Origin of the sequence: Pseudodesulfovibrio sp. JC047 (assembly GCF_010468615.1) — a bacterium.
Taxonomy (GTDB): Bacteria; Desulfobacterota; Desulfovibrionia; order Desulfovibrionales; family Desulfovibrionaceae; genus Pseudodesulfovibrio.
In genome coordinates, this window is sequence record NZ_WUEH01000018.1 from 1 (window position 1) to 57671 (window position 57671).

At 50.4% G+C, this 57671-nt stretch carries 55 protein-coding genes and 1 pseudogene (1 of these 56 running past the window's edge); 17 read left to right on the forward strand and 39 right to left on the reverse strand.

Translation table 11 applies throughout. From position 1 onward, the window contains the following. Window positions 1-167: 167 nt before the first annotated feature. Entirely contained in the window at window positions 168-1400 is a 1233-nt protein-coding gene (locus tag GO013_RS12000) for an NAD(P)-dependent oxidoreductase (RefSeq protein ID WP_163811429.1), read from the reverse strand. A gap of 245 nt (window positions 1401-1645) precedes the next feature. Between GO013_RS12000 and GO013_RS17550 the strand changes: the two genes are divergently transcribed. Together GO013_RS17550 and GO013_RS12010 are read left to right on the forward strand one after the other, a co-directional pair. Next, complete coding sequence (locus GO013_RS17550; protein WP_163811431.1) at window positions 1646-1771, forward strand: redoxin domain-containing protein; 126 nt, start codon at window positions 1646-1648, stop codon at window positions 1769-1771. A 12-nt stretch (window positions 1772-1783) separates the two neighbouring features. Beyond that, window positions 1784-2098 (forward strand): annotated as a pseudogene (locus GO013_RS12010) (redoxin domain-containing protein); the annotation flags it as partial. An 85-nt stretch (window positions 2099-2183) separates the two neighbouring features. Here the strand turns inward: GO013_RS12010 and GO013_RS12015 are convergent. Beyond that, window positions 2184-2666 (reverse strand): cytochrome P460 family protein, encoded by a 483-nt coding sequence (locus GO013_RS12015; RefSeq protein WP_163811435.1) that lies wholly within the window; start codon window positions 2664-2666, stop codon window positions 2184-2186. Between the two features lie 31 nt (window positions 2667-2697). Next, entirely contained in the window at window positions 2698-3468 is a 771-nt protein-coding gene (locus GO013_RS12020; RefSeq protein ID WP_163811438.1) for a hypothetical protein, read from the reverse strand. A 104-nt stretch (window positions 3469-3572) separates the two neighbouring features. On the opposite strand from GO013_RS12020, the gene GO013_RS12025 reads away from it, so the two are divergent. Together GO013_RS12025 and GO013_RS12030 are read left to right on the forward strand one after the other, a co-directional pair. Continuing rightward, the gene (locus GO013_RS12025) at window positions 3573-3893 is read left to right on the forward strand and encodes an MGMT family protein (RefSeq protein ID WP_163811440.1); all 321 of its coding nucleotides are present in this window, start codon (window positions 3573-3575) and stop codon (window positions 3891-3893) included. A 64-nt stretch (window positions 3894-3957) separates the two neighbouring features. Then, window positions 3958-4401, forward strand: a complete 444-nt coding sequence (locus GO013_RS12030) for a DUF1499 domain-containing protein (protein ID WP_163811443.1) — start codon at window positions 3958-3960, stop codon at window positions 4399-4401. 205 nt (window positions 4402-4606) lie between these two features. Here the strand turns inward: GO013_RS12030 and GO013_RS12035 are convergent, their stop codons facing one another. Then, entirely contained in the window at window positions 4607-4786 is a 180-nt protein-coding gene (locus GO013_RS12035) for a ferredoxin (protein ID WP_163811445.1), read from the reverse strand. 288 nt (window positions 4787-5074) lie between these two features. Here GO013_RS12035 and GO013_RS12040 point away from each other — a divergent pair, with 288 nt between their 5' ends. Further along, the gene (locus GO013_RS12040) at window positions 5075-7300 is read left to right on the forward strand and encodes an adenylate/guanylate cyclase domain-containing protein (protein ID WP_163811447.1); all 2226 of its coding nucleotides are present in this window, start codon (window positions 5075-5077) and stop codon (window positions 7298-7300) included. Between the two features lie 47 nt (window positions 7301-7347). Here GO013_RS12040 and GO013_RS12045 read toward each other — a convergent pair whose 3' ends face one another. Next, complete coding sequence (locus GO013_RS12045) at window positions 7348-8610, reverse strand: FAD-dependent oxidoreductase (protein WP_163811449.1); 1263 nt, start codon at window positions 8608-8610, stop codon at window positions 7348-7350. 244 nt (window positions 8611-8854) lie between these two features. Between GO013_RS12045 and GO013_RS12050 the strand changes: the two genes are divergently transcribed. Then, window positions 8855-10273: a biotin carboxylase N-terminal domain-containing protein gene (locus tag GO013_RS12050; protein WP_163811451.1), complete on the forward strand. Its 1419-nt coding sequence runs from the start codon at window positions 8855-8857 to the stop codon at window positions 10271-10273. 4 nt (window positions 10274-10277) lie between these two features. Continuing rightward, a complete protein-coding gene (locus GO013_RS12055; protein ID WP_163811453.1) occupies window positions 10278-12524 on the forward strand; it encodes a carboxyl transferase domain-containing protein in 2247 nt (748 codons plus the stop codon). 413 nt (window positions 12525-12937) lie between these two features. Here the strand turns inward: GO013_RS12055 and ettA are convergent, their stop codons facing one another. The 9 genes from ettA to GO013_RS12100 all read right to left on the reverse strand — a co-directional run bounded on the left by ettA (window position 12938) and on the right by GO013_RS12100 (window position 24156). Continuing rightward, entirely contained in the window at window positions 12938-14620 is a 1683-nt protein-coding gene (ettA, locus tag GO013_RS12060) for an energy-dependent translational throttle protein EttA (RefSeq protein WP_163811455.1), read from the reverse strand. A gap of 39 nt (window positions 14621-14659) precedes the next feature. Further along, a complete protein-coding gene (locus GO013_RS12065; protein ID WP_163811457.1) occupies window positions 14660-15490 on the reverse strand; it encodes a 2-oxoacid:ferredoxin oxidoreductase subunit beta in 831 nt (276 codons plus the stop codon). Window positions 15491-15494: 4 nt separating this feature from the next. Continuing rightward, window positions 15495-17192, reverse strand: a complete 1698-nt coding sequence (locus GO013_RS12070; RefSeq protein ID WP_163811459.1) for a 2-oxoacid:acceptor oxidoreductase subunit alpha — start codon at window positions 17190-17192, stop codon at window positions 15495-15497. Between the two features lie 69 nt (window positions 17193-17261). Continuing rightward, on the reverse strand, window positions 17262-17768 hold the full coding sequence (locus GO013_RS12075; protein ID WP_163811461.1) for a ferritin: 507 nt from the start codon (window positions 17766-17768) through the stop codon (window positions 17262-17264). A 162-nt stretch (window positions 17769-17930) separates the two neighbouring features. Then, a complete protein-coding gene (locus GO013_RS12080) occupies window positions 17931-20138 on the reverse strand; it encodes an ATP-dependent RecD-like DNA helicase (protein ID WP_163811463.1) in 2208 nt (735 codons plus the stop codon). A 15-nt stretch (window positions 20139-20153) separates the two neighbouring features. Then, entirely contained in the window at window positions 20154-20759 is a 606-nt protein-coding gene (gene recR, locus GO013_RS12085) for a recombination mediator RecR (RefSeq protein ID WP_163811465.1), read from the reverse strand. 8 nt (window positions 20760-20767) lie between these two features. After that, entirely contained in the window at window positions 20768-21079 is a 312-nt protein-coding gene (locus GO013_RS12090; RefSeq protein ID WP_163811467.1) for a YbaB/EbfC family nucleoid-associated protein, read from the reverse strand. A 25-nt stretch (window positions 21080-21104) separates the two neighbouring features. Then, window positions 21105-22976 carry a DNA polymerase III subunit gamma/tau gene (gene dnaX, locus GO013_RS12095; RefSeq protein ID WP_163811469.1) on the reverse strand — a complete coding sequence of 624 codons (1872 nt, stop codon included), beginning with the start codon at window positions 22974-22976 and terminating at the stop codon, window positions 21105-21107. 256 nt (window positions 22977-23232) lie between these two features. Next, complete coding sequence (locus GO013_RS12100; RefSeq protein ID WP_163811471.1) at window positions 23233-24156, reverse strand: branched-chain amino acid transaminase; 924 nt, start codon at window positions 24154-24156, stop codon at window positions 23233-23235. A 218-nt stretch (window positions 24157-24374) separates the two neighbouring features. On the opposite strand from GO013_RS12100, the gene GO013_RS12105 reads away from it, so the two are divergent. The 6 genes from GO013_RS12105 (at window position 24375) to GO013_RS12130 (ending at window position 29679) form a co-directional block, all read left to right on the forward strand. Next, window positions 24375-25586, forward strand: a complete 1212-nt coding sequence (locus GO013_RS12105) for an aminotransferase class I/II-fold pyridoxal phosphate-dependent enzyme (RefSeq protein WP_163811472.1) — start codon at window positions 24375-24377, stop codon at window positions 25584-25586. A gap of 2 nt (window positions 25587-25588) precedes the next feature. Next, on the forward strand, window positions 25589-26887 hold the full coding sequence (locus GO013_RS12110) for a homoserine dehydrogenase (protein ID WP_163811474.1): 1299 nt from the start codon (window positions 25589-25591) through the stop codon (window positions 26885-26887). Between the two features lie 9 nt (window positions 26888-26896). Continuing rightward, window positions 26897-28096 (forward strand): cofactor-independent phosphoglycerate mutase, encoded by a 1200-nt coding sequence (locus GO013_RS12115; protein WP_163811476.1) that lies wholly within the window; start codon window positions 26897-26899, stop codon window positions 28094-28096. Continuing rightward, on the forward strand, window positions 28093-28509 hold the full coding sequence (locus GO013_RS12120) for a thioesterase family protein (protein WP_163811478.1): 417 nt from the start codon (window positions 28093-28095) through the stop codon (window positions 28507-28509). The genes GO013_RS12115 and GO013_RS12120 overlap by 4 nt, the downstream gene beginning before the upstream one ends. Before the next feature lie 72 nt (window positions 28510-28581). Continuing rightward, window positions 28582-29367 (forward strand): amidohydrolase family protein, encoded by a 786-nt coding sequence (locus GO013_RS12125; protein WP_163811480.1) that lies wholly within the window; start codon window positions 28582-28584, stop codon window positions 29365-29367. A gap of 90 nt (window positions 29368-29457) precedes the next feature. Next, window positions 29458-29679, forward strand: a complete 222-nt coding sequence (locus GO013_RS12130; protein WP_163811481.1) for a YgdI/YgdR family lipoprotein — start codon at window positions 29458-29460, stop codon at window positions 29677-29679. A gap of 340 nt (window positions 29680-30019) precedes the next feature. Here GO013_RS12130 and dgt read toward each other — a convergent pair whose 3' ends face one another. From dgt to GO013_RS12185, 11 genes are all read right to left on the reverse strand, one after another. Then, complete coding sequence (dgt, locus tag GO013_RS12135; protein WP_163811483.1) at window positions 30020-31294, reverse strand: dGTP triphosphohydrolase; 1275 nt, start codon at window positions 31292-31294, stop codon at window positions 30020-30022. 85 nt (window positions 31295-31379) lie between these two features. Further along, window positions 31380-32090, reverse strand: coding sequence for an amino acid ABC transporter permease (locus GO013_RS12140; RefSeq protein WP_163811485.1), 711 nt, complete (start codon window positions 32088-32090; stop codon window positions 31380-31382). 57 nt (window positions 32091-32147) lie between these two features. Further along, entirely contained in the window at window positions 32148-32909 is a 762-nt protein-coding gene (locus GO013_RS12145) for a basic amino acid ABC transporter substrate-binding protein (protein WP_163811487.1), read from the reverse strand. A gap of 74 nt (window positions 32910-32983) precedes the next feature. Continuing rightward, a complete protein-coding gene (locus GO013_RS12150; RefSeq protein WP_163811489.1) occupies window positions 32984-34519 on the reverse strand; it encodes an ABC transporter ATP-binding protein in 1536 nt (511 codons plus the stop codon). A 2-nt stretch (window positions 34520-34521) separates the two neighbouring features. Beyond that, the gene (locus GO013_RS12155; RefSeq protein WP_163811491.1) at window positions 34522-35439 is read right to left on the reverse strand and encodes an ABC transporter permease; all 918 of its coding nucleotides are present in this window, start codon (window positions 35437-35439) and stop codon (window positions 34522-34524) included. A gap of 4 nt (window positions 35440-35443) precedes the next feature. Then, window positions 35444-36508, reverse strand: coding sequence for an ABC transporter permease (locus GO013_RS12160; protein ID WP_163811493.1), 1065 nt, complete (start codon window positions 36506-36508; stop codon window positions 35444-35446). 9 nt (window positions 36509-36517) lie between these two features. Continuing rightward, window positions 36518-37663, reverse strand: a complete 1146-nt coding sequence (locus tag GO013_RS12165) for a BMP family ABC transporter substrate-binding protein (RefSeq protein WP_163811495.1) — start codon at window positions 37661-37663, stop codon at window positions 36518-36520. Window positions 37664-37772: 109 nt separating this feature from the next. Continuing rightward, window positions 37773-38261 (reverse strand): xanthine phosphoribosyltransferase, encoded by a 489-nt coding sequence (gene gpt, locus GO013_RS12170; protein WP_163811497.1) that lies wholly within the window; start codon window positions 38259-38261, stop codon window positions 37773-37775. A 94-nt stretch (window positions 38262-38355) separates the two neighbouring features. Beyond that, on the reverse strand, window positions 38356-39303 hold the full coding sequence (locus GO013_RS12175) for a glucokinase (protein ID WP_163811499.1): 948 nt from the start codon (window positions 39301-39303) through the stop codon (window positions 38356-38358). A 96-nt stretch (window positions 39304-39399) separates the two neighbouring features. Then, window positions 39400-40272, reverse strand: coding sequence for a MotA/TolQ/ExbB proton channel family protein (locus GO013_RS12180; RefSeq protein WP_163811501.1), 873 nt, complete (start codon window positions 40270-40272; stop codon window positions 39400-39402). Window positions 40273-40289: 17 nt separating this feature from the next. After that, window positions 40290-41012 (reverse strand): OmpA family protein, encoded by a 723-nt coding sequence (locus GO013_RS12185; protein ID WP_163811503.1) that lies wholly within the window; start codon window positions 41010-41012, stop codon window positions 40290-40292. 172 nt (window positions 41013-41184) lie between these two features. Between GO013_RS12185 and GO013_RS12190 the strand changes: the two genes are divergently transcribed. Together GO013_RS12190 and GO013_RS12195 are read left to right on the forward strand one after the other, a co-directional pair. Further along, window positions 41185-41814, forward strand: a complete 630-nt coding sequence (locus tag GO013_RS12190) for a Maf family protein (RefSeq protein ID WP_163811505.1) — start codon at window positions 41185-41187, stop codon at window positions 41812-41814. Window positions 41815-41869: 55 nt separating this feature from the next. After that, window positions 41870-42343: a phosphatidylglycerophosphatase A gene (locus GO013_RS12195; protein WP_163811507.1), complete on the forward strand. Its 474-nt coding sequence runs from the start codon at window positions 41870-41872 to the stop codon at window positions 42341-42343. A 60-nt stretch (window positions 42344-42403) separates the two neighbouring features. Here the strand turns inward: GO013_RS12195 and pal are convergent, their stop codons facing one another. The 12 genes from pal to cutA form a co-directional block, all read right to left on the reverse strand. Then, window positions 42404-42955: a peptidoglycan-associated lipoprotein Pal gene (gene pal, locus GO013_RS12200; RefSeq protein WP_163811509.1), complete on the reverse strand. Its 552-nt coding sequence runs from the start codon at window positions 42953-42955 to the stop codon at window positions 42404-42406. 122 nt (window positions 42956-43077) lie between these two features. Further along, window positions 43078-44361, reverse strand: coding sequence for a protein tolB (locus GO013_RS12205; protein ID WP_239057853.1), 1284 nt, complete (start codon window positions 44359-44361; stop codon window positions 43078-43080). A 29-nt stretch (window positions 44362-44390) separates the two neighbouring features. After that, entirely contained in the window at window positions 44391-45278 is an 888-nt protein-coding gene (locus GO013_RS12210) for a TonB family protein (RefSeq protein WP_163811512.1), read from the reverse strand. A 12-nt stretch (window positions 45279-45290) separates the two neighbouring features. Next, window positions 45291-45716: a protein TolR gene (gene tolR, locus GO013_RS12215; RefSeq protein ID WP_163811514.1), complete on the reverse strand. Its 426-nt coding sequence runs from the start codon at window positions 45714-45716 to the stop codon at window positions 45291-45293. Window positions 45717-45725: 9 nt separating this feature from the next. Beyond that, a complete protein-coding gene (locus GO013_RS12220; protein WP_163811516.1) occupies window positions 45726-46430 on the reverse strand; it encodes a MotA/TolQ/ExbB proton channel family protein in 705 nt (234 codons plus the stop codon). Between the two features lie 136 nt (window positions 46431-46566). Next, entirely contained in the window at window positions 46567-47217 is a 651-nt protein-coding gene (locus GO013_RS12225; protein ID WP_163811518.1) for a histidinol phosphate phosphatase domain-containing protein, read from the reverse strand. Window positions 47218-47224: 7 nt separating this feature from the next. After that, window positions 47225-47719, reverse strand: a complete 495-nt coding sequence (locus GO013_RS12230) for a bifunctional nuclease family protein (protein ID WP_163811520.1) — start codon at window positions 47717-47719, stop codon at window positions 47225-47227. Then, complete coding sequence (gene miaB, locus GO013_RS12235; RefSeq protein WP_163811522.1) at window positions 47713-49062, reverse strand: tRNA (N6-isopentenyl adenosine(37)-C2)-methylthiotransferase MiaB; 1350 nt, start codon at window positions 49060-49062, stop codon at window positions 47713-47715. The genes GO013_RS12230 and miaB overlap by 7 nt, the downstream gene beginning before the upstream one ends. Before the next feature lie 71 nt (window positions 49063-49133). Beyond that, on the reverse strand, window positions 49134-49718 hold the full coding sequence (locus GO013_RS12240) for an adenylyl-sulfate kinase (protein ID WP_163811524.1): 585 nt from the start codon (window positions 49716-49718) through the stop codon (window positions 49134-49136). A 2-nt stretch (window positions 49719-49720) separates the two neighbouring features. Then, on the reverse strand, window positions 49721-50803 hold the full coding sequence (locus tag GO013_RS12245) for an aminoglycoside phosphotransferase family protein (protein ID WP_163811526.1): 1083 nt from the start codon (window positions 50801-50803) through the stop codon (window positions 49721-49723). Between the two features lie 33 nt (window positions 50804-50836). Beyond that, window positions 50837-51772 carry a carbohydrate kinase family protein gene (locus GO013_RS12250; RefSeq protein WP_163811527.1) on the reverse strand — a complete coding sequence of 312 codons (936 nt, stop codon included), beginning with the start codon at window positions 51770-51772 and terminating at the stop codon, window positions 50837-50839. A gap of 96 nt (window positions 51773-51868) precedes the next feature. Then, the gene (cutA, locus tag GO013_RS12255; protein ID WP_163811529.1) at window positions 51869-52189 is read right to left on the reverse strand and encodes a divalent-cation tolerance protein CutA; all 321 of its coding nucleotides are present in this window, start codon (window positions 52187-52189) and stop codon (window positions 51869-51871) included. A gap of 121 nt (window positions 52190-52310) precedes the next feature. On the opposite strand from cutA, the gene nth reads away from it, so the two are divergent. Together nth and tgt are read left to right on the forward strand one after the other, a co-directional pair. Then, window positions 52311-52946, forward strand: a complete 636-nt coding sequence (gene nth, locus GO013_RS12260; protein WP_163811530.1) for an endonuclease III — start codon at window positions 52311-52313, stop codon at window positions 52944-52946. Continuing rightward, a complete protein-coding gene (tgt, locus tag GO013_RS12265; protein ID WP_163811532.1) occupies window positions 52946-54061 on the forward strand; it encodes a tRNA guanosine(34) transglycosylase Tgt in 1116 nt (371 codons plus the stop codon). Before nth ends, tgt begins: the two co-directional genes overlap by 1 nt. A 6-nt stretch (window positions 54062-54067) precedes the next feature. On the opposite strand, the gene GO013_RS12270 is transcribed toward tgt, so the two are convergent. Both GO013_RS12270 and GO013_RS12275 read right to left on the reverse strand, forming a co-directional pair. Next, complete coding sequence (locus tag GO013_RS12270; protein ID WP_163811534.1) at window positions 54068-55471, reverse strand: YhjD/YihY/BrkB family envelope integrity protein; 1404 nt, start codon at window positions 55469-55471, stop codon at window positions 54068-54070. A gap of 96 nt (window positions 55472-55567) precedes the next feature. Next, a protein-coding gene (locus GO013_RS12275; protein ID WP_163811536.1) for an AsmA family protein crosses the window boundary here: on the reverse strand, window positions 55568-57671 show its 3' portion. Its footprint extends 1061 nt past the window's final position; 2104 of the gene's 3165 nt are visible here — the last part of the coding sequence; the start codon falls outside the window, past its right edge — the gene reads right to left on this strand; it ends in the stop codon at window positions 55568-55570.

Genomic DNA, 57671 nt, shown 5'->3' on the forward strand with positions numbered 1-57671 from the left:
ATTACTAATACGCCATAAGGCGAGGGTGAAGCCTGGCCTAATTAAAGAGAAAACAACGAAGAAAGGGAGTTCTTGACATGGTGCCGCATAAGAAAAAGCCCCCCTTTGGATCGTGCGAGATGCACGCCAAAGGGAGGAAATTTGTACGACAGAGAATCGAAAACAGATTATGCATCAAGTGTCGCAACATACTCCATGATAGCCTGAGCGGACCGTTTGGACAGATTCACGGCCTCAGCCACAGTCTTGGCGCCGGTCACCACATCGCCTGATGCGAAAATGCCTTCGCGAGTGGTGCGACCATCTTCATTGGTGATAATCAACCCTGTTTTCCCGACTTCGATACCAGACAAATTGTCTCTGGGAGCCTGGCTGGCTGCGATGAACATCGTATCAGCCTGGATAAAATGTTCACTTCCTTCCACCTGAACGAGCCTCGAGGAATCTCCGTCCTGCACCATTTCGGTCTTGATACATCGCACGCCGTCATCAAGAAGTTCCAACGGTGTGGTATAAAAACGAAATGAAACACCGTCGATTTTGGCGTATTCATATTCATATTTGGTGGCGGTCATGTTTTCCTCGCCACGACGGTACAGGACAAGGACTTCTTCCGCGCCCTTGCGCCGAGCGGTCCGGGCAACATCCATGGCCACGTTTCCGGCACCAATGACAACCACACGTTTACCCAAAGAATACACCTTGGGATTCTTGAGATAATTAATCGCGTAATGGACATTTCCCAATGTTTCGCCCTTGATCCGCAATGGCTTTGGACTCCACACGCCGGTTCCGATGAAAATAGCTTTGTACCCGTCACGCAACAAATCATCGAGGGTAATGATCGGGCCGATGAGCATGTTCGGACGGATTTTGACGCCCAGTCGTTCCAACAACTTCTTGAGCTTCACCAAAATCCGCTTTGGCAGACGAAATTCAGGGATACCGTATTGAAGGACGCCGCCAATCTTGTCTTCGGACTCGAAAATCGTCACATCAAACCCTTTGGATGCAAGAATAAACGCCACGGTCAATCCGGCCGGTCCTGATCCGACGATGGCAATTTTCTTGCCATTGTTTGCATGTTCCGGCTTTCTTAATGAGATGTGTTCCAAATAATAATTGGAAATATAATTTTCAATGTCACTCACCTGAATCGGCGCACTTTTTCGACCAAGAATGCAATGTCCTTCGCAAAAATTTTCATGCGGACAAATTAATGAACACACCACCGAAAGCGGGTTATTGTTGAATAACAATTCCCCGGCTTCAAAAGTTTTGCCGTCGAGCAAGAGTTTAATGACTTCGTTGATCGGCGTGCTGATCGGGCATCCCTTGCTGCACAACGGTTTTTTGCATTGCAAACAGCGACTCGCCTCTTCAATGATATGTTTTCCCATACAAACCCAAATATGTTCAGAAGGTTAATCCAATGGACTATTCATGGCAGATGATACTGATGGTCAAAGTTTCAAGCTAAAGCAAAAATTCATGAAGCTTTTTGCATGGTCTTGTCAAGCGTATTCCATACTCAACGGCTCTGTTTATCGTCATTTCCCAACGTTTTTCCCCGGCTCATATGGAGTCATATTTGGAAAAAAACCGCAATTATGCCATGATACACGGCAAACAAGGAGAAAAGATCATGCAATTGTCTTTAAAGATGCACGCTCCCGATTTTACCCTTGTCGATGTCAAAAATCGCACGATTTCACTTTCTGATTTTAAAGGGGAATATGTCCTGTTGGTCTTCAATAGAGGGTTCCTGTGACCATTCTGCCGACGGCACATGGCGCAGTTGCGCCAAGAATCATCTTTATTGGAAGGCATGAACATGGTCGTCATGGTCATTGGTCCTGAAAGTCATGATGCCTTCAAAGCGTATTGGGAAAAGGAACGATTGCCGTTCATTGGACTTGCCGATCCGACACACGCTGTCCTGCAACTGTATAATCAGCAAATAAAATTCCTGAAATTGGGAAGAATGCCAGCACAAATGATGGTTGATCCTGATGGGAATCTTCAATTTATCCATTACGGCAATTCAATGGCAGATATCCCCTCCCTTGCTGAAATCGAGACGGTGCTTTCTCGCTAAAAAAAGGTCCGGTCAAAACGACCGGACCTTCAAAGGATTCTTACTGTCTCGCCTCTCCGATTTTCAACCGGACAGCGTCCTGATGCTATTTGAATTCATGTACGAGAATATAGTCATTGGCAACCCGCGTCGCATGGCACCCGATACACCCTGCGGGCTTCCCGGCTTTTTTCACGGTTCCATCAGGCATATATTTGACCCAATACCAATCCCCGGCATCAGGATTGTATCCCTTAATTTTATACATGACAGTAATCACCAACAACTCTTTTTCGTCCTCACTATAATTTTCCTTCACTTCAATGGTTCCGGGCATCACTGGAGCCATCATGCATTTCAACCCCGTCGCATTGACAAAGACTTTGTGTTTCGGCCCATGAGGAGCACGCCCGTCCTGCATTCCCTCGTGGTCTGGCCAAAATCCCCATTCGGTGTACGGATCAACCGTGGTGATGTATTCCCACAATTTCGCGGAATCGGGACCAGGCATGTCTTCGGCCATTACTGTTCCTGCCAAAAGTGTCAGAGCACACGTCAGGAAAAGGGCAATCACACAACATTTTTTCATAAATCTCTCCTTGTTTTCATGGATATATTAATCAGAAAAAAGCCACGACGAGATGATACCCGGTCACAAGTTGCAGGAAGGCCAACACGACCAACACCAAATTGTTGGCACCGTGAAAGAGTGGGAGCACTTTTCGCGGCGCTTTCTTGAATCGCATATACAATCCGGACCCGGCGCCAAAAAGAATCAAGGGGAGCATGACCATGGCAATTTTCTGGTGCGTTCCTGTCATGCCGCTGGCTCCATACAGCATATTGGCAACAAGACTACCGGCCACCATGCCCAACGCCCAAACGGCCATGACAAGCACGCCATATCTGACATGCCCTTTCCAATCGAATTTGACCTTCTGCCCCCAAAGAACAAATCTGGCCCGGTTGACTCCCTGATTGGCAACCCACAATGAAAGAAAGAAGACAAGAATCATGATGGTCGGATGGGCAAGCGCTAGGAGGAGAGGAATATCACGATTTCTTCCCTGCGCTCTTTGTTCCATATCCCCCGCTGCTGACGCGCATCGCAAAACCGAAGCAACCGTCTGGGGCTGTTCATCCAGGAGACGAGATACCCCAAGAATCTCCCGCGCTGACAGGGACGCGCCATTGGACGCCATTCGCTCCACAATTGGCTCCCAGATCGTCTTCCCATCGGTCAAACGTGCGCAAATGCGGTCCGCAGAATGACAAATCACACACCGTTCCTGAACGTCCGTCAATTTCACTTCACGGGCAAAACAGACCGAAGAACTTGAAAAAATGACGACACAAAACAGAAAGGAAAAAACAAAAAAGGTAACTTTCATACTCCATTCCATCTGATACGTCTCTTTTCAAGTCAACAATTTTACCCAATTAATAACACGCCCTTTCTTGCCTTTTAGGTCGTGAGCAGCGTATGAAATGGTCCATGCCTGTTGTACCATTTACCCAAAAAGTCATTGATCTCATTCATGCCATCCCCGCCGGCAAAGTCAGTACCTATGGACATATCGCAGCCATGGCAGGGAATCGCCGGGCCGCTCGACAAGTCGCTCGAATCCTTCATTCCTTTTCTCGAAAAGAAGCACTGCCATGGCACCGGGTCATCAACAAACAAGGGCAGATCTCACTCCCCCGTTCACATGGATATGAAATGCAAAAGAAACGACTCGAAGCCGAAGGTGTGATTTTTGACACATCTGACACCATTGACCTCAACGTCTTCCTGTGGCGAAGTGAAACCCCATGAAAAAGGACGGTGTGCCGCCAAAAAAACGTTGCACACCGTGCCTTTTTTGCAATAGTTTAGGAAAATGAAACATACACACCTACACGCTGTATCCTGTGTCTTGATTCTTTTTGCCCTTGGAGCCTGCACCAGTAAAGTACCGGAACTCGGTATGCGTGACGGCTTGTTCGCTCCTTGCGGAACATCTCAAGAATGCCTTTCCTCCCAGGCCAATGATGCCCACCACGCAATCGCACCGATAGTCACGACCAAAACCCCGGAAATTGTCATGGTCGATCTGGGCAATGCCATTGAATCCATTTTTGGAGGGACTGTTCTGCTTGTGGAAGGGAAATATCTTCGCGCGGAATTCAAAAATTCATTCTTTCGCACCGTTGATGATGCAGAATTTTATTATGATGAACCTGCCGGAGAAATCCAGATTCATATACTATCCCGCAGCGGCTGGTTTGATTTTGGGAACAATCGCGATCGAATAGAAGAAATCCGGCGGCAGATGAAGCAGTAACGAAAACACCTGTGCTCCCGGCACGATGTCATCCATGCCGAGAGTAATAAAAACGAAAAAGATCAAAGCCTCACGAACAAAATCGCAATGCTTTGATCTTTTATTTACGCCTTCCAGTTCAAAACGTGTGATACTCTTTAGGCATCGAACAAGTCGATGCCGAATAACCACACACAGTGTGGCAAGAGTGTATCCAACTCACACGTTACCGTGAAATGGCTTCATTCGGACATGTTTCAATGGCTTCATCCACACAGTCCGCAGTGGAATCGGGTTTTATCACAACAGCCTTTTCACCGTCTTCGTCCATTTCAAAAACTTCGGGACAAATTTCAACACAGGATTCACAGCCGATACATTCATCCGGGTCGATAGTAATAGCCATAGTACATCCTCCTAGAATAATTAAAATAAATTAATTCATAAAATTCTGCTGAGCCAATATAGCCTTTCAAACAATTTGGTGGCAATAGTTTTCCTGAAAAAATATCAACCAAACGCCATAGATACCAAAACTCGCCAGCAAAAAATATGCAATTTTAATGAGTTAGCATTCAGGCATCCATGTCCAGCAAAAAGACTCGGAAAAAACTATTTTTAATGATAAATCATCACAGACTCTTAAAAAGATTGTCCGCAAAAATCCTTACTCTCGTACGAATTGAGAAATGTCATGAACACAACAAAAAAAATCATCTTCAAAAGAGATCAGGCCATTCTTCTTGCTGCGGGGATGGCCATTACGATTTTCATGATCCTTCTTTTTACCAATCAGCCACAAATCCTTTCCTTCCTTGAACTAAAAATATATGATCAATACATTCAAAGATATCATAAGCCAGCAGCAACCGGTGTGCCAGTCATCATCGATCTGGATGAAAAAAGCCTGACAGAAAAAGGCCAATGGCCATGGCCGCGCTATCGAGTCGCCTTACTGATGAAGTACCTTCAGGCCTATGGAGCGGCAGCCGTCGCCACGGATATCATTTTTGTCGAACCCGATCGGACCTCGCCACAAATCATCAGACGTGATGTCCTCAGAGATTTGAAGTTCTCCATTGATTTCACCGGGCTTCCCGCTGATTTTGAAGACTATGACAGGCTATTGGCAGCCAACCTCGCAGGTGGACCGTTTGTTCTCGCCATCGATTTCATGAATCCCACGCAACGGGCTCAAAAGACGTTACCTCCCCCTCATGAATGTCCTATCGTCCCAATCAAAGTCGCTGTCATTGCTTCACCCGGAGCCATCTCTCCCCATGATGTCCTGCCCCGGGGAGACCATATGATCTGCCCGATTCCGACCTTGGCAAAAACGGGCAATCGCACCGGATTTATTACCATAGCACCGGATGCCGACTCGGTCTATCGACGCGCCCCATTGTTATATAGTTACCACAACCAAATATATCCGAGTCTGGCATTGGCTTCGCTCATGCAGGCCATGGACACAGACAGCATCATTCTCAAAATGTGCTCCGTCGGTATAGAATCAATCAAAATCAAAGGGACTGTCATTCCGACGGATCATCACGGCCGCCTGCTCGTCAATTACCGGGGGAAAATGAAGACTTTTGAATATATCAGTGCATCGGATGTGCTCAATCGGAAACTCCCTGACGGAGCACTCCAGGGCCGTATAGCCCTGATCGGTACGTCGGCCTCGGGACTGAAGGACCTTCGCCCCACACCGCTTGATCCCCATGCACCGGGCGTGGAAACCCATGCCACAATCATTGATAATATTCTATCAAACCAGTTCATTGTCATCCCGGACTGGGTCAAAGGCATCGAATTTTCCGGCATGGTTGCTGCCGGATTGCTCACGACACTGCTTCTCATGTGGGCACGAGCATCCTGGCTGATTCTCCCGTTAATAGGTCTGGGATACGCCATGTGGTACGGATCAGTGCTGATTTTTCAAGAGCAACGGTATTTCCTGTCGCCGCTCTATTCCTATTTGACGCTGGGACTCACTTTCACCACGTTGACCATGCTCAAATTCTGGCGAGAGGAACGTGCCAAAAAATTCATCCACGGCGCATTCGCACACTATCTTGCCCCATCGGTCATTTCCCAAATCATGAATAATCCCGAAGCCCTGACCTTGGAAGGACAGGAAAAAGACATCACCATCCAATTTTCAGATGTGCGCAACTTCACATCGCTTTCGGAACAACTGACGCCGACACAGGTGACGGACCTTCTCCACGACTACCTCACCCCCATGACCCGCATCATCACGGAACACCATGGGACTTTGGATAAATTCATTGGCGACGCGGTCATGGCTTTCTGGAATGCGCCACTGGACGTCCCCAACCACCAGCAACACGCAGTCACAACCGCTCTGGCACAATTGGCTCATCTTGAAACACTCAATGAAGAATTTCTTGAAACATACGGCTTTGCCATTGCTATCGGCATCGGCATCCATTCCGGTCCTGTCCGCGTTGGCAACATGGGATCGGCTGACCTCTTTGACTACACGCTTATCGGTGACAACGTGAATCTGGCCTCGCGACTTGAGGGATTGACAAAATATTACGGACAAAAATTGGTCGTTAGTCAATCTATAGTTGACGCCTGCGATGCAACATACCATTTCCGACAACTGGACACTGTTCGCGTCAAAGGGAAACACAAACCGGTCACCATTTACACGGTCTATACCGCAAACGAAGCCGATGCGCGCAAAGAAGAACTCGACCTGTCCGAAAGAGCACATCAAGCCTATCTGGCCATGGATTTCAAAAAGGCCAAAACCCTGTTCACAGAACTGCATGAAACCGGCAACGACACCACGCTTTACACCGTGTATATTGAGCGGTGCGACCACCTGGTGGCCAATCCGCCCGACTCTGACTGGGACGGCGTGTTCACCCACAAGAGCAAATAAAAAAGGGACCATGAAAGGCCCCTTTGCAAATTCTTGTATCCATCGACTTATGGATTATTCATCATGGCTTCGATGAAGCTGTCCGGCCAAAGAGCTGGTGACGGGTCTCCATCCATGAGTCGCTCTTTGCCGGCCGCATCCAACACGAAACCGTTTTTGATAAAACTGGTATAAAACCCGGCGGCATCGATATCTCCAATCAGGATACACCCGACCAGAACATTTTCCCTGAAAATCAATTTTCGGTAAATGGACTTTTCCCGATCCAGATGAACCGTTGTTTCATATTCGGTGTCATCTGCATGATTGGTTTCTCCAACGGAAATAGTCGGCAACCCGTAATACGTGATGGAATTCATGGACATGCCGCCGGTATACGGAGTATCGGCACCGGCCATATTCATCCCGGCGTATCGCCCCTGAGTGTATGCGTTGGGCCAAATGGGTCGCACCGTATACTCTCCGGTCAAAAGATCTTTTGCCTCGGCCACATCCCCGGCAGCAAACACATCCGCATCACTGGTGGTCAGAAAGTCATTGACCCGAATTCCCTGCTGCGTTGTCAAACCGGCCTGAGAGGCCAGCCCCATGTTGGGACGGACACCTGCGGCAACAATAACCACATCCGCTTCGACAAACCCGGAATCCGTCTCCACACCGGTGATCGCCCCATCCGCATTTCGAACGATTTCCTTGGTACCAGTGCCTTGCATGAATCGAATGCCATTTTTTTCTAAATGATCGACAATCAATTCTCCGGCCGTCTCATCAAAATAGGTCCGCATGATGCGAGACCGCACGACAATGGTCACATCAACGCCTTTTTCCGCAAACCCTTCGGCGGCTTTCAAGGCGATCAACCCGGCACCGATCACCACGACTTTCCTGACGGTATCCACCAACTCCTTGAGCGTTTCCGCATGCGCCACGGTGGTAAAATTATGGACCCCGCTCCCAGTGATACCAGGCAGGTCCGGCGTGACTGGCGTGCCACCTGTTGCGAGTAACAATTTGTCATAGGAAACGGTGTCACCTGTATCCAATGTGAGTTTTTTCTCGTATGGATCAAGAGATAACACCCTTGAATCAAGACGCATTTCAACCCCATTTTTTTCATAAAACGTTTCCGGACGAAACGGCAGGGTTTCAAATTTGATTTTATCTGATAAGTAATAGGAAATGAGCGGACGTCCATATGTCAAAACAGCCTCATCACTGATAACCGTGATGGAGCCAGCCGAATCATGTTGACGAATTCCCTCAATGGCTCCGATGGCCGAAACGCCATTTCCGACAATAACGTAATTCATAGAACATTTTCCCACGCCTAAAAAACACATCATTAACAATTATGACAATAAAACACCATTTTTGCAGAGACTTCGACTTTTACACAGTTTTCTGTCAAAAATCCACTTCAATAATTAAAACAGTTGTTTCATAGTAACATATTGAAATACAAAATAAAAAATGAAAATGAAAAATTTGCCAGAACCCGGAAGAACCGTTAATTAAAGCACCTTCCAATGACTATAAACAAGAGATAAGCACACCGTGAGCATTCAGGGAAATAAAGTACTCATTGCCAATAGAGGCGAAATCGCTGTTCGGATCATGGAGGCATGTTCCGATCTGGGCGTTCCATTTGTCGCCCTGTATACGGAAGAAGACGCCCAATCCGGGCATATCGATGTCGCCAAACGACTTGGTGGCGAAAAGTCACTCTACCGTATCCACAATTACCTCGATGCCGGAGATATTCTGTCTGTGGCGGATGAATCCGGTGCAACCGCTATCCATCCGGGCTACGGATTTTTCTCGGAAAATTACCGTTTTGCCAGACGAGTGGTCAATCGGGATCGCCCCATGACCTTTATTGGACCATCATGGGAGGTCATTCGTGACCTTGGCGACAAAATCAACACGAAGCGGCTGGCCCGCACATTGGGCGTGCCCACCGTCCCCGGTTCAGACCGGGCTATATACGATGAATTGGAAGCGGAATCCATTGCCGAAAGCCTCTTTGAATTCCAGACAAAAATGGGCATTTCCCGCCCTGTAGTTCTGGTCAAGGCATCCGCTGGCGGTGGCGGCATGGGCATCGATGAAGTTGAGGACATGGCTCGTTTCAGGCAGACCTATCGTCGTATTCGCAACTACTCGCTGCGGACATTCAACGACGAAGGCGTTCTTATCGAGCAACGGGTTTTCAACTTCAATCATCTCGAAGTCCAGATCGCCTCGGACCGGACCGGTTTGAATCCGGTTCATTTCGGCACACGGAACTGCTCCGTCCAGAGTCCGGGCCTGCAAAAACGAATCGAAGTCGCTCCCGGCTTCTGGCCTGAAAATCTCGGCTATACATTCGATGCCCAAAAACTCATGAACGACATTACCGAATATTCACTCTCCATCGCCCGTGAGATCAAATACGACAACGTGGGCACCTGGGAATGGATTGTCACCCCGGACGGGTCACCATTCCTCATGGAAGTGAATACCCGTATTCAGGTGGAAAATGGAGTTTCAGCCTGCATTGCCTCAACAAAAGGCAACAATGACGTCGATCTGGTCAGAGAACAAATTCGAATCGGACTTGGCGAAGAGCTGGGATACACCCAAAAGGACGTTTCTTTCGATGGCGTGAGCATCGAATATCGTCTCATTGCCGAAGACACGACCAACGGATTCACCCCATGGGTCGGCAAGATCGAAGAACTCAAATGGACGGACCGCGAGTGGCTTTCCTTGCACACGCACGTTCCACTTGATCGCACCTATCAAATTCCAACAGAATATGACCCCAATCTGGCCTTGGCCATCATTTGGGGCAAAGATCTGAAAGAAGCCAAGAAACGTGGCCTGGAATTTCTGAACGACCTCAAACTCAACGGTGGGGACTCAAGCGGTGCTGGCATGAAGTCCAACATCCCCTTCCTGATTGAGAAAACAGCAAATCTGCTTGAATTCTAACACTATGAATATAGAAAAGAAATTACAAGATCTTCAGGAACGAGTGACGTATGCCCGCGACATCCTTGGTGGCACGCCCCGATCGGAGTTGGATGCCTTTTCCAAGGAAATAGCGGAGTTCTCTGCCAAAAACACAGAACTCACAGACGAGCTGCAAAACCGTGCGTTGGATTCGCTGGACGCCCGATTGATCGCCATGGAATCCGCCATTGATACGCAACTGACGGCCATGGACAAAGTCCGTATTGTCCGCCATCCACAACGGATGTGCCTCAAGGACATTCTGGAAAATGTCTATGACAATTACACCGAAATCGGTGGCCAGGACGAGCACTCAATCGACCCGGGAATGCTCATTGCCCGTGCCTACATCACCAGACGGCGTGGCAAAAAGCTCATCAATCAGCCGGTCATGGTCGTTGGTCAAGAAAAAGGCCATGGCGAAGACTTTCGTAACGGCGGCTCCATCAAGCCCTGGGGAAACAGCAAGGCCTTGAAATACATGAAGGTCGCGGCTCGGGAACAGATCCCCATCCACGCATATGTCAATACGCCCGGCTCCTACCCGGTGGAAGACTTTCCGGGTGCAGCCCAACAGATTGCTGAAAACATTTATGAAATGGCAGGACTTCCCGTCCCGATCATTGCGATCTTTTCCGAAGGCGGTTCCGGCGGTGCCGAGGCCATTGGCATGGCTGACAAACGGCTGATGCTTTCACACGGCTACTATTCCGTCATTTCTCCCGAGGGAGCGGCCGCCATCGAAGGACATATTCGAGGCTCGGAACGCGCCCCTGCCGAACTCATTGAATCCTGCGCTCTTGCCCAACGCATCACTGCACAGGACAATCTGGAAAACGGCTATATCGATGAAATCATTCAGGAACCACCGCTTGGTGCCCGCGCCGATCATTTTGACTTCTACAAACAGGTTCGAGAACAGGTCGTCAGAGCGACCGATGAAATCGCACTCAGCGTGCGTGGCGTCCGACTGTTCCGGGCCATGGCCATGCGCCATTTTCATCGACACACGGATATCATTGTCCGCTGGTCGCTCAACGAAACGGCCCGCGAACGACTGATCGCCAAACGATTCAAGAAATACCGAAAATTGGCCCAGCACGCCTACAAGGACAATCGGTCCCTGATGGACAAGCTCACGGCCACCAGTTCCGGTATTGTATCCAACACCTCCAGCCTGCTTGTCTACGGCTTGGTTAAACCATTTCGCCAGCGTGTCGGTCGCATCATCGAGGAAGCCACTGACGAAATTCATGTGGTCACCGGCAAAATTGACGCGGTTGTCAAAAACGGTCTCAAAAAAATTGGCATCAAGCTGGATAGCAACAAACAGCAGGAAATGGAGCTGACCGGTCTTTCCACTTCGCAAGAAACAAAGCCCGCAATTACCAGCGACAATGGCTACATCAGCCCGCAGGCCAAAATGGACCGGGAAGTGACCTGTCCACACGCGGCCAAACGCGGCTGTCTCGATATCTGGGCCAGAGACCTGTTCACCGATTTTGCCGGTGTCTGCCCTCATTGCGGATACAATTTCCCCATGGAATATCAGTGGTATCTGCACAATCTCTTTGACAAGGATTCGCTTCAGGAATTCAATCGGGACATTGCGGCGGGCAACCCCACACAATTTCCCAATTTCGATGCTCGTGTGGACGCGGCCAAGAAAAAAACGGGATTGCAATCAAGCTGCATGACTTTCAATGCCAGTCTTGAAGGGATCAACATCACCTGCGCCACGCTGATCGCCAATTTCCGAGGTGGGTCCGTGGGTGCGGCTGAAGGTGAAAAATTCATCCGCGCGCTGGAGCTGGCGCAAACCAAACACCAGCCTTTCCTTGCCTATGTTCACGGAACAGCGGGTATCAGGATTCAGGAAGGTGTTAACGGTCTGATTCAGATGCCACGCTGCACCATGGCTGTTCGCAAATACATCGAGGAAGGCGGCCTGTATATCGTCCTGTATGATACCAATTCATACGCCGGACCTGTTGCCTCGTTCCTTGGATGCTCTCCCTACCAATACGCGGTCCGCTCTTCCCGACTGGGCTTTGCCGGTCCCGGGGTCATCAAGGAAACAACCGGTATCGAAATACCGCCGGACTACCACAATTGCTACAAAGGCCTTTCCAGAGGCCACATTCAGGGCGTGTGGAGCCGCAAGGACATCCGCAAAAATCTGCATCAGGCTTTCCTCACCATCGGTGGTCGAAACCTCTACTACCGATAACCCGAACCCACGACAGCAAAAAGGCACCTTCCACCGAAGGTGCCTTTTTTATATCCAATACCTTTCAGCCACTTCACCCCTTCGAGCAAAGCAAGCACTTCGAATTTCGAGAGTTGCCTCCGGCGGCTCAAGAACCTTTTGAAAAAGGTTCTTGAGAATCTCCAAAACTTCTTGGCGTGCCTTCGGCAGAAGAAACACCAGTCATTCGACAGCCAATGAACCGATTCTCATAATATTTCATAGAGATATCGAAGAACCCCGAGCGAAGCGAGCGATAAAAAATTCTGGAAGGGAGTCCAGAGGGGAACCTCTTTCAAGAGGTTCCCCTCTGGTCGTCGAAGACGCCTTCCCGGCAAGGGACCGCCGGAGGCAAAACGCCTTCCCGACACAAAACTTTTTCCTAACAAGAAACCTTATCGAGTCAACTTGCGGAACTTGAGCCGATGCGGCTGGCTGGCATCAGTCCCAAGCCGCTTCTTCCTGTCCGCATCATATTCGCTGTAATTTCCTTCGACCATGACCACTTTGGAATCCCCTTCAAAGGCGATAATATGAGTGGCCACACGATCCAGAAACCACCGATCATGACTGATAACCAACACACATCCGGCAAAGTTTTCCAATCCATCTTCCAAGGCGCGCATGGTATTGACGTCAAGGTCGTTGGTCGGTTCATCAAGCAATAAGACGTTTGATCCAGATTTGAGCATCTGGGCCATGTGGACCCTGTTCCGCTCACCACCAGACAAAACATCGACGGACTTCTGCTGATCCTGTCCCGCAAAATTGAAACGGGAACAATAGGCACGAGCATTGATTTCACGGTCACCCAACTTGATAAACTCATTGCCTCCGCTGATGATTTCATACACCGTCTTGCCCGGTGTCAAAGACGCACGATTCTGATCAGCATAGGCAAGCTGGACCGTCGAACCGACCGTCATGGTCCCGAAATCCGGCGCTTGGTCACCGACGATCATCTTGCACAGCGTGGACTTACCAGCACCGTTCGGACCGATAATACCCACAATGGCATTGGGTGGGAGAATGAAGTTCACATCGTCCATGAGAAGCTTGTCACCCATGGATTTGGTCACGTTTTCGGCAACGATGACTTGCTTGCCGAGATGGGGTCCCGGTGGAATGTAGATCTGTAAATCATCGGCCAGCCGCTCACTTTCGTGGCTGAGCATGGATTCATAAGCATTGATACGCGCCTTGGACTTGGCACGGCGGCCCTTGGGCGACATGCGAATCCATTCCAACTCTCGCTGTAAGGTCTTTTGGCGGTCGGCTTCCTGTTTGCCTTCTTTGGCAAGACGATTCTGCTTCTGATCCAACCAAGAAGAATAGTTGCCTTTCCAGGGAATACCGCGTCCGCGATCCAGTTCAAGAATCCAGCCAGCGACATTATCGAGAAAGTAGCGATCATGAGTCACGGCAATAACGGTTCCGGGAAAGCCGGACAGGAATTGTTCGAGCCAGGCAACGGAATCTGCATCAAGATGGTTGGTCGGCTCATCCAACAACAAAATATCCGGCGATTGCAGCAGCAGACGACACAGGGCGACCCGACGTTTTTCACCACCAGAAATCACGGAAACCGGGGAATCACCCGGAGGGCATCGAAGCGAATCCATAGCCATTTCGAGCTTGGAATCAATATCCCACGCCCCTTTGGCGTCCATCAATTCCTGAACTTTTCCCTGTCGCTCTATAAGCGCATCCATTTCGTCAGGTTCCATGGGTTCAGCAAATTTGTCGTTGATCTCGTTGTATTCACGGATGATATCCATGATCTCGCCAACGCCTTCTTCAACCACTTCTCGAACAGTACGCTCTTCATTCTGAAGCGGTTCCTGTTCGAGATAGCCGATGGTGAACCCTTCCTTGACATGTATATCGCCTTCAAAGGTTGTATCCACACCGGCCAAAATCTTCAACAGAGACGACTTTCCCGATCCATTCAGACCGAGAACACCGATTTTGGCACCGTAAAAATACGATAGGGACACATTTTTCAGCACTTCCCTTTGCCCGTGACGCTTGGTCACCTTGTACATGGAATAAATTATCTTATCGGGTTCGTTGCTCATTATTACCTCGTTAAAAATGAAAAAACAGCAGGACGAGCACTAGGTATACGACTGCACAACCGCTTTCAAGTCGTTTGTGTCATATTCATGCAGTGCCAATCGGTCATGCACAGGAAAAATTGGTCGATCATTGCGATACAGTACCCCCAGCGGAATCCGGTCGCCGAACTCATCGCTCTTTTCCATGGCTGCGGCCCAATTGGTCGGGTCGTGCTCTTCCAGAAAATAGGTCCGTTCCTTGTACCACGCAAACGTATTGACTTTATTAAAAGAAACGCAGGGTTGCAAGATATCAACCAGTGAAAAACCCGTATGATTCATGGCCTGAGTCATGACATCGACCAAATGATCCGGCTCGCCGGAAAACGCCCGCGCCACAAAACTCGCCTTCATCGCGACCGCCACACTGACCGGATTGAATGCCTCGGATGGCGCGCCAGCCGGTTGGGCCTTGGTCACATGTCCTCGCTCGGTCGTCGGACTGGCCTGTCCCTTGGTCAGACCGTAAATCTGATTATCGTGGACCAACAAGGTGATATCCATGTTGCGCCGAATCGCGGCGAGAAAGTGATTGCCACCTTCACCATATGAGCATCCATCGCCGGACACACACAAGACCTTCATGTCAGGATTGGCCATTTTCATGCCCTGCGCCACCGGCAGGGAACGACCATGCAACCCATTGAACATGTGGCATTTCAGATAATGAGGCATCTTGGCGGCCTGCCCGATACCAGAGGAAATCACGACCTCGTGTGGGGCGATGTCCAGGGCGGACAATGTTTTTTTCAAACTCGAAAGAATCGAGAAATTACCGCACCCGGGGCACCATGTTGTTTCGAATTGACCGAAATCTTCAACAGTGACCATATCGTTACTCCATGGTTTCGAGAATTGTATTCAGACCGGCAAGCACATACTCGGCAGACATGGGCCGACCATCGAAACGCAGAATATATTCGCGGATGATGAACCCGGTTTCCTGCGCAATCAATTTGGAAAACTGCCCGGTGGCATTGCCTTCCACCGTGATAACGGTGCCTGACTCTTCCAGATAATCGATGAAAGTATCTTCAAGCAACGGCCAAACCTGTTTGAAATGCAGGACCCCCACGCTCTTGCCAAAATCGGCCATTTCCATGGCATCCAGACACGCGCCAAGCGTGGACCCCCATGAGACCAGCAAGACATCAGGGGTATCTTCACCATAGTAATCCGGCTCGACCACCTCGTCCCATAATCCATATTCCTTATTCAACCGCTTGGTGTTCTGCATCATGCGGTTGAGACCGTCCTCGGTAATGACTGAGTCCTCATCGTGTTCATGAGAATCGGCCCGAACCAATGCTTTAGTCGATCCCGGCACCAGCCGAGGCGAAACCCCGTCTTCCGTCAAAAGATACCGCTTATATTCGGCAGCGTCCGCGTCAAGCATAGGACGCGCCGTATGTGGCAACGTCTCGATATCAAATGGTTCAAGTGACCGATATGAATCAGCGAGATACTGATCTGACAAGACAAAAACAGGAACCTGAAACCGTTCGGCAAGGTCAAACGCTCGATGCATCAAATAAAAGCACTCTTCAGGGTCAGCCGGGGCAAACACGGCACGCGGGAATTCTCCATGCCCGGCATACAACACCAGATTGAGGTCGCCCTGTTCGGTTCGAGTCGCCATTCCAGTGGCAGGTCCGGGGCGTTGAACCACCATGCAGACCAACGGCGTCTCAGACACGCCAGCCAGACTGAGGCCTTCAACCATAAGCGCCAAACCGCCGCCGGACGTGGTCACTGCGGCCCTGGCTCCGGCATAGGACGCTCCGATAGCCATGTTCACCGCCGCGATTTCATCTTCAACCTGTTCGTACACCAATCCGAGTGGGCCGCCTTTTTCAATGAGGGTCATGGCGACCGAGGTTGCTGGTGTCATGGGATAAAATGACAAAAAATTGCATCCGGCGGCCAAAGCTCCAAGCGCAATGGCTTCATTGCCATTGATCATGATCCGTTCGCCGTCCTTCTCTGAAGGAGCCACACAGGGGAACGTGTATTCCTGCGACGTCACCCAGGCATAGGCTGACCGAAGCACGTCAATATTGGCCTGCACCACTGATTCGCCTTTTTTCGCAAAGGTCTCAGTCAAAAGCCGTTCCAGAATCTCGGCATCCAGACAGACGACCGCGCCAAGCACGCCAAGGGCAACCGTATTGTGAAACAACGGTTTCGGGGCCAACGTCTTGAACGGAATCCGCAGAACGTTCGCGGCATCAGTCTCAAGATCATCCCCGGCAATGACAATGGCTCTGGAGGTAAGATTTGCCTCGTGCAATGCCAAAGTTTCAGCATTCAAGGCCACCAGTATGTCGATGGACTCCGTCGGCCCGACAATGGGATCGGGACCAAAGCGAATGGCAAAGGTGTTATGCCCCCCACGAACCCGCGACATATATTTCTGATTGACCAACAAATGATATCCGGCCCGGGTGCTTCCTTTGGAGAAAAGGCGTCCGATTGTGGCCAAACCCTGCCCCGCCGCACCGCCGATAACGATATTGAAGCTTGTATCCTGCATACTTTCCTCGTGGCTGAGACCGAAAAAAACCGGAAGGGGCGATCCCTTCCGGCTCGGTACACTGATTTTCTATGCGTCTGCCGGAGGGGTAAAGACCCGCGTTCCCAGGTCTCGATCCAGCATGAACAATCCGCCGCCGGCACCAACCATCTTGAGTTTGCCGACAATCTCGCCAACGGTGTCCTCTTCCTCAACCTGTTCGGAGATGAACCATTGCAGGAAGATACCGACCGCATGATTCTTCTCTTCGACAGCCAGATTGGCCAAATCATTGATACGGGCAGTGACTCCCTGTTCATGGGCCAATGCGTCTTCAAAAGCGGCCAGAGGCGATTCCCATGAATACTGAGGGGCCTCGATGGTTCCGAGCTTGGAATGACCACCCGCTTCATTAATGTAGCTGAAGAACTTCATGGCATGAAACATTTCTTCCTGATACTGGGCATACATCCATGTGGCGATACCGGACATTCCCTCCTGAGAGAAATGGGAAGACATGGACAGGTAGATATGTGCCGAATAGATTTCCCAATTCATCTGCGCATTGAGCGCAGCTTCCATTTTTTCACTGAGCATGAGTCATCTCCTTGACTGATATATCATTTGGTACGGACGCGACCAAATCCGAACGTCCGACGCAGTAACACGACACAAAGGTAACCATTGCACACAAAAAGGCCAGTCTACAATTCACCATTTTTATCATTATTTTGCAACCTGAACCCATTACGCAGGAAATCAATATAACCGATTCTCCGAAAAGATGGAACGGACTCTGTAATCCAGATGTGTATGTCGTTTCCCGGCCGTGGCATTGTTCAACCCGATCTGAAAGGCCCGCTCCGACCCGATAAGCACAGCCAGCTCTCTGGCCCGCGTCAATCCGGTATAGAGCAAGTTGCGTTGAAGCAACATATAATGTTGCGTCACGATAGGCATGACAACCGCCGGATATTCGCTTCCCTGTGATTTGTGGACACTGATGGCATAGGCCAAACCGAGTTCGTCCAATTCACTGGATTCAATATGCACGAAGTTCCCATCGAACTCGATCATCAATTCGTGATCGGCCTCGTCCACCTCGATAATCCAACCAAGGTCACCATTGAAGACTTCCTTGTCATAGTTGTTCTTGAGCTGAATGACCCGATCCCCTTCCCGATACGTCACGAACTTCCGTTTCAACTCCCGTTTTTCACCCGGAGGGTTAAGCCGAGCCTGCAAGGCGACGTTCAGGGCCTGTGTCCCGACATCCCCCTTGTGCATGGGGGTAAGCACCTGAATACCCCGAAGCGGGTCCAATCCGTATCGTTTGGGAATACGGTCGCACACACTGTCGAGAATGAGTTTTTGAACCTTGAGCGTATTTTCCTGAGGTATCCAATAGAAATCCGCTTCCGGGGCCTGACTCGGATGTTGCCGTGGAAACTGCCCTTCATTGATACGGTGCGCGTTGACCACGATGAAACTTTCCTGCGCCTGCCTGAAAATATGTGTCAGAACCGCACACGGTATTTTTTGAGAATGAATAAGGTCTCCAAGCACATTCCCGGGACCAACACTCGGCAACTGGTTGACATCTCCGACCAAAATAAGCCGACAGGTGTGCGGCAAGGCCCGCAAGATCGCCACAAACAACTGTGCATCGACCATGCTCGCTTCATCGACCATCAACACGTCGGCCTTGAGTTTCTGATCCTCACAATAGTGGAAACCACCATCGGGTTGATATTGCAAAAGTCGATGCAACGTCTTGGCGGAATGCCCGGTGGCCTCGGCCATACGCTTGGCGGCCCGACCTGTTGGCGCGGCCTGTTTAATTTTCAGTCCCAACTCTTTCAGCGTGAGCATAATGGCCTTGGTAATCGTGGTTTTACCAGTACCAGGACCACCTGTAATGATGAAAACCTTGTTACTACACGCTTCAAAAACCGCAGCCCGCTGCTCATCAGACAACGTAAACCCGAGTTTTTCTTCGACTCGCGGCAAGGTCTTTTCAATTTTCTTGCGACTGACAGGCGTGGGATGACTGACAAGTTGATACAATCGCTGTGTAGACTCATTCTCATAATGATAAAAATACATCAGGTACACAGCTTCGGATATGTGCTGATCCGACAAATCCTCGATACGGATACGCTTCTTGGCCTCCAGTGAATACAGGGCCAATTCCAGCTTTTCCACATCCGAGGTGTCGAGCATCCGGGCCGTGTCCTCCAGCAACTTGGGCTTGGGCACAAAAAGATGCCCTCCCCGCTCGCAACTGGTGAGCATGGTATAGGCAAGGGCCGCTTCCAACCGTTGAGCACAGTCAGGATCAAAGCCAAGCTTCATAGCCATCTGATCCGCTGTCCGAAACCCGATCCCCCGGATTTCATAGGCCAGATCATATGGATTTTCCCGCAATTTCCGTTCGGCTTGTGCGCCGTACAGATGAAAAATCTTTCCGGCAAATGTCGTGGGCACATTGTGGGTCTGTAAAAAAACCAACAGATTCTTGATTTCCCGCTGCTTGCTCCATGATTCGATGATATCAACAAGCTTTTTTTTGGAAATCCCTCGAATCTTCAACAATTTTTCTGGATCATCATCCAGGACATCCAATACTTCCACCCCGAATTCTTCCACCAACAGGGTCGCGGTTTTCTCACCAACGCCTTTGATGGATGATTGCAGAAAACGGATGACACCGTTTTCCGTGGCAGGACGAGCCTGTTCAAAGGTGGAGACCTCGAATTGGCGACCAAATTTCGGATGATGGATCCATTGACCGTGCAAATCCAGCGACGATCCGGCCGCCAGTTCTCCCAAAGTGCCAACAATTGTCGTCTGCCCGGGTTCGTCCTTCACCTGGACGCGGGCGATGGTGTAGCCGTTTTCCGAATTATGATAAATGACTGTCTGCACTTCTGCGCCAGACAGATACGCACGTTGATCGTCGCTCATGAACTCTCTCTACGGCTATACTTTTTGCCGGTGAACAAGAGACTGTTTCAACGTCTCCTTGTCCATGAATTTGACTTCCGCGCCAATGGGGATGCCTTGTGCCAGACGGCTCACAGACACTTCGGGAAATTCGGACTCCACCAGATTTTTCACATACGAAGCAGTTGCTTCGGCGTCCAAGGTCGCTCCAAGAGCCAGGATCAATTCACGGACTTCACCCGTTGCCAATCGACGACGCAACCGATCGACTTCCAAATGTCCCGGCTCAATCCCGTCCAATGGCGACAGCAAGCCGCCAAGGACAAGATATTTCCCACGGTATACACCCATTTCTTCCATGGCCAACAATGCGTCCCATTCAGGAACAAGACATAACTGGGTGGACTCACGGGAAGGATCAGAACAAATCTCGCACGGACTTGATTCCGACAGACAAGCGCACTCATCACACAGGCACAGTCGTTCGCGAAGCTCGACAATAGACTGCCCGACTCCCCGGGCTTTTTCCCGTGGCATCTTGAGCAATGTCAACGCAATACGCAATGCGGACTTCGGACCGATACCCGGCAGACTGGAGAGCTGACCAACCACTTCCTTGAGTGGTCTGGGAAGATTCTGCAAAGCAGCTCCTAAAACATACCGGGGATATTCAGGCCGCCGGTAATGCCTTTCATTTGTTCTTCCATCATCTCTTTGGATTTCTTGAGGCCTTCATTGGCAGCGGTCATCACGAGGTCCTGCAACATCTCCACATCACCGGCTTCCATCACGGATTCCTCAATGTGCACTTCAACGACTTCCTGCGCACCGGTGACCTTGACCGAAACCATACCACCACCGCTGGACGCTTCAACTATCTGCGTCTTCAGGGAGTCCTGTGCTTCAGTCATTTTGCGTTGCATAATCTGCGCCTGACGGACCATTTCATTCATGCCTTTCATTATCGTATCCTTTTCGTCATATCGTTTATTGTTTTCTGGGACTGACCGAAACAATCTGGGCACCAAAGGTCTCGATGATCTTGTTCACCGCCGGATTGTTTTCCGCATCTTCCATCAGTTGCTTATCGGATTTCTGCACAGCAATCTTACCGGTTTCAATCCGAAGTTCAATCGCTGAACCAAAATATTCTTTTGCCAAGGCTTCAAGCGCCTTGAAGGTGTTCTTTTCCGTCAGATTACCACACATGGTTCGAGATCGGCAGGTCACAACCAATTCATTTTTCACCAATGAACCTTTGGTCAAATGCAACATGCTGACCTTGACACCGGCTTGCCCGTTCCGCTCTTCCACAAAGGCCAAAAACCCCGTCCAATTTCTGTTTCCCGCAGGATGTGGTGGAACAGGCGGATTCGCTGTTTCTGACAACGGTGTGGCATCAGATGGCACGACCGGGGCTGGCTCAGGCTCCTTTGGCGCGGCCGGAGGCGTCGAGGTCTCGGTTCCGCGCATTGATGCCGTTGGAGAAGACGACTGTCGAGACGGGGCCTGAGTCCGCTGCTGGGCCTGCGGCGGGATGGGTGGACGTTGCTGCGTCTGCGGCGGCACCTGTGGCCGAGCCTGTTGCATGGGCTGTGTCCCGTGCTGAGGAGCAAACCGTTGCCCATTGCCGGGCGCACCGCCCTGTCCCTGCCGAAATCCCTGACCGGGACCCGATCCACCCTGCATTCCCCCGGAACCACCCATGGGACGCTGTGGTGTGCCCGAAGCCGGAGTCTGCGCGGTCATGGATTCAAGACGAATGAGTTCCGGCAGACTGGTCAAATTTAACAACAACAATTCCAAGGCCAAGGCAGGTTCCAGACTGGTCATGACCTTTCGCTGCCCATCCAGTGTCATCTGCCAACATGCGTGAATATGCGCTGGTTCAAATTTTTCGGCCCATCCCATCCAGCCTTTGGCTTCTTCGCCAGACAACCCCAGAAGCGGCAAGGCTTCCTTGCCTGCCTGTCGGAGCAAAAACATATTGCGCCAGCAATTGGTCAATTCCCGCAAGAAAAATCCGAGATCAAGTCCCTGATCCAGCACCTGCCGGAGCACGGTCCCCACGGCCACCAGATTCCTGGAATACATGGCCTCCATGAGACCAAAAAACACATCTTGTCCGGCCAATCCGAGAAATCCCCGGACATCCGCTTCTTTCAGGACGTCTTCACCCATGGCAAGGGCCTGTCCCAAAAGCGACATGGAATCCCGCACACTACCCGCACCGCGCTTGGCAATAATCTCCAACGCACCGGGTTCATACTGCAACCCTTCCATGGTCATGATATTTTCAAGATGGTCAACCAGTTCCATCTGCGTCAACATCTTGAATGTATAATGCTGGCACCGGCTGATAATGGTTGCCGGGAATTTGTGATGCTCGGTCGTGGCCATGATGAACGTGGCACGCGGCGGTGGCTCTTCCAACGTCTTCAAGAGGGCGTTGAAGGCCTCCTTGGTCAACATATGGGCCTCATCAATGATGAAGACTTTGTACCGGCATTCAATCGGTGCGTACCCGATGTCTTCTTTCAGACGCCGGGCGTCATCGATGCCACGATTGGACGCACCATCTATCTCGATGACATCCACGGCCACGCCAGCGGTGATCTGCTTGCAATTCGCACACTCGTTGCACGGCTCGCCGGTCGGTCCGTTCACACAATTGAGCGCCTTGGCGAAAATACGCGCTATCGTGGTCTTGCCCACGCCTCGTGTGCCCGAAAAAAGATACGCGGGCGCGATCTTATCCTGGGCAGCGGCCCGGGAAAGAATGGATTTTATCGCTTTTTGTCCGGCGACGTCTTCAAACGTCTGTGGACGATACTTCGCTGTGAGGTTCGATGTGCTCATTGGTCTGCCTGATGCTTGGACGCGAAATTCATACTCGATTGATACAAAAGGGAAAAATCGGAAAAACCCGATGTCACGCGTCGTATTTCATCAGTATTATCAGATGATGGTCCGACTTTCTAGACTTTCTATCAACCCAGTTTTCAATCGCGTCGGGGTTCTTTCCTGTTCACACGAGAAAAGGGGCACCCCCCGTGTCCTCAATTCGACACAGGGGGATGTCTCCCAGATTGTCATATATCGCGTCCATTACTTATTATAAAATGTATCGATGGAGCCAGTGCTCATAGTCAGGATTTTCACCCTTGACAATCTTGAAGTATTCAGTCTGAAGCATGACTGTCACGGGACCGGCTGTGCCCTCGCCTATCTGCCGACGATCAATGGAACTGATAGGCGTCAACTCGGCAGCAGTCCCGGTGAAAAAGACCTCGTCAGCCACATATAACATGTCGCGAGTGATCGGTTCTTCACGAACTTCGTATCCAAGATCATTGGCCAACGCGATAATCGATTGGCGGGTCAAACCACCCAAAACGCCATCGGTGTGCGGCGTGAACAAGACATCGTCCACCACCATGAAAATATTTTCGCCCGAGCCTTCGGACACATGCCCCGTGGTATCAAGGAGAATGGCTTCATCATACCCATCGGCCACGGCCTCGGTCTTGGCCAGCACGGAATTGACATAGTTCCCGCAGGCCTTGGACTTGGTCATCATCACATTGACATGATGCCGATTGAATGAACTGCACTTGACGGCAATCCCCTTGTCCAATGCGTCGTCTCCCAAATACGCGCCCCAGGGCCAGGTCGCAATCACGGTCCGAATCGGATTGTCGCCGGGATGCACCCCCATGGAACCTTCACCAATAAAGACCAACGGACGGACATAGGCTCCGGCTAATCCATTCCGTTCCAGGGTCTCAATGGCGGCCACGGTCAATTCTTCAGCCGTGTACGGAACCGCTATGCCCAAAATTTTTGCGGAATTGATCAGACGAACCATGTGTTCATCCAGTCGAAAAACTTCTGAAGAACCATCCGCGCATTCATAGGCACGAATTCCTTCGAAAACACCCGCACCATAGTGCAAAGTGTGTGTCAGGACGTGAACATTTGCCTCATCCCAGGGGACGAACTTCCCGTCAAACCAAATGGTTTCAGATTTCTGGACCATGGATGTCTCCTTGTCTGGTTGCGGCACATTCGCCGAAAGTTTCTCGTGTTGAATATGAACGCTAAGAAAAACTCCCGCACAGGTCAAGAAAGCATCGTGAATCCACCTGGACAAGATGCCGTATTTCTCAAAGGACTTCACGATTTTCGTTTTGACACATGCAACAGTCGAGCGTAAGAAAACCTGATTGAACTAATATATTTGAGGAGTTTCACGTTATGTCAAAGTTTGCTCGAGTCGATCGACTGCCCCCCTATGTATTTGCCCAGGTCAATGAATTGAAAATGAAGATGCGCCACGCGGGCGCGGACATCATTGACCTCGGGATGGGCAATCCAGATGTGCCCACCCCCAAGCCCATCCTCGACAAACTGACAGAAGCGGCGCACAAGGCGGGAAACTCCAAATATTCAGCGTCAAAAGGGATCAAGGGATTGCGGGCTGGAATCCGCGACTGGTACAAACGTCGCTATGACGTTTCCTTGAACGCCGACACCGAAGTCTGTGTCACCATGGGTGCCAAGGAAGGGTTGGCCCACCTCGCGTTGGCCATGCTTTCTCCGGGCGACGTCGTCCTTGCTCCGGACCCGGCCTACCCCATTCACCCCTATGCCTCCATCATAGCCGGTGCAGATGTCCGCCGTGTGCCCATTGGTCCTGGTCAGGACTTTTTTGAAAACCTGGAGACAGCGGTTTCTCACACCTGGCCCAAGCCAAAACTGCTCATCATCAACTTCCCACACAACCCGACCACGCAATGCGTGGACCTGCACTTTTTCCAACGGATCGTCAATTTCGCCAAAGAGCATGATTTGTACGTCATTCATGACTATGCTTACGCGGACTTCGTCTTTGACGGCTATGAAGCCCCGAGCTTCATGCAGGCCGAAGGAGCCATCGACGTAGGTGTCGAATTCTTTTCAATGACCAAAAGCTATTCCATGGCCGGAATGCGAGTGGGCTATTGCGTGGGTAACCCGGAAATGGTCAATGCCCTAACCCGCATAAAAAGCTATCTTGATTACGGCATTTATCAGCCGATCCAGATTGCTGCAGCCTGTGCCTTGAACGGCGACCTTGACGACGATCCAAAATTCACGCAGGCAGACATGGACAAGTCCGTCAAAGAAATCATGGCGGTCTATGAAGATCGACGGAACGCATTATGCGAAGGCCTCAACCGCATCGGGTGGGAAGTAACACCGCCCAAGGCGACCATGTTCCTCTGGGCCGCGATCCCGGACGAATTCAAAAAAATGGGATCCGTCGAATTTTCAAAAATGCTTTTGCAGGAAGCTGAAGTCGCAGTCTCGCCCGGTCTCGGTTTTGGCCAATATGGTGACGACCACGTCCGTTTCAGCTTTGTCGAAAACAGACATCGTACCAATCAGGCAGTTCGTAACCTGCGCAAATTCTTCGCTAAAGGATAGATATGGATGTTATAAAACTCGGTCTCGGCGGATTCGGCACAGTCGGCTCTGGTCTGGCCAAAATTTTGGATAAAAATGCGCAACGAATCGAAAAACGACTCGGTAAACGCATTGAAATCCGGTCCGTCCTTGTACGGGACCTGTCCAAAAAACGCGCCTTTGATCCAGGCCCGGACGTCACCTTTACCGACGATCCGTCCGCCCTTGTGAACGACCCGGATATTGACATCGTGGTCGAACTCATGGGTGGGCTGGATACGGCCAAGGATCTCGTTCTGAACGCGTTTGCTGCGGGCAAACATGTGGTGACCGCCAATAAACACCTGCTGGCCGAGCACGGGCTGGAGTTGTTTGACGCCGCCCGCGAACACGAGGTAGCCCTGCATTTTGAAGCCAGTTGTGCTGGCGGCATTCCCATTGTCCAGACTTTGAAAGACAGTCTGGCCGGGGATGAAGTCACACAGATGCTCGGCATCATGAACGGGACAGCCAACTACATCCTGTCCGAAATGACCACCAAGGGCTTGGATTTCGAGACCGCCTTGGCCGACGCTCAGGATTTGGGCTATGCCGAGGCTGACCCGACATTCGATATTGAAGGATTTGATACCGCACACAAACTGTGTGTGCTCATTCGCATGGCCTACGGCGTGGATTATCCCTTAAATGAGATTCCCATTCAGGGCATCACGGGAATCACGTCCATGGACATCGAATTCGCCCGGGAATTCGGGTATCGTATCAAGTTGCTGGCCCATGTCATGGATGTCAATGGACGACTGGAAGCCGGAGTCCATCCGGCTTTGGTCCCCTACACTTATTTACTGGCCCGGGTCGGCGGCAATTACAACGCAGTCCGGTTGGAAGGAAATGCCGTTGGTCCCATCATGTTGCATGGTCAAGGCGCAGGCGACCTGCCCACCGGCAGTGCCGTGCTGGCCGACATCATGAACATCGTCCGAGCCATGGACAGCTCCAACGGTGCACCCGACAATACCGGATTCAGGAATCAGCCCCTTGCCAAGGCCACCATCCTCCCACCCGAGGATTCCGAGTCCAAATACTACTTCCGTTTTACGGTCGCGGACAGAACCGGCGTCATGGCCGCCATCACCAATTCAATGGCTGAGCATGGCATTTCCATTGCTCAGGCGGTACAAAAAGGCGAAGCTGGTGCTGAAGGCGTTCCGCTTGTCATTGTCAGCCACGAGACCCCTGCCAAAGCGGTCACAGCAATGATTGAAGATATGGACGCCATGGATTTCACTGTTGAACCCTGCGTCAAATTCAGGATACTCTAGAGAAAACGAATGAAAGTACTGTATCTTATCGCCGATGGAATGGGTGGTTGGCCGCTGGAAGAACTTGGCGGCAAAACCACCATGGAAGCGGCACATACCCCCAACATGGATGCATTGGCCAAGACTGGTATCGTTGGCCGAGCACAGACGGTTCCTAAAGGGATGCCTCCGGGATCCGATGTGGCGAACATGGCCCTTCTCGGCTTTGATCCCGCAGTGTATCATACGGGACGAGGACCGATTGAAGCGGCGGCCCAAGGCTTGAAACTGGGGCCGGATGATCTGGTCTGGCGGCTGAATCTGGTCACTGTTTCCAAATTGACCATTGACGGTTTCATGCGAGATTATTCGTCAGGCCATATTTCCAGCGATATCTCACGCCCGCTGGTCAGCACGCTTCAGGAAAAACTCGGAAACGACACATACACATTCCATCCTGGAGTCCAATACCGCCACCTCTTGGTCCAAAGGAACGGGGCACTCACGGAAGACGCAGCCCTGACGATCAACCCGCCTCACGATATCACGGACAAATCCATCAAACCGGATTTGCGCACATTTTCCAAAAGCCCGTTTCTTTGGGATCTCATCTTTGAAGCCAAAGAACTGCTTGAAGACCGCGATATCAACGCATCCATGGCCAATTCAATCTGGCCGTGGGGACAGGGTCGCCCGTTGAATCTTCCTGATTTCACTGAAAATTCAGGCATGAAAGGAGCGGTTATTTCCGCTGTTGATCTTATCAAGGGACTCGGAAACGCCTCTGGTATGGATGTCATTGATATCGAAGGAGCCACCGGCTTACTGGATACCAACTATCAAGGCAAAGTCGATGCGGCCCTCGATTTCCTGCGTGAAAACGATTTCGTTTTCGTTCACCTGGAAGGGCCTGACGAATGCGGACACGGTGGCAATGCTGCGGACAAAGTCGAGGCCATCAGCCGATTTGACGCCCGTGTTGTCGCTCCACTCCGTAAGGCGCTACGCGATGAGGAAACCGCCTGGATCGTTACCTGCGATCACTTCACCCCCATTGTCGAACGCACGCACACCATGGACCCCGTGCCCTTTATCATTAACGGTCCCGGCTGCGAGGCTTCAGGCATTGAGTCTTTCAGCGAAAAAAGTGCGGATTCCACAGGACTTACGCTGGATAATGGACACGAACTCCTGTCATTTGCCTTGAAAAAACTCGGATTGAAAAAATGACACCCTCCGTTCAATTTCCCACATGTGACAGTTGGTATTCGCACTACATCTCCTATGGCGAAACAGACGCCATGGGAGTCGTGTATCACGCCGAATACCTCCATCTCTTCGAACGCTCACGAAGCCAACTCATTCGAGAATCGGGCATGAGTTACAGTGAAACCGAAAAACGCGGTATCATGTTGCCAGTTCGAGAGGCACAGTGTCGCTATCGTGTGCCCATTCGCTATGATGAAAAAATCCATATTCACGTCGGCATCGTCAAATGGGGTCGGGCCTCGGTCGATTTCGTCTATGAAATCTGGAATGAAGATAAAACCATTCTCCATTCCACGGGGAAAACCAATCATGCCTGCGTCAACCTGGATGGCAAACCCATTCCCGTCCCTCATTGGTTAAAAGAGCTTTTCTGAAAACACCCTTCTCACATTGATTCATAGGGACAAAAAAAGCCGGAAGTCGCAATTTTCCGGCAAGGATTTCTCATGCGCATTGATATTCACGCTCACGCGTTTGATCCCAAAATCGCCGACAAGGTACTTGTTCAACTCGAAGGCCATTACGGCGTCAAACCAATTGGTACAGGCAAAGCAGACGATCTCATCGAGCGGCTGGACCGGGCAGGTCTGGATAAATCTGTTGTTCTCAGTGCCGCCACAACCCCGAGTCAAGTCATTCCAGCCAACAACTGGGCGATCCAACTCAAAAAGACCAATCCCCGATTCATCCCCTTTGGCACCCTGCACCCCGGCTTTGACAGAAATGCCGAAGAACTGGATCGACTTGAAAAAAACGGCATCCAAGGCCTGAAATTCCATCCGGATTTTCAAGGATTCAGAATGGATGACGAATCTTTTTTTGACGTGATGGAATTGATTCAGGGCCGATTTATTTGCCTTTTTCACATCGGAGACACCCTGCCCCCCGACGAAAATCCGTCCTGTCCCAAAAAAATGGCCGCATTACGCAAACGGTTCCCGAAACCGACCATGATTGCGGCACACATGGGCGGATACCACCAATGGGAGTATGCGATCAAACATCTGGCCGGAACTGATGTCTATGTCGATTGCTCCAGTGTGCTGGACTTTGTGGACGACTCGTTGCTGCAACGCCTCTTCGCAGCATTCCCGCACGACCACATTCTTTTTGGCAGTGACTACCCGCTTTATGATGCAGCAACCGAAATCAAAAGTCTTTCGCAAAGACTGCACCTGACCGAAACGCAGTTGGATGAACTCTTGAGCCGTGGTGGTGCCTTGTTTTCCTAAAAGATTCCATCTTGAAAAATAAATGTTGATCAAAAGCGTCAACAAATTGTACAAATTTATTGACCATTCACTGTTTACAAGGGGTTCTTCATGAAACGGCTCTATTCGATCATCATACTCTGCGCCTTTGCGCTTTCCCTCACGGCCTGTTTTTCAAAACAATACATGATTACAACCACAGCCGGAGAAACCTACACCGCTAACGGTTCACCAGAATATGATGTCCAAACCGATACCTATAAATTCGAAGACGATGATGGGAAAAAAGTCATCCTCAATCAGGAAGACATCCAAGTCATCAAAGAAAAATAATACATTCGTTGTATAAAAATGTCTCCGACGACCAGAGGGGGAATCTCTTGAAAGAGGTTCCCCCTCTGGACTTCCCATCAAGAACTTCTTGGCGCGTCTTTGGCGAGGTCGCCCGATATCGGATGGGGCAACGTAAAAAGATAAATAATTTTTCACAAATCCATCAAAAATATCAAAAACTTTCTCAAAAACAGTGAAACAAAATCTGCCAACAACCTTCGCGAAGCGACCCAAAAAGTTTTGGAGAGTCCAGAGAACCTTTTTCAAAAGGCTCTCTGGCAGGTCCAGGACAGCGTCCTGGTCTCGCTGAAAGCGACCCTCGGTAGGACAAACTCACGTATTAGACCAAATCATTAATTGAACCAAATTCAGGATCAAAAAGTCGTTTGTATGTTCTGACAACAAACCCGTCAGTCATGCCGGAGATATAGTCGCAAAGCATACGTCTTTTGCCGACGACATCGTGCTTTTTGAGAGCCTTGTGATAATGAGCTGGTAGCAACCGATATTCTGGATTTTTCTTGGTGATATATTCATCTTCCATAACCGTAAAAATCTCACGAAGAATACGGCCCCCCTTGTATTCGAGCTGATGTACTTGTGGGGTGTAAAAAACAAGATTGATGGAAATCATCTTCAACAAGGTGCAAAAAGCCAGACATGAGGGATCAATCTCAATGTCGAAAGCATATCGATTGGTTTTCTGAGAAAGAATATTTTCCCGTGATACAAGCCGTGTTCCATGAATGAACACACCGATCAAACGGGCTAAAAATGCACTGAATGAATCATTTTCAATGGCATTCGCAAGATTTTGAAGAAACGTCCGATCATCGCCGGTGTATTCGTCTTCCTTGTCGTCCATCCAATTCAATATTTTCTTCATGGTGATGAAACCAGCTCGAATACCGTCATCAATGTCATGAATGGAATACGCGATATCATCAGCCCAATCCATTATCCGGCATTCAAGAGACTTGAAAGAATTCAGGTCTAATTCAGAATCAAAAAGCGAAGAAATAGAAACATCAGGACTGACAAAATCCAAAATATCCTTTTGAAAATCATAAATGAAATGATTCACCTTGGCTTCAGAATCCCCAAATAACACCTTGTATTTGAGCATTCCATCAAGAAAAGCCCGCGTCGGATTCATGCCGGACCATTGAGTTTTATCACGATAAAACAGATCGACCAAAATCCGCAAATTCTGCGCATTCCCCTCGAAACCGCCAGAATCGAACATCAAATCATTGAGAATATGCTCCCCGGCGTGCCCAAAAGAGGGATGGCCGATGTCATGCGCCAAACAAATTGATTCGACGAGATCCTGATCAATTCTAAAATGATCGGACAATTGATCGGACGATCTATTGAGATGATTCACGATGGATCGGCCAATCTGAGAAACTTCCATGGAATGCGTGAGTCGGGTTCGATAAAAATCGAACTCACCGGAAAGAAAAACCTGTGTCTTGTTTTGCAAACGACGAAAAGCCGGAGAATAGATAATACGGTCCCGGTCCTGTTCAAACGGTGTGCGACCTTTGCTATTTTTGGACTGTCCCCGCCCGATCCATTCTGTGTCAAAATCCGTATAAAAACTGTTCTGCACGAGTCCTCCTGACCGTTGTCACCATCATGGAAAAAGAAAACCCCTTCCGGACAACCGAAAGGGGCATTGTGAACAGCGTAAAAAGTTACCCTAAATCAGGTATCTTACCAGCATTTTCACGCGCCCCGCTCCCAGCGGAGAGCTTTTTTTCAAGCGCGTTGAAAAGACGGGAAAAAGAAAACGTCAATGTCAAATAGATGCAACCGGCTCCAACAAGGAACGGAACATATGTGTAATATCGTGCTCCGAGAACTTTTGCAGAATACATCAACTCAGCGACACCAATGGTGGAAATGAGTGATGAATCCTTGAGCAAAACGATCAATTCATTGCCCAAAGGTGGAATCATACGCCGCAAGGCTTGTGGCAAAATGACATGGATCATAGCCTGCACATGACGCAAACCGGTACTCCGAGCCGCCTCCATCTGTCCTGTATTGATAGATTGAATTCCAGCTCTGATGATTTCTGCATTGTATGCGCCACTATTGATCCCAAGAGCAACCATACCAGTGACCAGCGGGTCCGGTGAAATCCCCTCACCCGTGATCATCATGTAAATTTGCGGGAAACCGAGGTAAAAGAAAAAGATCTGCAACAGCATCGGAGTGCCGCGAATAATCTGAATGTATGCGTCTGCGACAACACGGATATAAAACCGACGGCTGATGCGGCATGTCCCGGCAAGAACACCGAGAATAAGTCCCATGGCGAGCGCACCAATAGTCACTTCAAGAGAAGCCGCCGCGCCCTTGAGAAGCATGTCGTAATGTTTGAAAACCAGGGAGAAGTCCACTATTGGCTCCTGAAAAGACAAGCCGGGAGAGAAAATATCTCTCCCGGCAAAGTTATATTAAAGATTCCACTTCTTGACGAGAGCGTCATACGTTCCGTCTTTTTTGACGGCATCCAATGCTTCATTCAAAGCATTGAGCAAAGGATCGTTCCCCTTACGGGAAATGATTGCAAATTCTTCGTAGGAAAGCGGATCACCAGCACGCTTGAACGTGCCCTGCTTCATGTATTCGTCAGCAACGGACAGATCAGCAACAACAGCATCAGCAGCCTTGTTCCGCAACATCATGAAAGCGATGTTGTAGCTCTCAGGCTTGATAACTTCGGCACCTTCAATCTTGTCGGCCTGCTGCTCGCCGGTCGTTCCCAACTGAACGGCAATCTTTTTGCCTTTCAGATCAGCGGCGGACGTAATGTCAGACTCAGGACGCGTTACAATAACCTGGCCATTGGCAATGTACGGAGCGGAAAAACTGACCTGCTTGGCACGATCAGGCGTCACACTGAAACCGGACATACCCATATCGACCTGACCGGACTGGACAGCGGTGACGATAGCGGCAAATTCCATGGTGACCCATTTGATCTTCAAGCCCATTTTTTCTGTCATGGCTTTCAGCAAATCAATATCAAAACCAACACGTTCGCCACTGTCTCCAATGGATTCAAACGGAGGATAATCAGGGCTGTTTCCAACAGAAATGACACCAGCAGCTTGAACTTTTTCCAACGTGGTTCCCGCAAAAGCGGAAACAGACAACATGCCGACCAGCATGGCGACAGCCATGACGGCAACCACATTCATCCTACAGATTTTCATGCCTTTCTCCTTCTCAAATTGAATGTCATATTCAAACCATATGGGCCTGAATGAAAAATATAGCAACCTGGCGACTACTCCACAATCCCAGCCATTAACGGGCCAATTTTCCGTGTCGTTCCCGGATCTGCCGTATCCAGAATCTCCAGAATTCGACCACGATAAATAACTGCGATCCGGTCGGCAAGTTGTAAAGCTTCGTTTAAATCGCCCGTCACAAGTAAGACGCCAGCCATGGCTCTGGCTTCGAGGAGCCGCTTCCAGACTTCTTCTGTCGCGGAAACATCCAGCCCCTGCGTCGGCTGTTCGGCAACAATCAAACGAGGTTCACGATATAATTCACGCGCAAGTACCGCTTTTTGCAGATTCCCGCCGGAAAGCTGCCAAGCCAACGCATGAATACGGCCCGGACGGATATCAAACTTCTTGATAAGATCGATAGTATCCTTGGCCGCTTTCTTTTTGTCCAGCAACCATCCTTTGGCAAATCCTTTGCGCGTGGTCAATAAAAGGTTGTCCACAAGGTTTTGATTCGGCAACGTCGCAAGCCCCAAACGGTCTTCGGGGATGTAGCACATGGATCGATTCCATGTAGATTCGGCAAAAAACTGCCGCCAGGGCTGCCCCATGATAAAAACTGTATCCACAGGTGGTTTAGTCAGTCCCGTCACAGCCTCAACCAAACTTTTCTGCCCATTCCCCGCAACGCCGACCAACGCGACGACTTCACCCTGGTGCACATTCAAATCGACTTCGGACAATCCCAACCCGGTCAGATTCCTGATATCCAGGACACTCTCACCGTGTTCGACCGGCTCCCGATCAACTTCAAGCAACACTTCCTTGCCCACCATCCGCGAGGCCAGATCAGCCTTGGATTCAATGGTATTCGGGTCCAGCTCACCTTCGATTTTTCCTCGCCGCAAAATGGCAATTTCATCAGCGATTGCAATAACTTCTTCGAGTTTATGACTGATAAAGACAATGGCTTTGCCCTGTTCCGTCATCCGCCATAAAGCCTTGAACAAGGTGACAATTTCTTCCGGTGTCAAGACCGCAGTGGGTTCATCAAAAATCAGGATACGACTTTCGCGATACAGCAACTTCAAAATTTCAACGAGCTGTCTTTCGCCCATGGACAAATCGGAAATACGCGCAAATGGATCAATGTCCATGTCATATTTCTCAGCCAATGCCACAACCCGTTTGGCCATTTCTCGACGATTGACAAAAAAGCCGCCTTCCTGTCCCAACAAGACATTCTCGGTCACAGTCATGGAATCAACCAACATGAAATGCTGATAGACCATGCCGATTCCCGATGCAATTGCATCTCTGGACGATGAAAATCGCACGGGGTTTCCGTCAATCTCAATGGTCCCTTCATCCGGCTTATACCGACCGGCTAGCATGGACATCATGGTGGATTTTCCCGCACCGTTTTCGCCAAGCAAAGCCTTGATACGACCAGGATAGACATCGAGCGTGATGGAATCATTCGCCACGACTTTACCAAACCGTTTGGTCAATCCCTTAAGTCGGACAACCGGAACTTCTCCGGGTTCAATAGGACGGCTGGGAACAGGTCGAACAAAGTTGAAATCAGGCACGCCTATCCCTCCGGCTCGATATTGGTCCCGAGAGCCGCAGGGCCATCAACACGACGACCTCGCCACGCGGACAGAATAAGGACAAAAATAGTCAACAAATACGGAAGCATCAATAACAAAGAGGAAGGAAGATTTGTTCCGTAGGCTTGTAGGCGAAGCTGAAAGGCCATGACGCCTCCAAAAAGGTAGGCACCAACAACCGCCCGACCTGGCCGCCAAAAAGCGAAAATAACCAGTGCGACAGCGATCCACCCACGCCCACCGGACAAACCGTTTGTCCACAGGTGTGTGTACGCGAGCGAAAGATACGCACCGCCCAAACCGATAAGAAAACCGCCTGTCAAAACGGCAAAATATCGTAATGCAATGGGCTTCAATCCCGCAGCCGCAGCCGCCGCTGGCATTTCTCCTGTGGCCGTGACATGCAGCCCGAGACTTGTTCGCTTGAAGAAGAACCAAAATATAAACGGAATGACAAACGAGATATACACCAGCATGTCATGCTTGAAAAAGATGTCGCCGATCATCGGGATCTGCGACAAGACAGGGAAATCAAACGGGGTAAAACCAGGTGCGGACAACCCGACATACGGAACACCGAGATAATGCGTCAATCCAGTACCGAGAATGGTCAAAGCCAATCCCGAGACAACCTGATTACCAAGACAGGAAATACAGACAAAGGCGTGCAATGAGGCAAAGGCCATGCCACAGATTCCCCCTGCCAAAAAGCCCAACCAAGGCGACCCAGTGGCCAGACTCGTCCAAAAAGCCGCCAAGGCGGCTACAGACAGAATGCCTTCAACGCCGAGATTCAGCACGCCGCCCTTCTCGGTCATCATCTCACCCAAAGTTGCATACAAAATGGGGGTGCCGGATTGTACGGTCGCGGCAAAAAGCGGTATCAAAAATTCCCACATACGTTTAATCCTGCCTTTGCTTGCGTTCCAAGGTGTATAAAAGGAAGAACTGTCCGGCCAAAACCGTCAACAAAATCATCCCCTCCATAATCACACCGAATGCCGCAGGAATTTGCAATTCAAGCTGCAAATTTTCTACGCCCACACGCAACGCCGCCAGTAAAAAGGACGCAAAGGCAATATTCAAGGGTTCAAGACGAGCCAACCAGGCAACAACAATGGCGGTATATCCATATCCGACGATCAAACTCGGCTGCAATCGGTTCAAAACCGCAGATGTCTCAATACATCCGGCAAATCCGGCAAATCCACCGGACAGGAACATGACAAACATGACCAACAATCCGTACCGAATCTTGGCATATTTTGCGACACGCGCCCCTTCGCCACTTGCCTGCAACTCAAAACCAAGTCGGGTGAAACGCATGAACGCCCAGAGTCCGATTCCAACGATCGCGCAGAAAAGCAGTCCCCAATGAACTCGGTTGCTCCCGATATGAGGGATAATGGCATTGACCGAAAATTCAGGCGTCATGGGGAACCCAAAACTGGCCGGGTCTTTCCAGACACCAAAAACCAGATAGTCGAGCAGGAGTATTGCGATATAGTTGAGCATCAACGTGGAAATAATCTCGTTGACGCGCAGCTTCAACTTGAGAAAAGCGGGGATAAATGCCCAGATGCCGCCAAAAACAAACGCCATCAAAAACATGAGTGGCAACAAGACCACTCCAGGCAAATTGGGAAATAACAAGGCAGCCCAGGTTGCGCCAATAGCGCCAAGGGCAAACTGTCCTTCCGCACCGATGTTCCAGATCTGCATACGGAAGGCCACAGCGACCCCCAGTGAACAGAGGAAAAGCGGAATAGCCTTGAGAAGTGCGCCTTCCAAAGCCCAAAGGTTTCCGAAACTTCCCTGCCACAGGACCATCATCCCGTGCAGTGCGTCCTTGCCCTGTCCCTCGATGAGTAATGCACTCACAAAAAGGGAAAAGAGCAGGGCGCCCAAGAATACAACCAGGGCGCCCCACTTCCAGGGTTCATCTCTTTTTCGTATTTTCAGAGGCATGTGCCGTACTTATTTTATGGTACCGACAACGCCTTCAACAAACCACATCATGTCATGCAGCTGGGCGTCGGTGAGTTTTTCGCCTTCGGCGACTTTGAGCGCACCGCTCTGATCCTTGATCGGACCGACAAAACAAATGTCATTGCCTTCGATCAATTCAGCCCGCTTGGCCATGACCGTGCTCTTGACATCTTCCGGAACCATCGGTCCCATCGGAGCGATATCAACAACGCCTTCGTGCATGGACCACCACAGGGATTCGTTGCCCTTCCAGGAACCATCACGGACCTGTTCCATCGTCTTGGTGTACACCGGGCCCCAGTTCCAGATAGCGGATGTCAGATGCGCCTTGGGAGCAAAAGAGGACATGTCGGAGTTGTAACCAACAGAGTAAACACCAGCTTCTTCAGCGGCTTCCTGCGGTGCAGGAGAATCCTGATGCTGGGCGATAACGTCACAACCTGCGTCAAGCAACGACTTGGCAGCGTCTTTTTCCAAAGCAGGATCGTACCAGGTCTTTGTCCAGACAACGCGGACTTCGACATCCGGGTTCATCTCACGGGCACCGAGCGTGAAAGCATTGATACCACGAATAACTTCGGGAATGGGGAACGCACCCACATAGCCAAGTTTGTTGGTCTTGGACATGGCACCAGCCACCATACCAGTCAGATACCGGGCCTGATACACACGACCAAAATAGTTGGTCACGTTCTCGGCTTTCTTGAAACCGGAGCAATGCATGAATTTGACATTCGGAAATTCCTTGGCAACCTTCATGATCGGATCCATGTATCCGAAACTGGTTGCGAAAATGATATCAAAACCCTTACGAGCCATGTTCCGAATGACACGTTCGGAATCAGCACCTTCAGGGACGGATTCGACAAACGAAGTCGTGGCCCAATCCAAGCCATCCACCGTCTGACGACCCAAGTCGTGCGAATAGGAGTAACCGGCATCACCGATCGGGGAAACATACACGAATCCGGCCTTGAGCGTTTTCGCTTCTTCAGCGGCAGGAGCAGTAGCTTCCTCGGTTTTTGCAGGCTCTTCGGCCTTTTTCTCCTGAGGAGCTTCGCCGCAGGCAACCAGCGACAGGAGCAACGCCATACACATGGCAGAGACTCCAAACAGTTTCAGCATTCTTTTCATGAGGACCTCTCCGTTAGCGATTAACTATCTTTAAACTCTATCTCAGCTCATCAAATCGGGCAAGACTCGAAGGAAACAGCCGAGAGTTATCAGCATGGATATAAAAATTTTAGTCGTCGTCAGAAACCTGGGCAATGGGTTCAACAAACTGGGAACCGGCATCCCAAGGAAATAAAATCCAGGTATCCTGACTCACTTCCGTAATATAAGTATCGACCAAAGGCCGACCTTCAGGCTTGGCGTACACTGTGGCAAATTGTGCCTTGGGGACCATGTTCCGAACTATTTTTGCGGTTTTCCCCGTATCCACGAGGTCATCGACAAGCAGCCACCCTTCTCCGTCACACTCAACCTGCTTGAGGATATTCGCTGCCCCTTGTTCTTTCCAATTATACGAAGAGAGACAAATCGTATCAATCAGATGAATATCCAGTTCGCGAGCAATGATTGCTGCCGGGACCAACCCGCCACGAGTGATGGCCAGAATGCCTTTCCATGGTCCCTTTTCAACGAGTCTCCAGGACAAGGCCCGACAGTCTCGATGCAGTTGCTCCCAGGAAACCGGAAACATCTTCTGGTATCTACTTTTATTCCCCATAATGAAACATCTCCTGCATGTACTTTTCAACGGAAGAGGCTTTCTACCCGTATCAAACCGCTTAATCAAGCATATTTCATGCGTAAAATGCACCTTATCGCATCAACCGTTGATTCCCATAGAATCCGGCTCCATATAACCCGCTCTCTTCATTGCAATTGAGACGGATGGGCACAGTGTGCAAAAAATCTTCATAAATATGTGAATTATGGAACTCTTCCAAGAAATCCGATGCGGTGACAAACATGGGATTCTTGGCGGCAATACCTCCGGCAATAAAAAGGCCACCGCGAGACATGACGCCGATGGCCCAATCCCGACACACTCTGGCATAGAACCGGGCGTACCATCGGGTGGTGCTATCGTTTATTGTAATGGACGCCGAAATTGCTTCGGGCGTCAAATCTTCGCCAGTGAGATATTTGTGAACCAAATGCAATCCCAACCCGGTCACGACAGAGTCCCCTTCCGGCCAATGTCGTCCACTTTCCCGTTGATTGAATGCGGCATACTGCATCTCTTCGGCACCCACAAAGGGAAATGTCATGTGCCCTCCCTCAAAAGGTAGAGCGCTCCACCCGCAAAGCGAGGGGAGCAACGCAGAATAGCCCAGACCTGTTCCAGCCCCGATCACGCCAATGGGATCCCCGTCAAGAGCGTGACCTTCTTGAATAACCGTGGCATTGTCCACGGCTGAAGTTCGGCACGCATAGGCTTGCGCGGCAAAATCGTTGATCACACACACAGTGTCCGTTCCGAAATCAATATCACGAATATCAATCCCCCAAGACGCATTGGTCAAACGAGGACAAGAGACGCCGCCGACAACGGCCCCGGCCACGGCAAAAACAGCACTTTCAAAATCGCCTGGACACGCGGAAAAACGACTGCTCCACAATTGCTCCAAAAGATGCGGAAACGACCGGGCACTCTGGGTGGCCAGCCAAATGGAGTCCACCATCTCGAAACCATCATCCGTGGTTTCAAAAAGTGCGAACCGACTGTTCGTCCCGCCAATATCCGCAGCCAAAATCTTCGCCATTGGTACAAAACCTCCCGTCTGCGGGACACTATCATAATCAGTCAAAAAGAAAAGGAGCCCGAAGACTCCATTTTTTGTGCCAAAAATTGAATCTGACTAGGCCGCTTCCGTAGCCTTGTCTTGCGCTTGGGTAGCGGACGGCATGTCCTCGATGTCAACGGGCTGATGTTTTTTCTGCACGTATTTTCGGGTGATTTTCCGCAACGTTTCCGTCTTGCCTTCGCGTTCACTTGGGCTAAGAAAAGACGCCAGTTTTCGTTCCAACTTATATGAATTCTGTTCCGTACTGATAGCGACAATCCCCTCCAAGACCAACTTTTGATTCACCAATTCAGCCCGAGTCGAAAAATTAATATTTTCGGCAATGGGAGAAAAAACCAGATTGCTCAAAATCAAACCATACAACGTTGAAATAAATGCAACAGGAATACTCTTCAAAATGACGGCGGTGTCATTTATTCCCATGAGCAAACCGATCAAACCGATCACACTTCCCGCCACGCCAAAGGCCGGAGCCATTCGGGCAAGTGTTTGGAAAAAACGTTCACTCTGCTGACGGCGCAGATTGAAAAAGGCCATCTCCGCATTCAGGCATTCACGAATTTCATCTTCCTTGTAATTATCAACAAGCAGAATCAACCCATTTTTCATGAATGAACTGGTATCACTGGCCTTTGACCGTTCCAGCGACAAAATGCCATCGACCTTACTTTTGACGGAAAGGTCCAACAATGTATTGACGATCGATTCTGCTGAAATATGTTTGGATGTATATATTTTTCTGGCAACCTTGCAGGCATCCTTCACATGCCGCACCGGGTAGCTTAACAGCGTGGCGGCAACAAGCCCGGACACGACAACCAAAAACGCGGCAACGTTGAAATAGGCTCCGGCCGCTCCGGTCAACATAAAACTACAAATAAAAACAAGAAGGCTTATCACCACGCCAATGACATTTTTCCTACTCATGACTGTACTCCACGCACTCAACGTTGCTGTGCAATGACGATTTCAACTCGCCGATTCTGTATTTTGTTGGCTTCTGAGGTATCCGGCACTTCCGGCTGATATGCCCCTCGGCCAGTGACGACAACCCGTTCGGGAACAATCCCGAATTGGGTAATGAGAAAATCCGCCACACTGGTGGCGCGCTGTGAAGACAACTGAAAACTCTGAGTCCCAACCGATTCGCTCTTATCTGCAAAACCAACCACATGGACCGTCCCAAAACTGAGCTTCACCACCTCGGCCAATTCATTCAAATACTGGCTAGACGCAGGTTTAAGCAGGCCCGACTGGGCATCAAAAAACAGTGCCCCACGAAGTGAAATTCGCACCCGCCCGGGAGCATCCCGAACAACGGAAATCCCCTTTGATCGAGATCGAAACAGCACTTCAGTTTCACCGACTCGCACTTGATTCTGTGATCCTCCAGGCGTCGCACGACTGGCAATCTGCCCAATCAACCCAATAAGAGGATCAAATGAACTCGAAGCCTGCGCCTTTTCCGCTGCCTGGGGACTGAACAGTATCTTCACATCCTGATGGGTGCTGGCATACATGAACAGAACAACGAACAGGACAAACATGACCATCATCAAATCCGCCCACGGTACAGCCCAATCATTCACCCCACGCATCGAGGTTTCCGAATCCATCTGACTAAAAGAGGAAAAATCAGTGGCAAAAGTTTTCTCTATTTCCTGCATGTACTCTCCTACGCATGACTGCGTACAACAATTAAGCAAGAATGCTGCCATGTTTATAACATATTCAAATACCATGTTTAATTATCATAAAAGCCAACAAAAGAGTTGAACTGACAAAAAGCTGACAGCCATACGTTGACTCTTGAAAGAATATGGGGGAAAAATCGAATCCATGACGACACGAAAAGGACCATTTACCACGACACGCCCGTTTGTTTTGGCCTCCGGATCTCCCAGACGACAGGAACTGTTGGCCGAACTCGGCCTCCAATTCACCGTCCGCCCGAGTGCGCTCGAAGAGCCAAAACCGGACGCTGACGAAGCACCACAAGCCTATGTCAAACGCATGGCAGAACTGAAAACACTGGATGTTGCGGCTTCATTCCCCGGACACATTGTGCTCGGAGCCGACACCATTGTCGTTCTCAATGATCAAATCATGGGAAAACCCAAAAATAACGAACATGCTCTTGAAATGCTTATGGCGCTTTCCGGAAAAACCCATCAGGTCATGACCGGATTCTGCATGGTTTTACCGGATGCAGCACGTATTACCAAGGCCGTCAGTACGGATGTGGATATGCGGCTTTCCTCGAAAGACGAACTCAAGGCCTACATTGCCACCGGCGAACCAACCGACAAGGCCGGAGCGTATGCAATACAGGGAATCGGGACTTTCCTTGTGACAGCAATCAGGGGATCATATACCAACGTGGTCGGCCTGCCTGTTGCCATGGTTGTTGAAGCCCTCACGACTTCTGGCGTGATTGCAGTTTCGAACCAGGACAGGACATTATTTTGACACGAGCACTCGGTGAAAATCAACGTTTTATGAACTGCATCAACCGGAATAAGAAATGAAAGCCACATCACCTCTTGACACCTTTGCCGCCGCATTGGCCACACTCGGCCCTATCGGACATTTTCCAAAAGCACCGGGAACATGGGGATCACTGGCCGCCATTGTCGCAGCTCCATGGCTTTTCGTTTCTCTGCCACTGTGGGGCCGGTGTCTTACTCTTGCCGTCGTGCTCCTCGTGGGCATTTGGGCCTGTGCCCGTGCAGAAATAGTCTTTGACAAAAAAGATCCCGGTTGCGTCATTATTGATGAACTCTTCGGACAATGGCTCGCCCTGCTTTTCTTTCAGGGACTCCCCATCTGGTATCTTGCCGTGGCATTTGCCTTGTTCCGATTTTTCGACATACTCAAACCATGGCCAGTCAACTGGGCCGAACGGACTTTCCCCGGCGGCTTGGGCGTCATGCTGGACGATGGGGTGGCAGGACTGTACGCCATGGCAGGACTCCATTTGATTCATCTGATTTTCTAAACAAAAAACCGCCGCTTCCCGAGAGAAGCGGCGGTTTTATTTCAATATATTCAAACAATTTTATTGAACGACGAATTCGGCCCGACGATTCTTGGCCCAGGCCGTTTCATTGTGAGCGGCATCCACAGGACGCTCTTCGCCAAAGCTCACGAGCTTCATGCGTTCTGGAGCCACACCGAGGATAACAAGATGCTCATATGCGGCACGGGCTCGACGTTCACCCAAAGCCAAGTTATACTCTTCCGTTCCCCGTTCGTCGCAATGGCCTTCAATGACCACTCCCACATCTGTATACTTCCGCATGATGCGTGCTTTCAACGCAAGGACAGCCCGAGATTCCTCATTCAATTCATAGGAATCGAAAGCAAAATTAATCGTCACGCCCGACAGTTCTTCAACCGCTTCGACTTTGGCCTGAGCTTCCGCCTCGGCAGCCAACGCGGCTTCATCAACCTGCGGTTCTGCTGGCGGGGGAGTCCACTGGGAATCGTCCGTCACCTCAACCTTCGTCTCAGCCGGGGTGGTGGTTGTCGTCTTCTTGGCACAGCCTGCAAAGACAAAAAGGGACAGGGCCAACAGGGCCACAATTCCGAAATACACTCTGTTTTTCATGCTCACTCCTTGGTAGAGCCGTCGCCCGGCCATTATTTCAGATGCTCCAATCCTCAATGATTCTCGCATTGAGTACCATGCACCTGTTCGTACAAAAAAATCAACCCCGCTTCCATGACAATTTACCGCTGAAGTGCCGTATCCCATGCCGGAGCAAAAGCCGGTCCCTTTCCAGTGGAAATCATTCGAGGCTTGTCCCCATGTCGCGTTGACAAATACAACTTGTACTCACCTGTCCTGCTGGACGCAAAGGCAATGAAGTACCCATCAGGCCCAAATGCAGGATACTCATCATTCCCCGGGCCAAAGGACAACTGTTTTTCCCTGCCGGTCTGTAAATCATGCAAGAAGATACGATGTCCGTCAGCAGTTTGATGCGTATAGGCGATATATCGTCCGTCAGGACTCAAACACGGATGGGTGTTATACCGACCCGTTGTGGTCACCCGTCTGATCTTCCCGGTCATGATATCAAGTAGATAGATATGCGGATTTCCGGCCCGGGCCGAAGTAAACGCCATCTTTTTTCCCGCTCTGTCAAAACTCGGAGAAACGTCAATATAGGGGCTACGCACCAGCATCTTACCCGGTTTGTAAGCAGAATCCAACGTATAGATATTCGTGGTCCCGTTTCGGTTCAAAGCGACATAAAGAACGTCGTTCTGGTCATAGACAGGACTGATAACCGTTGATCCCAATCCTTTATGCATCCGGCTGATCGTCCCGGCTTCACTATCGTAAATACCAAGTTCATGCCGGGTCTTGCTGATATGTGTAAACGCGATACGCTTGCCATCAGCCGACCAGGCCGGGCTCAGGTTGTATCCACCCAATTTCGTGATCCGCTTCAAACCCCGTCCTTGTGGAAGCACGGTGAAAATCTCTTTGGTTTCCCCTTCCTGTTTCACGAAGGCAATGGGAGAATCAAAAAATCCTTTTTTCCCCGTCAAGGCTTCGAGAAAGGATGAACACAGCCGATCAGCGACCATGGGCAAATTCCGGCCCACTTCCCGGTACGATTTTCCCACCACCCGGCGGCCACTGAACGTTTCGAAGACACGAGCTTCAAGGTACTCACCGTTCCAGCCTATCGTCATGCACAGATCGACCTTGGCCAGTTGCAATGGTTTGAAATCAACATCCGCCGCGGTCACACCCCGACTGGGGTCACCACCCAACAAATCCGTGATCGGCACAATATTCAGAAAAGGAATATATGCCAAATCGTTGGCCACAAGCTCCTGGAAAGCCTGGGCCGCAGCTTCGGGCACGGCAGAACCGTCCAGACCTTTGGGAGGGAGAAGCGTCATGTTGACCATCCGCTGTCCCGGACCATGAATATCAACTGTCAGCGGTCCCTGAGCGGACGCGGACACGGCGATAATGCAGGCACAGACGCAACTCATACATAGTGTCAAAATCCGTTTCATACCGTTTACTCTGAGAGTTCCTGGCTGTTAAAATTAATACGTAGGACCCGATCCCTTTTGGTTCTGGGCTTTTCCACGTATTCTGTTTCCTTGATAGCCCGAAGAGCGGAATTGTCAAATTCAGGATTGTTTGACGATTCAAGGATCTTCGAGGACATGATTTTCCCATCGGCTTCAAGGACTATCTCAAGGGTCGCCATCAGATTGGTTTCCCCGGCAAAAGCCGGATAGCGCCAATGTTTCTTGATGGCTGCTCCCACAATTAACGAATAGACTTCGGACAGCCCGGAACCGGACCCTCCGACCGCCCCACCAGCGACGCCATCTTCGACACCGCCTGGTTGTCCACCATGGGCATACACCTGATCCCCTTCCCGCTTCTTGAGCGCGGCCAGTTCATCAGCTAGGGCTTTTCGCTTTTTCTGATCCTGCCGCTTGGTTGTGGCCTTGGCAGCGGCCATCCCTTCGGCCAGCAATTGTTCAGCCGTTTTTTTGGGCTTCGGTTTTGGCTTTGGCTTTGGTTTTGGCTTGGGTTTGGGGGGCTCCTTCTTTTTAACCACCGTCTTTTTCTCAACCTTTTTCGGGCTGATCTTTTTGACCTCTGGTTCAGGCTCTGGTTTGGCCTCGACGACTGGCGTCGGAGCACTGTCCACAGCCGGCTCAGGTTTGGCCTCGACAACTGGCACTGCCGGAGTGGTTGGTTCCGGTTCGGCCACGGCTTTTACCTCAACAGGTGGTCCCGGCGGCGGTGGAGCCAAAGAAACCAGGTCAACCGTATACACTGGACGATCCATATTGACCTGCACACCAGCGGTATTCACGCCATAAATGGCGACCACGGCCAGAAGCGCGTGGAGAAGAATGGAGAAAAGGAGACCGAGACTGTGCCGCATACTGTGACTATACTATTTTTTTGATGTTTTTTCAGCGTCAGTGGTCTTTTCCGCCACAATGCCCAACCGATCGATACCGGCACCTTTGATTTCACCCATGATCATCACCACGGTCCCGTAGGCAACCTCCTTGTCGGCACGCAAAAAAAGCTGTTTCTTCTGGGTTGCGACCAGTCGTTTCAGGTGGTTCTGGAGTTCATCCAACCCCACCTGATATTCATCAAGGAAAAGCGTCCCGTCCTTTTTGACGGAAAGCACCAGATGCTCGGAATCCTGTGGCAAATTCTTGACTGTCTTTGTCACCGGCAGATCGACTTCAACCCCCTGAGTCATCAATGGTGCGGTCACCATGAAAATAATCAGAAGAACCAACATGACGTCCACAAAAGGCGTCACGTTGATTTCATTGAGAAAGCCACCGCCTGTCTTGATAGCCATGAGACGCTCCTACTTTTTCTCGGATTTGGATGCCCACGCGATTTCGCGTTCCGCACGGTTCAAAAACGCCCCGGCAAAATCCACCAGTCCGGTTTCCACTTCGCCAAGTTTTCCAAGAAAATAGTTGTAAAAAATCGTCGCGGGAATAGCGACCAGCAAACCGATGGCCGTGGCGATCAACGCTTCGGAAATTCCTGGAGCAACGGTTGCAAGGGCGGCAGATTGCGCCAAACCAATGGAATGGAATGAATGCATGATTCCCCAAACTGTCCCGAACAACCCGATAAACGGCGCGGCATTGGCACAGGTCGCCAAGAAAGGCAGGTTTCGCGTCAAAACCCGCATTTCTTTTGAAATGCCCTGCTTCAAAACACGACGCAATGTATCCTTGACCAGCAGTCGTTTCCGTTCCCGATTGACATCCGCTTTTTCCAACAAACGGAATTCATGGACGGCCAATGTCGAAACCCGGGCCAATGGAGACTGTTCCCTATCTCCCAGTACCTTCAGGCCAGCGGTCAAATCCTGTGCATCCATGAACGCGTCATAGCCCTGCATGACTTTTTTCCGAGCTGAACCAATGGTGAAGAACTTGAAAAAAATGATTGTCCAGCTCCAGATAGACATCATCGCGAGAAACAGCATCACAAGCTTAACGGCCAAAGTCGCTCCGGTCAGGAGGGTCAGCATGTCACTCTCAGGCATAAAATTCATGGTGGCACCTTTCTTTGAATCTTCGGGCACTTTGCCCCGATTATGCGGAAAAAGCCGAGCTTACTCAAAGCCACGGCTTTCCAGAATCATTTTGACGTATACGCTTCCATAGTCACACTCATGCGACAATACCGTGTTACTTCATGCATCGTTGGACGATCTCCCAGGCATTGCTCTCGGTCTGCCGGTATTCCTCAACGGTCAATCCAGCACCCAAGGCAATGGTTTTCCGCAACTCGCTACAGATCAGATCCCGGGGAGCATGGGCATCGTTATTCACGACCAGTTTTGCGCCGTGCCGACGGGCAATCGCCGCAACATGACCATTGGTATAACTGTGCCCGCCTCGGGTCGTTATCTCCAAAGCCACGCCTTTTTCGACCGCCAGTTTGACTTCTTCGTCAGTAATCAGTCCGGGATGCGCCAAGACATCAACACCGGCTTCAATCGCGGCCAAATTCGTTCCGGGAGCCACGGGTTCAACCGGCGTTTCACCATGAACAACAACAATCTGCGCACCGGCCTCTCTTGCATCCTGCACCATACCGTCAATCAAAGCGGGTGGGACATGGGTCAATTCCACTCCGGCCATCACGTTGACGTCAAAGAAATGCCCATGTTTTTTTACAAAACGAAGGATATTCTCCAACGTATGATACATGGTACTTTCGTCCGCATGGTCGGTCATGCAAAGCGCCTTGTAACCCATGACTTCAGCCCTGCGAACAAGTTCGGCGGGAATGAGTTCGCCGTCACTGAAAATAGTATGTGTGTGCAGATCAATCATTCTATGCCTACATTTTGTATTTGATGTCGTCTTCCGACAACTTTTCCAGCGTGTCCATCCATGTCTCGGAATTCTCGGTACTGATCACCGTCTGGGTATGTTCTGGAAATGGTGCGCCCGCTTCATCAAGCACACGCTGGCTGACAAAAATCGGACAATCAGCACGCACTGCCAAGGCAATGGCATCCGAAGGCCTGCTGTCGATACGCCGGGTCTTCTGCTCCATGGAGACCAAGATTTCCGAAAAAAACGTTCCGTTTTCAATATCAGTCAACTCGATTCGCTTCACCGTTCCACCGAGCGCATGGATCGTATTCAATAACAAATCATGCGTCATGGGACGAGGAAATGGGACTTCATTGATAGCCATGGAAATCGACATGGCCTCCACAGCGCCAATCCAAATGGGCAGGACCATGGCATCGTCCTTGTCCTTGAGGACAAGAATGGGGGATTTCCCCGTTTCATCTAATGCAAGTCCGAATATTTCAACCTCTACCACAGCTCGCCTATCCTTTCTCCATTCAAAGAATGTTTTTTTGCTTCAACGATTCTGACAGGAACCATCATACCGACCAAACCACTCTGCTCGTGCATCTCGACATTGACAATTCTTCCGGCCAAATCACGCCCCTTCCAGGACGTCAAGTTGGTCCCCTGCTTTCGACTCAATCCTTCGATAAACGCATGAGTCTCAACACCGACCAGATTCTTTAGACATTTTCTAGTAATATTATTTTGCAAAGTCTGCAAGCGCATCAACCTTTCAGACGCGACTTCCGAGCTGACTTTCGGCTCCATGTTCACCGCGGCAACGCCTGGACGATCAGAATACTTGAAGGAAAAACTGGACTCAAATCCGACTTTTTCCACCATATCAAGGGTTTTCTGAAAATCGTCCTCAGTTTCACCGGGGAATCCAACAATGATATCCGAAGTCAGGGCTATATCCGGTCGGGCAGCTTTCAAACCGTCAACGATAGAAAGATACCGGGCAATATCGTATTTTCGACGCATGGCTTTCAAAACCCGATCAGACCCAGCCTGCATGGGCAGATGGAGCGATGGGCACAAATTCTCAAGCTCACCAAACGCGGTGATGACCTCGGGAGCGATATCTTTGGGATGCGAAGTTGTGAACCGGAGCCTGTCCAGTCCGTCAATTGCCGCCACACGGGTCAGCAGTTCGGCAAAACTCACGCCGACACCGCCTTTATCCAAACCAAAGCTATTCACATTCTGCCCGAGCAAAGAAATTTCCCGCACGCCACTCTCAACCAGAAGACGACATTCATCAAGGATGGCATCGGGATGACGGGACTTTTGCCGGCCCCGAGTATACGGAACAATGCAGTATGAACAGAAATTGTCACACCCCTGCATGATATTGACAAATGCCTGCCGGGTCTCGGGGATGGTCACAGTCTCTTCTTCTGGTTGTTCCCGCTCTTCATAAACCGGAACAAAATCAAGCAAAGCCAGTCGGTTCCCCTTGCCTGCGGCAACCTGTTCAAGGGCATTGGGAGCACCAGCAATGCCATCGGAACCGAAAACGAGCTTCACAAAAGGAAACCGATCAAAAAATCCTGTACCAACCTGTTGGGCGACACACCCGCCCACTGCGGCAAAAACCGTTTCATCGCGTTTGACATGTGCGGCAATACGGCCAAGCTCGCTATACACTTTTTGTTCCGGCTTATCCCGGACACTGCATGTATTGAGAATAAAAACCTGGGCCTCGGACTCATCCGCCTGGACCCAACCCCGGCTTTCCAATGCACGGGTGAGCCATTGGGAGTCATGGACGTTCATCTGGCACCCAAAGGTAGTGATGTGAAATTTCATATAAAATCTATCCGGCCCGAGACACGGGCTGTTGAAGGTTATCTGTGTATTGCGTTGCCTACCGGCAGGAATTACGCATTCGGAATCCATGTGTCCAGAAAGTGCAAGACTTTTCTCAAAGTTTCCTCTGGGGACAACAGGGTATTATCAATAATGAACTCGGCATTCTGGTCTTTTTCAAAAGCCACGTCCACACCAATAACATCACCCAATCCTGCACACGGCTCTCCGGTCCGCTTGCGATGCAATGCCTTGGCATATAATCCGGCCATCACCATACCATCCGGCCGAGCCGCCTCCCGACGAATGGCTTCATCCAAAGAACATTGAATGAAAATCTCCGCAAATCGATCAATCTGCTGCCGCGCGGACGCTCGCATTGAACGTTGATACGCAGCCCCGTCCATCACGACATTTTGCCCACGGCGTACATATCGAACAGCCTCGTCAACAAACAGGGAATACGCCTTTTCCCGTTCCTCGACCGAATACGTCGGACGCGGAAAGTAGGTCCTGCGTCGAGCGTCCATCTGAAGCAATTCCGCCGCGATGCCACGACCTGTCAAAACGTCATGCACCCCGTGCGCCACTGTGGATTTTCCGCTTCCCGGCAGGCCGACAATCCAGATGGCCCATCCGTTGCCCTGTCCAACCATGGTCACTCCAGATATTTGTTGATGTTCTCCCAATCGAAAACATCGTCCTCAAGAACACGAGACACGAAATTGAAAAGTCGGTGGCGCACGGATTTCGGATGATCCGGATACCACTCGGGAGAGGCGATGACCAGTCCCCGGAATACGCAAAAAGGCGCCATGACTTCAAAGATCTCCGTATCCCCTGTCTGCTCCAGATACTCCTCCATATACGCACGATACAGCCGTTCGAACGGCCCACTCATTCGGTCTGTATCATACAGGCTCCACAACAGATAGTTCATCGCCATGGTTGCGAGGTCACCGGCCGGTTCGCCCCATTCACCACGACTTCGGTCCAGAACCGAAAAATCTCCGGACTCTGTCACGAGAACATTCCATGGATGGAAATCGCCATGGACCACGCTCAATCGGTGGGCATAGTTCTTGAGCTTCCACCGCCAATCGATCAACCGTTTTTCCAAGGCGATGAAGCGTTCATCTGAAAATGACAAATAGGGGTGGGGAAAGGCTTCGTCGATCAACCCAAGGATGCACTCACTTGACCCGAGCAGATTGCGGACACGTCGATAATACAAGTGCGGGTCATCATGTTTGACATGGTGAATCCGGGCCAGCCACCGACCGAACTCTCTCGCGAGAGTTTCATCGGCATCTCGAATATCCCCGGTCCTGATTCGATCAAGGTCGAGGAAATAATCATGGCCGTCCAATTTCTCATTCAGGATGAAGAATTCTCTCGGCTCATCCACCGGGACCAATGAATCCGAGCCATCCACATAGCCAAGCCCGAGCGGCAGGACATGCCGTTCCATCCGGGCCGAGGTCTCATACTGAAACATGAGACAGGCACCCCGATCCCAATAGAACTGATGGCCGTACTTGTCCCCTTTCATAATGGACAAGACTGCTTCCCGACGTTCTCCACCGACCTCGAACCGAAGCAGAAGCGGCTTGCCATAGCCAAACCCCTTCATCCCTTGTTCATCCAGATTGCCGATATCACCAGCCCCGACAAGACGGGCATCATCGCCGAACACACGTTTCAAATACAGTGCAATTGATTTGGTATCGAGTTCGATCATGACGCCCTCCTCGGCGAAACATTTCAGTACTGTTTATTCCAAGGGACCAAATGCCGCCTCATATCGGGCAGTGAATTCGTCCATGGTGAAAGTATGCTCCTGTGGGCCGTCGGTTTCAATAACAAACGTGGCACTGGTTGCCCCCATTTTACACGAATCAACCACGCTTTTGCCCATGGACAACCCTTTCAACAACCCAGCACGAAAAGCGTCGCCCACACCGGTGGGATCAGCGACCGTTTCCACAGGGACGGCATTAATATGCGTCGCGTCTCCCTTGCAATTGATGACAGCACCCTTGTCCCCAAGAGTCGTCACAAGGTATTCCACGGAATCCAGCAACGCCTCTTTGGACATTCCTGTGGAATTCATGATCAATTCCAATTCATAGTCATTGGTGATCAGAATCTCTGCCCCCTGGAAAGCCTCTTGCAACTGTTCACCCGTCAAGGCAGGAATCTGCTGGCCCGGATCAAAAATGAAAGGGATCTTGTTTTCCCGATAGAATCTCGGATGGTCAATCATATCACCCACATTGCCTGGAGACACAATGCCGAGCGAATCACTCCCGTTGATCTGTGTCATATCATACAGGCAGGGATATTTCATGGCACCAGGATTGAACCCCGTGATCTGATTGTCTGACTGATCGGTCGTGATATAGGCACCGGCGGTGAATTCCTGATCCAAAGTCCGTATTCCCTCGACAGAAATGCCAAAGCCCTGCAAATGTTTGTCATATGCGGTGAAATCCTTGCCCACCTGACTGAGAATGGTGGATTTCCCTTCAAGCAAAGCCAGCGTATACGCTATATTACCGGCTGTTCCACCAAACCGTTCGACCAAACCGTCAACGAGAAAACATACATTCAGAATATGAATCTTGTCAGGCAGGATATGGTTGGAAAACTTGTCGGGAAAGGACATGATGCGATCGTAGGCAAGAGAACCGGTGATATAGATATTCATTATAACTCCTCAAAAGGTGACTGAAAATTACCAGCGGGAAGGTACGATCTTGCTCACAGTGCTGTCAACGGTCTGGCGTCATGAAAAAACACCCAGTCAGGATGCACGGGTTTCCGCCTGAATCCATTGTAAAAAATCCGGATTTCCATCGTGAATAGGCATGGCGACAATGCACGGAACAGCATATTCATGCATGGCCTTGACCGCTTCGGTCAGCTCAGGAACCAGGTCCGACCGGGTCTTGACGACAAGAACCGCTTCCTCTGCCCGATGCACTGCCCCTTCCCACCAATATATGGATTTCATGCCCTCCATGATATTCGCACACGCAACCAGCCGGCGTTCCACAAGAATTGTCGCGATATTTTCCGCCTCGACCATAGTCGAGCACGTCATGTACACAAACGATGCAGCCATCATTACTCCTTTGTTTGAAATAAACGGTCTCGATTCAAGACACAACCACGATCCTCGCCCCGACAATTGGGGGTTGAGCGTTGGAAAGGCAAATGCTAACACCCTCCGTCATGGAGACTTCATGAAAAAAAAAGAACGCGCCAAAGTAATATACGCACGGTTGTCACAACGCTATCCACGCCCTGAACCGGCCCTGACATGGTCCACGCCATGGGAGCTGCTCGTTGCCACGGCCTTGTCGGCACAGTGTACCGATGAACGGGTCAACAAAGTGACACCGGTCTTTTTTTCACAATGGCCAACCATCAAGGACGCAGCAGAGGCTGATGTCACGGACATTGAAAACGTGGTTCATTCCACTGGTTTTTTCCGAAACAAGGCCAAGAATATCAAAGCTGCGGCACAACGCATCATGACAGAGTATGATGGAGAGGTGCCACAAACCATGGCGGAACTCATCACGCTTGGCGGAGTGGCCCGAAAAACAGCCAGTATTGTCCTGTCCAACGCATTTGGCGTCAACGAAGGCATTGCCGTGGATACCCACGTCAAACGCCTTGCCTTTCGACTGGGACTCACCACGAAAACCGCTCCGATTCCCATAGAAAAAGATCTTATGCCCCTTTTCCCACAGGAACAATGGGGTGATATCAACCACTATCTCGTTTTTTTCGGTCGCGAAATTTGTCCGGCTCGCACGCCCAAATGCGACATTTGCGAATTGAACGACATCTGCCCCAAAAAGGGAGTTAAATAATGACAAAACCCGGTAATTTCACGGTTCACACAACCGACGGCCACGCACGACGCGCCACATTGAGCACCGCGCATGGCGATATTCAAACCCCCATTTTCATGCCCGTGGGGACACAGGGAACGGTCAAAAGCCTGACCCCGCTGGACCTCGAAGAAATGGATGCCCAGATAATACTCGGCAACACCTACCATCTGTATCTGCGCCCCGGCGACGATCTCGTGGCACGGCGCGGTGGTCTGCACAAATTTTCCAACTGGAAACGCCCCATTCTGACAGACAGTGGCGGATTCCAGGTCTTCAGTCTTCAGGGTATCCGCAAGTTATCCGAGGAAGGCGTTGAATTCCGATCCTACCTCGACGGATCAAAACATTTTTTCTCACCGGAAAAGGCCATTGATATCCAAAAAAATCTCGGTTCGGACATCATGATGGTCCTCGATGAATGTGTCGGGTACGGCAATGATCGCAAATACACCGAAAAATCCCTCGAAATGACGACACGATGGGCACAACGCTGCCGGGATCATTATCCCAAGGGAAGTGGTGACCAGCTCATGTTCGGCATTGTCCAAGGCGGCTTTCACAAGGATTTACGGGAAAAAAGTCTGTACCAACTGCGTCAGATCGACTTTGAAGGATTTGCCATCGGCGGATTGTCAGTGGGAGAATCCACGGAAGAAATGTATGACATTCTCAACCACATCGCCCCCAAAATGCCGGAAGAAAAACCCCGATACCTGATGGGCGTCGGCACACCGCTGGATATACTGGAAGGCGTGTCAGCTGGAGTGGACATGTTCGACTGCGTGCTGCCATCGCGCAATGCCCGTAACGGCACCTTGTTCACATCCATGGGCAAAATCAATATCAAACGGGCCGAATTCGCGGAAGACGACTCCCCGCTTGACCCCAATTGCAATTGCTACACCTGCCGCAATTTCTCCAAGGCATATCTGCGCCACTTGTATCAGGCCAAAGAGTTATTGTCGTACAGACTCAACACGTACCACAATCTCTACTTCTATCTCGACCTCATGAAACAGATTCGAGCCGCCATCGAAAACGGCACATTCAACGCCTTGAAAACGCATTACGAAGCAGTATACGCCAAGTAGCCACAATCACACCGAAGTGTGAGAACAAAGTCCCAGCGCACCAGCTTCCGGCGCAATACTCGAAATAGACGAAGCATATGATTCAGCACATTCCAGCAGAGTGAGGTTCGCCTCACTCTGACTGGTCGCTTCAGCCAACGCCCCGAACAGGGTATCCAAATAACCAAATTTCTTGGCAAAGGCTTCAAAGACCCGAAGCTCCCCATCCATATTGACCACACGAATGATGTCCAGCACTCGAATTTCATCCAACGCCCGCGCCGGGGCATAGATTTCACATCCTTTCACATCGGCGAGCACGGTATACCCCGCTTTTTGCAGCAACGTGAACAGATCCGAGACCAATGCTGACGGCGCCATGAGACCATCTGAAATTTCTTCCACTGACGGCAGCGGCTTGCCCGCATGAAACCGTTGGGCCAGCACCACCATCATCAGAACAGCAATTTTCTGCCGCTCATACGGCGTTGCCTCGCCAAAATACCGTTGTTTCACAAACGAATTGATATTCTGCCAACTGTAGCTCACTTCAGCGCCCAGCAAAACGATCAGCCAACTGATGTAGATCCAAATAAGCAATAACGGCAACTGAGCGAAGCTTCCATAAATAGCATTATACTTGGCCGCCCCGATCTGCCAATTAATGTACAGCCATTGCGCCATCTGCCACAACACGCCACCGACAACCCCGCCCATAAGCGCCGCGACAATGTTCACCCGGGTGTATGGAATGAAGGCGTACATGAACATGAAGGCCAATGAAATCAGGATGTATGGCGTGACCTTGAGAAATGCGGTCTCAAGCAGGCCGATGGTTTCCACACTCAAAAAGCCGGTCACCATTTGCTGCTGTTGCAGACTGACGTTGAAGCTGGAAGCCACGATCAAAACCAATGGACAAATCAGGATCACCGGGAAAAAATCCGCTACCTTTCGCCAGGCGGAACGGCCTTTGGTCACATTCCAAATGGTATTGAACGCCTTTTCAGTGGTCCCGATGAGAGAAAAAACTGTGAACAACAGTGTTGCAACACCGACCCATCCCAAAGCCTGAACATTGGTCCGATCAATGTATTCGATGATTTTATCAGCGACTTCTACACGGCCAGTGGTCATTTTGAGAATAAGCGTCCGAATAAAATCGGTATTTTGTAATCCAAACCCCTTGGAAATGGAAAAGGCGACCGCAAGGAAGGGAACGATCGATAAAATGGTCGTAAACGTCAACGCGGCCGCACGAATGACCATCTGATCCTTGATGAATCCGAATCCGATCAAATACGCAAGGCGACTGGCTCCTCGCACAATTCGCAAAGGAAAGGGGGTATCCGGCGTATTCCGCACCCAAATACCTTCAGAAAAAAGCCGTTTCACATTCCGGGGTGTCTGTTTCAATTTCGCTGCACTCATGAGCACTCCACTCGTCTCCATACCTATTTCTCCGGCACACCATCAGTTACTATCGTATACTGTTTCGCGTCGGACACGCAAGGTAGCCTCAATTCATCAAAAAAGATCTCGTAAGAATTGGAACGACTTTTCGGGAATGCTCAAAATGTTGAACACCGTGTCGTGAACAATTCTTCCTGTTGGAATCCGAACAGCGGGGTCTGTTAATTTCCCGATCAATTTAAGTGTCACGCTTGGAACAGCCACGAAATCATTTCGAATAGACAGGTCAATGGTATTGTCAGGCAGACTGAATCCACCTTTGCCATACGACTGCAAAACCGGCGGCGCTTCCACTCTCCACGTCTGAGCCGTAAAAACGCCCCGCTTGACGGAATATTCGGAAGTCGCCCGACGAAAAGAAGTCCTCGCACTGGGTTGCGGTGACCGTTTCGTCCGAATTGTATCCGACGTCCTTTGTGTCGAAACCTGGTCAGGCTGTCCCCCATATCCTGTAAATTTGAAAGACCCATTGGTGATTTGCAATTTAGCCATTCCATCCAGATTGGCAAGAATGCTATCGTCAGTCACCCCTCGACTTTTGAGAGCAAACGAAATGTCGGTTTGTCCCCGTATATAATCCCGATCAGCCACGTCGGTCATGAATGGGCCAGCCTGCATGTTTCGCACATCCAAAAGCAGGTCAGTACTCAAGGCACGCGAAGAAACCGTTCCTTTCCAATCCCCGGTCAACGCCCCACCGTAGGTCTGTCCACGCACATTGGCCACATGGATATTTCCGGCATCCGCCTTGAGACGCCCTGTCAACCGGGTTGTCCGAATAGCCGCCAGTGTAAAAGACTCAAAGGCCACCTTCCCATCAAGCCGAAGTGCTTGAAAAAATGCGAGCGGCAAATCCACCGGTTCTGCCTTGGGCACCACTCCAGTTCGAGAATTCGGTTGGCGAGGTGGAGGAAGATATCTGTCCAGATCGAATGCTCCGGCACTCAAGGAAAAGGTCAACATAGGATGAATGAACCCCGCTCCATCAATTCGTCCCTGTATCGGCATTCCATCGAATTCTGCACGGACATTCGTCAGCGAAAATCCTTTTTCATCAAAAGAAAATGGGGTTTTCAGGTCCACATTCGTCAAAGCCGTACCATCCCGGGTCCGCAAGGCCTTGTTTGCCAATAGATAGACAATTCGCTTGGGATTAACCCCGGACAATTCCACTGTCCCGGTTCCTTTCGGCGTCGTGGTCAGATCGCGAACCTGAACGGAGCCTTTGAGAGAGGTTTCCAAAACCCGTACAAAACCATCAACCACTGAAAGGGTGTCTTCTTCCGAATCAAAAGCGATCGTCCCATTTGCCGTCAGCCGTTTGGCATCCCGAGGCAAAACCGAGGACAACACATGCCCATTGACGGCCATGCCCGAACTCATCACACGCCCATCCTCAATGCCGACGCTCAAAGGTCCCTGCGCGAGCACGGCAAGGGATTCGATATCTGTTCCACCCCGAAGCCTGACAGAAGCATCGACAGCACTGTTCCACTGTGTTTCCGATGTCCCGGCCGCAGGAGTAATAGTCATCCGTGTGCTGACACTGGAGTACTCCAGACGCTGGTTTTGCTTTGACGCATCCGTATATTGGAAACTCCCTTTGTCTAAAGCACCATCAATCTGCCCTCGCACAGCTCGTAGGATCAAAATTGATCGCTGCCTTGGTGGACACGGAAGAGGTGGAACCGACACCGTTACCGAGCACTTCCCCAAACCTCCAAGGGCAAAAAGCGGCCCCTGAAGCTCGGCGAATCCATCTTCGGACGATTGGACGTGCATCATACTTTCAAGAGCCAAGGTCGGCACACCGGTTTGGGAGGATTTTCCCACAACGACATCCAGTGTTCCGTTCAAAGTTGTTCCATCAGGACGAGCTGCCTGGGCACCAAAAGCAAGCGTCCCCTTCTGTGCAGAAACTTTCAGCCGCACATCCGCAAGCGTGGTGTCCAAAATGGTCAAAGCCTCAGCACGCACCACCCCTTTTGCACGCAGTTGTCGGAAAAAATCCAAATGGAAGTCTCCCCAGACAAACGGGGTTCCTGTCACGAAAAGCGGCAGATATCGATCAAGATCAAGTGCGTTTGTCCGCATCGAAAAATCAAAGACAGGGTCTGCGTACCCTTCAATATTCAATGCTCCACGAATAATCAGATCG

Excerpts from the sequence above, each read along its gene's own strand:
- GO013_RS12185 (WP_163811503.1), bottom strand. The coding sequence starts at position 41,012 with ATGCAGGAAATAGAGAAAACTTTTGCCACTGATTTTTCCTCTTTTAGT.
- GO013_RS17550 (WP_163811431.1), top strand. The coding sequence starts at position 1,646 with ATGCAATTGTCTTTAAAGATGCACGCTCCCGATTTTACCCTTGTCGAT.
- GO013_RS12065 (WP_163811457.1), bottom strand. The coding sequence starts at position 15,490 with ATGGTCACTGTTGAAGATTTCGGTCAATTCGAAACAACATGGTGCCCC.
- GO013_RS12130 (WP_163811481.1), top strand. The coding sequence starts at position 29,458 with ATGAAACGGCTCTATTCGATCATCATACTCTGCGCCTTTGCGCTTTCC.
- GO013_RS12155 (WP_163811491.1), bottom strand. The coding sequence starts at position 35,439 with ATGTGGGAATTTTTGATACCGCTTTTTGCCGCGACCGTACAATCCGGC.
- GO013_RS12000 (WP_163811429.1), bottom strand. The coding sequence starts at position 1,400 with ATGGGAAAACATATCATTGAAGAGGCGAGTCGCTGTTTGCAATGCAAA.
- tolR (WP_163811514.1), bottom strand. The coding sequence starts at position 45,716 with ATGGCTATCAAGACAGGCGGTGGCTTTCTCAATGAAATCAACGTGACG.
- GO013_RS12210 (WP_163811512.1), bottom strand. The coding sequence starts at position 45,278 with ATGCGGCACAGTCTCGGTCTCCTTTTCTCCATTCTTCTCCACGCGCTT.
- GO013_RS12240 (WP_163811524.1), bottom strand. The coding sequence starts at position 49,718 with ATGGTTGGACAGGGCAACGGATGGGCCATCTGGATTGTCGGCCTGCCG.
- tgt (WP_163811532.1), top strand. The coding sequence starts at position 52,946 with ATGACAAAACCCGGTAATTTCACGGTTCACACAACCGACGGCCACGCA.
- GO013_RS12245 (WP_163811526.1), bottom strand. The coding sequence starts at position 50,803 with ATGATCGAACTCGATACCAAATCAATTGCACTGTATTTGAAACGTGTG.
- GO013_RS12205 (WP_239057853.1), bottom strand. The coding sequence starts at position 44,361 with ATGAGTTGCGTCTGTGCCTGCATTATCGCCGTGTCCGCGTCCGCTCAG.
- GO013_RS12090 (WP_163811467.1), bottom strand. The coding sequence starts at position 21,079 with ATGAAAGGCATGAATGAAATGGTCCGTCAGGCGCAGATTATGCAACGC.
- GO013_RS12270 (WP_163811534.1), bottom strand. The coding sequence starts at position 55,471 with ATGAGTGCAGCGAAATTGAAACAGACACCCCGGAATGTGAAACGGCTT.
- GO013_RS12160 (WP_163811493.1), bottom strand. The coding sequence starts at position 36,508 with ATGCCTCTGAAAATACGAAAAAGAGATGAACCCTGGAAGTGGGGCGCC.
- GO013_RS12040 (WP_163811447.1), top strand. The coding sequence starts at position 5,075 with ATGAACACAACAAAAAAAATCATCTTCAAAAGAGATCAGGCCATTCTT.
- GO013_RS12105 (WP_163811472.1), top strand. The coding sequence starts at position 24,375 with ATGTCAAAGTTTGCTCGAGTCGATCGACTGCCCCCCTATGTATTTGCC.
- GO013_RS12165 (WP_163811495.1), bottom strand. The coding sequence starts at position 37,663 with ATGAAAAGAATGCTGAAACTGTTTGGAGTCTCTGCCATGTGTATGGCG.
- GO013_RS12125 (WP_163811480.1), top strand. The coding sequence starts at position 28,582 with ATGCGCATTGATATTCACGCTCACGCGTTTGATCCCAAAATCGCCGAC.
- GO013_RS12175 (WP_163811499.1), bottom strand. The coding sequence starts at position 39,303 with ATGGCGAAGATTTTGGCTGCGGATATTGGCGGGACGAACAGTCGGTTC.
- nth (WP_163811530.1), top strand. The coding sequence starts at position 52,311 with ATGAAAAAAAAAGAACGCGCCAAAGTAATATACGCACGGTTGTCACAA.
- GO013_RS12120 (WP_163811478.1), top strand. The coding sequence starts at position 28,093 with ATGACACCCTCCGTTCAATTTCCCACATGTGACAGTTGGTATTCGCAC.
- GO013_RS12220 (WP_163811516.1), bottom strand. The coding sequence starts at position 46,430 with ATGAATTTTATGCCTGAGAGTGACATGCTGACCCTCCTGACCGGAGCG.
- GO013_RS12110 (WP_163811474.1), top strand. The coding sequence starts at position 25,589 with ATGGATGTTATAAAACTCGGTCTCGGCGGATTCGGCACAGTCGGCTCT.
- GO013_RS12190 (WP_163811505.1), top strand. The coding sequence starts at position 41,185 with ATGACGACACGAAAAGGACCATTTACCACGACACGCCCGTTTGTTTTG.
- ettA (WP_163811455.1), bottom strand. The coding sequence starts at position 14,620 with ATGAGCAACGAACCCGATAAGATAATTTATTCCATGTACAAGGTGACC.
- gpt (WP_163811497.1), bottom strand. The coding sequence starts at position 38,261 with ATGGGGAATAAAAGTAGATACCAGAAGATGTTTCCGGTTTCCTGGGAG.
- GO013_RS12195 (WP_163811507.1), top strand. The coding sequence starts at position 41,870 with ATGAAAGCCACATCACCTCTTGACACCTTTGCCGCCGCATTGGCCACA.
- GO013_RS12115 (WP_163811476.1), top strand. The coding sequence starts at position 26,897 with ATGAAAGTACTGTATCTTATCGCCGATGGAATGGGTGGTTGGCCGCTG.
- cutA (WP_163811529.1), bottom strand. The coding sequence starts at position 52,189 with ATGGCTGCATCGTTTGTGTACATGACGTGCTCGACTATGGTCGAGGCG.
- GO013_RS12250 (WP_163811527.1), bottom strand. The coding sequence starts at position 51,772 with ATGAATATCTATATCACCGGTTCTCTTGCCTACGATCGCATCATGTCC.
- GO013_RS12145 (WP_163811487.1), bottom strand. The coding sequence starts at position 32,909 with ATGAAAATCTGTAGGATGAATGTGGTTGCCGTCATGGCTGTCGCCATG.
- GO013_RS12080 (WP_163811463.1), bottom strand. The coding sequence starts at position 20,138 with ATGAGCGACGATCAACGTGCGTATCTGTCTGGCGCAGAAGTGCAGACA.
- pal (WP_163811509.1), bottom strand. The coding sequence starts at position 42,955 with ATGAAAAACAGAGTGTATTTCGGAATTGTGGCCCTGTTGGCCCTGTCC.
- GO013_RS12100 (WP_163811471.1), bottom strand. The coding sequence starts at position 24,156 with ATGGTCCAGAAATCTGAAACCATTTGGTTTGACGGGAAGTTCGTCCCC.
- GO013_RS12020 (WP_163811438.1), bottom strand. The coding sequence starts at position 3,468 with ATGAAAGTTACCTTTTTTGTTTTTTCCTTTCTGTTTTGTGTCGTCATT.
- GO013_RS12030 (WP_163811443.1), top strand. The coding sequence starts at position 3,958 with ATGAAACATACACACCTACACGCTGTATCCTGTGTCTTGATTCTTTTT.
- GO013_RS12070 (WP_163811459.1), bottom strand. The coding sequence starts at position 17,192 with ATGCAGGATACAAGCTTCAATATCGTTATCGGCGGTGCGGCGGGGCAG.
- GO013_RS12035 (WP_163811445.1), bottom strand. The coding sequence starts at position 4,786 with ATGGCTATTACTATCGACCCGGATGAATGTATCGGCTGTGAATCCTGT.
- GO013_RS12180 (WP_163811501.1), bottom strand. The coding sequence starts at position 40,272 with ATGAGTAGGAAAAATGTCATTGGCGTGGTGATAAGCCTTCTTGTTTTT.
- GO013_RS12055 (WP_163811453.1), top strand. The coding sequence starts at position 10,278 with ATGAATATAGAAAAGAAATTACAAGATCTTCAGGAACGAGTGACGTAT.
- GO013_RS12025 (WP_163811440.1), top strand. The coding sequence starts at position 3,573 with ATGCCTGTTGTACCATTTACCCAAAAAGTCATTGATCTCATTCATGCC.
- miaB (WP_163811522.1), bottom strand. The coding sequence starts at position 49,062 with ATGAAATTTCACATCACTACCTTTGGGTGCCAGATGAACGTCCATGAC.
- GO013_RS12015 (WP_163811435.1), bottom strand. The coding sequence starts at position 2,666 with ATGAAAAAATGTTGTGTGATTGCCCTTTTCCTGACGTGTGCTCTGACA.
- GO013_RS12225 (WP_163811518.1), bottom strand. The coding sequence starts at position 47,217 with ATGATTGATCTGCACACACATACTATTTTCAGTGACGGCGAACTCATT.
- GO013_RS12045 (WP_163811449.1), bottom strand. The coding sequence starts at position 8,610 with ATGAATTACGTTATTGTCGGAAATGGCGTTTCGGCCATCGGAGCCATT.
- GO013_RS12075 (WP_163811461.1), bottom strand. The coding sequence starts at position 17,768 with ATGCTCAGTGAAAAAATGGAAGCTGCGCTCAATGCGCAGATGAATTGG.
- dnaX (WP_163811469.1), bottom strand. The coding sequence starts at position 22,976 with ATGAGCACATCGAACCTCACAGCGAAGTATCGTCCACAGACGTTTGAA.